The 57,671-nt window shown below is 74.6% G+C and carries 41 protein-coding genes and 2 pseudogenes (1 of these 43 cut by a window edge); 13 read left to right on the top strand and 30 right to left on the bottom strand.

Annotated features, from left to right (window positions below):
* The 10 genes from ACIBH3_RS21720 to ACIBH3_RS21675 all read right to left on the bottom strand — a co-directional run.
* Positions 1-816, bottom strand: the 5' portion of a protein-coding gene (locus tag ACIBH3_RS21720; RefSeq protein ID WP_396313669.1) for a PaaX family transcriptional regulator C-terminal domain-containing protein. 24 nt of this gene lie to the left of the window's left edge; the window shows 816 of its 840 coding nt (coding positions 1-816); the start codon lies at positions 814-816; its stop codon lies off the left edge, out of view.
* A gap of 140 nt (positions 817-956) precedes the next feature.
* The gene (locus tag ACIBH3_RS21715) at positions 957-1,715 is read right to left on the bottom strand and encodes an Asp/Glu racemase (RefSeq protein WP_396313705.1); all 759 of its coding nucleotides are present in this window, start codon (positions 1,713-1,715) and stop codon (positions 957-959) included.
* A gap of 152 nt (positions 1,716-1,867) precedes the next feature.
* Entirely contained in the window at positions 1,868-2,827 is a 960-nt protein-coding gene (locus ACIBH3_RS21710) for a fumarylacetoacetate hydrolase family protein (protein WP_396313668.1), read from the bottom strand.
* 84 nt (positions 2,828-2,911) lie between these two features.
* Positions 2,912-4,033, bottom strand: a complete 1,122-nt coding sequence (locus tag ACIBH3_RS21705; RefSeq protein ID WP_396313667.1) for a cupin domain-containing protein — start codon at positions 4,031-4,033, stop codon at positions 2,912-2,914.
* Positions 4,030-5,070, bottom strand: a complete 1,041-nt coding sequence (locus tag ACIBH3_RS21700) for a carbon-nitrogen hydrolase family protein (RefSeq protein WP_396313666.1) — start codon at positions 5,068-5,070, stop codon at positions 4,030-4,032. The genes ACIBH3_RS21705 and ACIBH3_RS21700 overlap by 4 nt, the downstream gene beginning before the upstream one ends.
* Positions 5,071-5,106: 36 nt before the next feature.
* On the bottom strand, positions 5,107-7,524 hold the full coding sequence (locus ACIBH3_RS21695; RefSeq protein WP_396313665.1) for an FAD-dependent monooxygenase: 2,418 nt from the start codon (positions 7,522-7,524) through the stop codon (positions 5,107-5,109).
* A 97-nt stretch (positions 7,525-7,621) separates the two neighbouring features.
* The gene (locus ACIBH3_RS21690) at positions 7,622-8,113 is read right to left on the bottom strand and encodes an acyl-CoA thioesterase (protein WP_396313664.1); all 492 of its coding nucleotides are present in this window, start codon (positions 8,111-8,113) and stop codon (positions 7,622-7,624) included.
* A 72-nt stretch (positions 8,114-8,185) separates the two neighbouring features.
* Entirely contained in the window at positions 8,186-9,826 is a 1,641-nt protein-coding gene (locus ACIBH3_RS21685) for an AMP-binding protein (RefSeq protein ID WP_396313663.1), read from the bottom strand.
* Positions 9,827-10,449: 623 nt separating this feature from the next.
* Positions 10,450-12,528, bottom strand: coding sequence for a SpoIIE family protein phosphatase (locus tag ACIBH3_RS21680; protein ID WP_396313662.1), 2,079 nt, complete (start codon positions 12,526-12,528; stop codon positions 10,450-10,452).
* A gap of 153 nt (positions 12,529-12,681) precedes the next feature.
* A complete protein-coding gene (locus ACIBH3_RS21675) occupies positions 12,682-13,113 on the bottom strand; it encodes a hypothetical protein (protein ID WP_396313661.1) in 432 nt (143 codons plus the stop codon).
* Positions 13,114-13,315: 202 nt separating this feature from the next.
* On the opposite strand from ACIBH3_RS21675, the gene ACIBH3_RS21670 reads away from it, so the two are divergent.
* The 4 genes and pseudogenes from ACIBH3_RS21670 (at position 13,316) to ACIBH3_RS21655 (ending at position 17,687) form a co-directional block, all read left to right on the top strand.
* Positions 13,316-14,497, top strand: coding sequence for a Ku protein (locus ACIBH3_RS21670; protein WP_396313660.1), 1,182 nt, complete (start codon positions 13,316-13,318; stop codon positions 14,495-14,497).
* 84 nt (positions 14,498-14,581) lie between these two features.
* Positions 14,582-15,460 (top strand): annotated as a pseudogene (gene ligD, locus ACIBH3_RS21665) (non-homologous end-joining DNA ligase); the annotation flags it as partial.
* A 174-nt stretch (positions 15,461-15,634) separates the two neighbouring features.
* Positions 15,635-16,486, top strand: a complete 852-nt coding sequence (locus ACIBH3_RS21660) for a DNA ligase (protein WP_396313704.1) — start codon at positions 15,635-15,637, stop codon at positions 16,484-16,486.
* 319 nt (positions 16,487-16,805) lie between these two features.
* The gene (locus ACIBH3_RS21655; protein ID WP_396313659.1) at positions 16,806-17,687 is read left to right on the top strand and encodes a phenylalanine 4-monooxygenase; all 882 of its coding nucleotides are present in this window, start codon (positions 16,806-16,808) and stop codon (positions 17,685-17,687) included.
* A gap of 425 nt (positions 17,688-18,112) precedes the next feature.
* On the opposite strand, the gene ACIBH3_RS21650 is transcribed toward ACIBH3_RS21655, so the two are convergent.
* The 12 genes and pseudogenes from ACIBH3_RS21650 to ACIBH3_RS21595 all read right to left on the bottom strand — a co-directional run bounded on the left by ACIBH3_RS21650 (position 18,113) and on the right by ACIBH3_RS21595 (position 36,281).
* Positions 18,113-21,043: a condensation domain-containing protein gene (locus ACIBH3_RS21650; protein WP_396313658.1), complete on the bottom strand. Its 2,931-nt coding sequence runs from the start codon at positions 21,041-21,043 to the stop codon at positions 18,113-18,115.
* On the bottom strand, positions 21,040-22,902 hold the full coding sequence (locus tag ACIBH3_RS21645; RefSeq protein WP_396313657.1) for a non-ribosomal peptide synthetase: 1,863 nt from the start codon (positions 22,900-22,902) through the stop codon (positions 21,040-21,042). Before ACIBH3_RS21645 ends, ACIBH3_RS21650 begins: the two co-directional genes overlap by 4 nt.
* Before the next feature lie 58 nt (positions 22,903-22,960).
* Complete coding sequence (locus ACIBH3_RS21640) at positions 22,961-24,805, bottom strand: amino acid adenylation domain-containing protein (protein ID WP_396313656.1); 1,845 nt, start codon at positions 24,803-24,805, stop codon at positions 22,961-22,963.
* A 43-nt stretch (positions 24,806-24,848) separates the two neighbouring features.
* Positions 24,849-26,021: an acyl-CoA dehydrogenase family protein gene (locus ACIBH3_RS21635; RefSeq protein ID WP_396313655.1), complete on the bottom strand. Its 1,173-nt coding sequence runs from the start codon at positions 26,019-26,021 to the stop codon at positions 24,849-24,851.
* Entirely contained in the window at positions 26,018-29,161 is a 3,144-nt protein-coding gene (locus ACIBH3_RS21630; RefSeq protein ID WP_396313654.1) for an amino acid adenylation domain-containing protein, read from the bottom strand. Before ACIBH3_RS21630 ends, ACIBH3_RS21635 begins: the two co-directional genes overlap by 4 nt.
* Positions 29,162-29,303: 142 nt before the next feature.
* Complete coding sequence (locus tag ACIBH3_RS21625) at positions 29,304-30,686, bottom strand: condensation domain-containing protein (protein ID WP_396313653.1); 1,383 nt, start codon at positions 30,684-30,686, stop codon at positions 29,304-29,306.
* A 72-nt stretch (positions 30,687-30,758) separates the two neighbouring features.
* Positions 30,759-32,204: an MFS transporter gene (locus tag ACIBH3_RS21620; RefSeq protein WP_396313652.1), complete on the bottom strand. Its 1,446-nt coding sequence runs from the start codon at positions 32,202-32,204 to the stop codon at positions 30,759-30,761.
* Positions 32,205-32,604: 400 nt separating this feature from the next.
* Positions 32,605-32,945 (bottom strand): annotated as a pseudogene (locus tag ACIBH3_RS21615) (PhzF family phenazine biosynthesis protein).
* Positions 32,946-33,185: 240 nt separating this feature from the next.
* A complete protein-coding gene (locus ACIBH3_RS21610) occupies positions 33,186-33,926 on the bottom strand; it encodes a transcriptional regulator (RefSeq protein ID WP_396313651.1) in 741 nt (246 codons plus the stop codon).
* A 161-nt stretch (positions 33,927-34,087) separates the two neighbouring features.
* A complete protein-coding gene (locus ACIBH3_RS21605; protein ID WP_396313650.1) occupies positions 34,088-34,543 on the bottom strand; it encodes a DUF6114 domain-containing protein in 456 nt (151 codons plus the stop codon).
* Between the two features lie 89 nt (positions 34,544-34,632).
* A complete protein-coding gene (locus ACIBH3_RS21600) occupies positions 34,633-35,319 on the bottom strand; it encodes a DUF6230 family protein (protein ID WP_396313649.1) in 687 nt (228 codons plus the stop codon).
* Positions 35,320-35,522: 203 nt separating this feature from the next.
* Positions 35,523-36,281: a TetR/AcrR family transcriptional regulator gene (locus ACIBH3_RS21595; protein WP_396313648.1), complete on the bottom strand. Its 759-nt coding sequence runs from the start codon at positions 36,279-36,281 to the stop codon at positions 35,523-35,525.
* 589 nt (positions 36,282-36,870) lie between these two features.
* Here ACIBH3_RS21595 and ACIBH3_RS21590 point away from each other — a divergent pair.
* Complete coding sequence (locus tag ACIBH3_RS21590; RefSeq protein WP_396313647.1) at positions 36,871-37,551, top strand: Tat pathway signal sequence domain protein; 681 nt, start codon at positions 36,871-36,873, stop codon at positions 37,549-37,551.
* Between the two features lie 109 nt (positions 37,552-37,660).
* On the opposite strand, the gene ACIBH3_RS21585 is transcribed toward ACIBH3_RS21590, so the two are convergent.
* Both ACIBH3_RS21585 and ACIBH3_RS21580 read right to left on the bottom strand, forming a co-directional pair.
* The gene (locus ACIBH3_RS21585; RefSeq protein WP_396313646.1) at positions 37,661-38,581 is read right to left on the bottom strand and encodes a diacylglycerol kinase; all 921 of its coding nucleotides are present in this window, start codon (positions 38,579-38,581) and stop codon (positions 37,661-37,663) included.
* The gene (locus tag ACIBH3_RS21580; protein WP_396313645.1) at positions 38,578-40,218 is read right to left on the bottom strand and encodes an FAD-binding oxidoreductase; all 1,641 of its coding nucleotides are present in this window, start codon (positions 40,216-40,218) and stop codon (positions 38,578-38,580) included. The genes ACIBH3_RS21585 and ACIBH3_RS21580 overlap by 4 nt, the downstream gene beginning before the upstream one ends.
* Before the next feature lie 20 nt (positions 40,219-40,238).
* Here ACIBH3_RS21580 and ACIBH3_RS21575 point away from each other — a divergent pair, with 20 nt between their 5' ends.
* From ACIBH3_RS21575 to ACIBH3_RS21565, 3 genes are all read left to right on the top strand, one after another.
* Positions 40,239-40,817, top strand: coding sequence for a TetR/AcrR family transcriptional regulator (locus ACIBH3_RS21575; RefSeq protein WP_396313644.1), 579 nt, complete (start codon positions 40,239-40,241; stop codon positions 40,815-40,817).
* The gene (locus ACIBH3_RS21570; protein WP_396313643.1) at positions 40,814-42,361 is read left to right on the top strand and encodes a glycerol-3-phosphate dehydrogenase/oxidase; all 1,548 of its coding nucleotides are present in this window, start codon (positions 40,814-40,816) and stop codon (positions 42,359-42,361) included. Before ACIBH3_RS21575 ends, ACIBH3_RS21570 begins: the two co-directional genes overlap by 4 nt.
* 187 nt (positions 42,362-42,548) lie before the next feature.
* Positions 42,549-44,348, top strand: coding sequence for a serine/threonine-protein kinase (locus tag ACIBH3_RS21565; protein ID WP_396313642.1), 1,800 nt, complete (start codon positions 42,549-42,551; stop codon positions 44,346-44,348).
* Positions 44,349-44,410: 62 nt separating this feature from the next.
* On the opposite strand, the gene ACIBH3_RS21560 is transcribed toward ACIBH3_RS21565, so the two are convergent.
* On the bottom strand, positions 44,411-45,115 hold the full coding sequence (locus ACIBH3_RS21560) for a hypothetical protein (protein ID WP_396313641.1): 705 nt from the start codon (positions 45,113-45,115) through the stop codon (positions 44,411-44,413).
* Positions 45,116-45,613: 498 nt separating this feature from the next.
* Between ACIBH3_RS21560 and ACIBH3_RS21555 the strand changes: the two genes are divergently transcribed.
* On the top strand, positions 45,614-48,436 hold the full coding sequence (locus tag ACIBH3_RS21555) for a penicillin acylase family protein (RefSeq protein ID WP_396313640.1): 2,823 nt from the start codon (positions 45,614-45,616) through the stop codon (positions 48,434-48,436).
* A gap of 202 nt (positions 48,437-48,638) precedes the next feature.
* Positions 48,639-50,585, top strand: a complete 1,947-nt coding sequence (locus tag ACIBH3_RS21550) for a glycoside hydrolase family 5 protein (RefSeq protein ID WP_396313639.1) — start codon at positions 48,639-48,641, stop codon at positions 50,583-50,585.
* 73 nt (positions 50,586-50,658) lie between these two features.
* Here ACIBH3_RS21550 and ACIBH3_RS21545 read toward each other — a convergent pair whose 3' ends face one another.
* The 3 genes from ACIBH3_RS21545 to ACIBH3_RS21535 form a co-directional block, all read right to left on the bottom strand.
* On the bottom strand, positions 50,659-50,883 hold the full coding sequence (locus ACIBH3_RS21545; RefSeq protein ID WP_396313638.1) for a hypothetical protein: 225 nt from the start codon (positions 50,881-50,883) through the stop codon (positions 50,659-50,661).
* Positions 50,870-51,118 carry a DUF6400 family protein gene (locus tag ACIBH3_RS21540; RefSeq protein WP_396313637.1) on the bottom strand — a complete coding sequence of 83 codons (249 nt, stop codon included), beginning with the start codon at positions 51,116-51,118 and terminating at the stop codon, positions 50,870-50,872. Before ACIBH3_RS21540 ends, ACIBH3_RS21545 begins: the two co-directional genes overlap by 14 nt.
* Before the next feature lie 230 nt (positions 51,119-51,348).
* Positions 51,349-51,504, bottom strand: a complete 156-nt coding sequence (locus ACIBH3_RS21535; RefSeq protein ID WP_396313710.1) for a hypothetical protein — start codon at positions 51,502-51,504, stop codon at positions 51,349-51,351.
* Positions 51,505-51,584: 80 nt separating this feature from the next.
* Here ACIBH3_RS21535 and ACIBH3_RS21530 point away from each other — a divergent pair, with 80 nt between their 5' ends.
* Complete coding sequence (locus ACIBH3_RS21530; protein ID WP_396313636.1) at positions 51,585-51,758, top strand: CsbD family protein; 174 nt, start codon at positions 51,585-51,587, stop codon at positions 51,756-51,758.
* A 230-nt stretch (positions 51,759-51,988) separates the two neighbouring features.
* Here ACIBH3_RS21530 and ACIBH3_RS21525 read toward each other — a convergent pair whose 3' ends face one another.
* Positions 51,989-53,647: a phospholipase gene (locus ACIBH3_RS21525; RefSeq protein WP_396313635.1), complete on the bottom strand. Its 1,659-nt coding sequence runs from the start codon at positions 53,645-53,647 to the stop codon at positions 51,989-51,991.
* Between the two features lie 213 nt (positions 53,648-53,860).
* Between ACIBH3_RS21525 and ACIBH3_RS21520 the strand changes: the two genes are divergently transcribed.
* Both ACIBH3_RS21520 and ACIBH3_RS21515 read left to right on the top strand, forming a co-directional pair.
* Complete coding sequence (locus ACIBH3_RS21520) at positions 53,861-54,589, top strand: tyrosine-protein phosphatase (protein WP_396313634.1); 729 nt, start codon at positions 53,861-53,863, stop codon at positions 54,587-54,589.
* Between the two features lie 358 nt (positions 54,590-54,947).
* On the top strand, positions 54,948-56,531 hold the full coding sequence (locus tag ACIBH3_RS21515) for an MFS transporter (RefSeq protein WP_396313633.1): 1,584 nt from the start codon (positions 54,948-54,950) through the stop codon (positions 56,529-56,531).
* Positions 56,532-56,625: 94 nt separating this feature from the next.
* Here ACIBH3_RS21515 and ACIBH3_RS21510 read toward each other — a convergent pair whose 3' ends face one another.
* Positions 56,626-57,372 carry a ricin-type beta-trefoil lectin domain protein gene (locus ACIBH3_RS21510; protein ID WP_396313632.1) on the bottom strand — a complete coding sequence of 249 codons (747 nt, stop codon included), beginning with the start codon at positions 57,370-57,372 and terminating at the stop codon, positions 56,626-56,628.
* Positions 57,373-57,671 lie beyond the last annotated feature (299 nt).

The raw sequence follows: 57,671 nt of genomic DNA, 5'->3' as shown, positions 1-57,671 counted from the left end.
CAGGCCGGTCACCTCGACCACGTGCCGCAGGCTGGGCTCCGCCAGCAGGTCGTGGAGCTCGACGAAGACCCGCCGGGCCTCGACCGCGTTCCAGTCGGCGGGCAGCAGCTCCACCGGCAGGCCGGGGTCCAGGTAGGGCAGCCGGCGCCAGTCGTTGAGCATCGGCACGTAGTCGCGGAACGCCTCGACCTCGTCCGGGCGCGGGTAATGGCGCAGCTCCTCGGCGACCGGCTGGTAGGTGTCGGTGAAGGCCGCGTACTGGGCTTCGATCGTGGGAAAGTCCCACCAGGTGCTGACGGCCTCCCTCAGCTCCGCGAAGCCGGCGTAGTCGGAGGTGAAGAGATGGACGTACTCGCTCAGGCCGAGCCGTTCCAGCATCCGGCGGGCGTCCGGCAGCAGGCGGGCGGGGGCGAGCCAGACGCCCGGGGAGGCGTTGCCGAAGCCGAGCCAGGTCAGCCGGGAGCGCAGCTGGTGGCGGTGGGCGCGTTCGGACTCGGGGACGGAGAAGATGGCCATGACCCAGCCGTCGGCCAGCGCCGCGGGCTCCAGGCTGCCGAAGATCCGGCGGTCGCCCTCGTCGAAGACCGGCGCCATGGCGGGGCTGAGCCGGTACCCGGTGCCGGCCCGGCGCTCCTGGACGAGGGTGCCGCCCTTCTTCAGGCGGGAGATCGCGGAGCGTACCGCGGGCCCGTCGACGTCGAGTTCCGCCATCAGGGCGATCAGGTCGGCGATGGAGATCCAGCCGCCCAGCCGCCGCACGAACTCCCCGTAGATCGTGCTGATCAGGGAACTGGGCCGGGTCGCGGTCTCCGACATGCTCGCCTTCCTCCGTGAGTTTGCAGGTGATCATACCCAGCCGGGTTTCGGCGTCCGGAGTGTGCGCGGGCGGGGTCGGGAGCGGGGACACGGGCGTCGCGGCCGGTCAGGCAGGCAGGCAGGCAGGCAGGCAGGCAGGGTCAGGTGCGGGCGGGTCGGGCAGGGGCGGGGTGGGTGTCCGTGCGCAGCGGGGCGTCGGCGTACCTGCCGGAGAGCAGGTGCCCGGCGCCGGGGGCGACGGCGGGCAGGTCCAGGGCGCGCAGCATCTGGTGCACGGTACAGACGGCGGCGGAGACCACGGGCTTGCCGAGCCGTTGTTCGGCCTCCTCGATGGCCGCCAGGGAGGGCATCTGCACGCAGGCCGAGAGCACGACGGCGTCGGCGTCCGCGTGGTCGAGGCGCTCGGCGATGGCCGGCAGCCGCCCGGGGTCGTGGGCCGCGACGTCGAGGTTGCCGGGGATCTCCAGTGCCTCGTAGTCCAGGACCTCGATGCCCTCGTGGGCGAGGTAGTCGGCCACGGTGCGGGTCAGCGGGCGCAGGTACGGGGCGATCAGTGCGACCTTCCTGGCGCCGATCGTGTGCAGGCCGTTGACCAGGGCGCCGGCGCTGGTGACGACGGGGGCGGGGGCGCCGTTCTCGGCGGTGCGGGTGTGCAGGCGCTGCTGGGAGAGCCGGTGATAGCCGGCTCCCATGCTCATGATGGCCACCAGGCAGGCGTAGCCGAGGACGTCCACGTGCGCGTCGGAGAGCTCGACGGCGCAGCGGTCGGAGTCGGCGTCCATCGCCTTGAGCTGCTCGGGGGTGACGTGGGTCATCCGCATCCGGCTGGAGTGGAAGGTGAACCGCTCCGGCGCGACGCCCTCGCGGGCGCGCAGGATGGCGGGCACCTCGCTCTCCATGGTGACGTTCGAACTGGGGACGATCTGGCCGATCCGGTAGGTGCGCGGGGACACGGCGGGGGCTCCTCGGGTCGCGGGACGGCGGGGGCACGGGGGCAGGTGTGGGTACCGGGGTGCGGGACGGCGGCGGGGGGGTGGATCGCCCGGCGGATTCAGCGGGCGTCGACGACCGGGTTGGCGAGGGTGCCGATGCCCTCGATGGTCGCCTCGACCAGGTCGCCCGGCCGGAGGAACTGCGGGGGTACGAAGCCTGCGCCGACACCGGAGGGCGATCCGGTGGCGATCACGTCGCCCGGCTCCAGGGTGACCCCGGAGCTGATGTCGGCGATCAGCCGCGGGATCCGGAACAGCATGTGACGGGTGCTGGAGTCCTGCTTGGTCACGCCGTTGACCTGGAGCGAGAGCTTGAGGTCCAGCGGGTCGGCCAGCTCGTCGGCGGTGACCACGGCGGGCCCGAAGGGGGCGTAGGAGTCCTGGCCCTTGGAGAAGAACCACTGGCCGGAGCGGCGCTGGTCGCGGGCGCTGATGTCGTTGATGATGCTGTAGCCGAAGATGTGGTCCCAGGCGTCCTCCTCCCGCACCCGGAAGGCCGTCCGGCCGATGACGACGGCCAGTTCGCACTCCCAGTCGAGCTGGGAGGTGAGGTCGCCGTTGTGCAGGATGGGCTGTCCGGGGCCGGTCACGGCGGTGGCGGGCTTGGAGAACAGCACCGGGCGGTCCGGCAGTTCGCGGGCGGTGTCCAGGGTCCGGTGGGACTCGGCGACGTGCTCGACGTAGTTCAGGCCCACCCCGATGATCTTGCCGGGGCGCAACGGGGCGTGCAGGGTGACGTCGTGGAAGGCGTGCACGGCGCCGGCCGGCCAGGTCTGCGGCTCGCCCTCCAGGAGCAGTGCCCGGGCGGCGTCCAGGGCCGGCTGCCCGGCCCGGACGAAGCCGAGCAGATCGCCCGGCAGCTCGGCGCCGGCGGCGGCGGCGACGGCGGCGAGGTCGACGACCCGGTCGCCGAGCTCGACGCCCAGCCGGGGCGCGGGGCCGGTGCCGCCCGGGGCGTGGGGTGAGCTCGGCGGCGCCTGGTGCGCCGGGGACTTCGGGCTGTAGGTGACCAGTCGCATCGGTGGGCTCCTTGCGTTGGCGGTAGGGCGGCGGGACGGTACGGCGGGCGGACGGCGGGACGGTACGGCGGCGGCGCGAGGCGGTCAGGCGCCGTCCGGGCGGACCGGCTGTCGGCCGCCGTTGTCGGTGTAGGCCTCCTCGCGCAGGAAGCCGAGGGAGCGCATCACGGGGAAGTCGTTGAAGGAGAAGAGGCAGGCGTCCTCGGAGGTGTCCAGGTTCGCGTGCTCGTGCCAGGCCCAGGACGGGACGCAGAAGATGTCGCCCTGCTGCCACTCGAAGCGCTGCCCGGCGATCACCGACACCCCGTGCCCCTTGGCCGCCGTGTAGACCACCGAGCCGGTGTGGCGGTGGGCCAGGGTGGCCTGGCCGGGGCGCAGCAGCTGGATGTGGGCGCCCATGGTCGGCATCACCGATCCGCCGGTGAGCGGGTTGGCGTACTCCATGATCACGCCGTCGTAGGGGGAGCCGTCCTCGGCCTTGGCCAGGTCGAGCAGGGCCTGGTAGGTGGGCTCCCACGGGTAGCCGAAGACGGGTGAGTACGGGCGGGTCCACTTCTCCATGCCGTACGGCAGCAGATTGGTGCCGTAGCTGAGGACGGAGGAGTTGATGACCTTTCCGGGCGTCTGGTAGAGGTCGGGGTGGACCTCGTAGAAGCCGGCGTCCAGGGCGTTGACCAGCGGGATGTCCAGGCCGTCCTGCCAGATGACGGGCGCCTGGTCGGACTCGTTGCCGTGCTCGTGCCAGGTGCCGTTCGGGGTGATGGCGAAGTCCCGCGGCTCGACCTTGAGCTTCTGGCCGTCCACGATGGTCCAGGCGCCGCTGCCCTCGTGGACGAAGCGCAGGGCGGCGGCCTGGTGGCGGTGGGCGGTCATGGACTCGCCGGGCCCCATGATCTGCAGGCCGGTGTAGAGCAGGCCGACCGCCGCGCTGAGCTCCCGGCGGCCGGGGTTGACCAGCATGACCACGCGCCGCCCGGCGTCGTCGGCCTGCACCAGCGGCAGCGCCTTGTGGACCAGCGGGCGCAGCGCCTCGTAGCGCCACAGCACCGGGACGGACCTGGGCTGCGGGTACCAGGGCTCGATCTCGTTGGCGACCGTCCACAGCGCGCCCGCGTCCAGTTCGGCGAGTTCGCCGTAGTAGGCGCGCAGTTCGGGGGTGTCGGACACCCGGGCCCGGCCGAGTGCGGTGTCGTCGAAGGTGGTCACGCTTCCTCCTCAGTGCGGGTGGGACGGATCGGCTGGTCCGGGCGGCCGGGGGTGCGGGGCGGGGTGCCGGGACGGTCGCTGCTGAGGGCCAGCGGGGTGCGCGGGCGGTCGTCGACGTGCAGTCGGAAGACGTCGAAGCGGTTGTAGTGGCCGACGATGTCGTGCATCTGCTTGGGCTGGATGCACCTGGCCAGGTCGATCTCCGCGTAGACGATGCCCTCGTCGTCGATCAGGGGATCGGTGACGGGCCGGCCGTCGGGTCCGAAGATCCCCGACAGGGCGCTGCGCGGGCGGGCGAGCATCTTGCGGACGTCCTGGTCCGCGCCGGCGATCTCGTCCACGATCTCCGCGGAGATGGTCGAGCAGGCCACGACGGAGAAGACCTTGCCCTCGAAGCAGTGCGCGGCGGTGCGCAGCGCGATGGCCTCCGCCATGTCGTAGTCCTCGGGTGCCACCGGCAGCGCGATGTAGGCGGCCGCGTGGACGAGTTCGCCCTGGGCGAGCAGGGTGAAGCGAGCCAGGGTATTGGTGTTCTCACCGCAGGCCAGCACGCCGAGCGGGCCGATCCCGGTCCGGTGGACCTTCAGCGAGCTGCCGTCACCGCCGGTCCAGGTGAGCTTCTCGGCCCAGGTCGGCACCAGCTTGCGGTGCACCCCGAGGAGCTCGCCGTCGGAGCCGATGGTCAGCAGGGTGTTGTAGAGGACGCCGAGGCTGTGCGGTGAGCGTTCGTTGACGCCGATCACCAGGACGACGCCGTGCCGGCGGGCGGCGGCCCGCAGGGTGTCGACGTGCGGCCCGGGTACGTCGACGGAGGAGCGCTGGAGCCGCTCGAACCAGGGCGAGCCCTGGACGGGGTTCATCGTCCAGTTCCAGTACGGGTAGCCGGGGACGAACACCTCGGGGAAGACGATCAGCGAGGCACCGTGCCCGGCTGCCTCCTGGATCAGCGCCACGGCCTTGTCGACGGTGGCCGCCGGATCGAGGTAGACCGGCGCGGCCTGGACGGCGGCCGCCGTGAAGCGGGGCAGATCCTCCATCAGATCCTCCGAACTGCGGGTGGGGTGGGGTGCGGCTCAGTGGGCCGCGGTCGGTGCCGTCGCCGCGGGCGGCCGCGCCGGCGGCGGGGGCTGCCAGCGCCGGTGGACGGGAGCGGCCGGCTCGCGCAGCAGGTGCAGCCGGGGCGGGACGCGGTCGGCGCGCGGACCGGCCGGCTTGCGGCTGCCCGGCTGCCACGGCAGGGGCCAGCGCGCGCCCGGCCCGGTGTAGCCCTGCTCGGCGGCCGCGTGCAAGGTCCAGAGCGGGTCGTAGAGGTGCGCCCGGCCGACGGCGACCAGGTCGGCGCGCCCGGCGAGCACGATCGAGTTGGCGTCGTCGTAGCTGGAGATCGCACCGACGGCGATGGTCGGGATGCCGGTGCCGTTGCGGATCAGGTCGGCGAACGGCGTCTGGTAGCTGCGCCCGTAGCGCGGCCGCTGGTGCGCGACCACCTCGCCGGTGGACACGTCGATGACGTCCGCCCCGGCGGCCGCGAGCGCCCGGCAGATCTCGACGGCCTGTGCCTCGGTGGTACCGCCCTCGGCCCAGTCGGTGGCCGAGATCCGCACGGCCAGCGGCTTGCCGGCCGGCCACACGGCACGCACGGCGGCCAGCACCTCCAGCGGCAGGCGCAGCCGGCGTCGGAGAGTGCCGCCGTACGCGTCGGTGCGCCGGTTGGTGAGCGGGGAGAGGAAGCCGGAGAGCAGGTGCCCGTGGCCGAACTGGAGCTCCAGGACGTCGAATCCGGCCCGGTCGGCCCGGGCCGCGGCCCGCGCGAAGTCCCGGGTGACGGCTGCCAGGTCGGTGGGGGTGGCCTCGCGGGGGGCGGGGCTGTCGGCGTCCCAGGGCAGCGCCGAGGCGGCCAGGGTCGCCCAGCCGTCCGCGCCGAGCGGGCGTCCGACCCCGTCCGGGCCGGGCAGCGCGGTGGAGGCGCGGCGGCCGGCGTGGGTGAGCTGGATTCCCAGCGGTGTGTCGCAGAGCTCCCTGATGGCGGAGACGATCCGCCGCCAGGCGCTCTCCTGCTCGTCGGTGTACAGGCCGGCGCAGCCGCGGGTGGCCCGCCCGTCCGCGCTGACGGCGGTCATCCCGGCGAACACCAGGCCCGCCCCGCCCAGGCACTGGGCGGCGAGCTGGGTCTGCTGGAGGGTGCCGGGCAGGCCGTCGGTGGCCGAGTACGTCGCCAGCGGCGGGACGACCACCCGGTTGCGCAGGTCGAGCCCGGCCAGGCGCAGCGGCCGGAACATCGGGGGTACGGCGGCCTCGCGGGTCTGCGCGGCGCCGCCGAGGCCGGCGTCGAAGGAGGCGTCGAAGGAGGCGTCGACGGCGCGGACGAACTCCGGGTCCCGGGCGCGCAGGTTGCCGTAGGTGACGCGGCGGCTGCGGGTCAGCAGGTTGAAGGCGAACTGGTCCGGCGCCTGGCCGGTGTACCGGCCGACGTTCTCGAACCACTCCAGGCTGGCCTGCGCGGCCCGCTGGGTGGACTCGACCACCGGCCGACGCTCCGCCTCGTACGCGGCCAACGCCCCATCCACCGTGGGGTGTTCGTGCAGACTCGCGGCGAGAGCCAGGGCGTCCTCCATGGCGAGCTTGGTGCCGGAGCCGATCGAGAAGTGCGCGGTGTGCGCGGCGTCGCCCAGCAGCACCACGTTCTCGTGCCGCCAGCAGCCGTTGCGCACCGTGGTGAAGCGGATCCACCTGGACGCGTTGGGGATCAGCCGGTGGCCGTCCAGGTGCCCGGCGAGCAGTTCCTCGCACCGGCGCACACTCTCGTGGTCGCTCTCCCCCCGCGTGAACTCCCGTGCGGCGAGGGCCTCGAAGCCGGCCCGGCGCCAGGCGTTCTCCTCGATCTCCACGATGAAGGTGCTGCGCCGGCCGTCGAAGGGGTAGGCGTGCACCTGGAGAACGCCGAAGTCCCGGTTCTCCACGATGAAGGTGAAGGCCTCGAAGACGCGGTCGGTGGCCAGCCACATGTAGCGGCAGCCGCGCTCGTCCAGGTCGGGGCAGAAGCTGCGGGCGTAGGTCTGCCGGGTGGCGGAGCGGACGCCGTCCGCGGCGACGACCAGGTCGTAGCCGGCGGACAGGTCCTCCACCGGGGGCGCCGGCGTCCGGTAGCGCACGTCCACGCCGAGTGCGGCGCAGCGCCGCTGGAGGATCTCCCGGAGCCGGTTGCGGTCCAGCGCGGCGAAGCCGTGCCCACCGGAGGTCCGGACCTGGCCGGCGTAGCGGACGTCGATGTCGCTCCAGCGGGCGAAGCGCGCCGACATCGCGGCGAACACCTCGGGGTCGGCCTGGGCGATGCCCTCCAGGGTCTCGTCGGAGAACACCACCCCGAAGCCGGACGCGTCGTCCTGGGCGTCGCGCTCCCAGAGGGTGATGTCCCAGGCGGGCGAGAGCCGCTTGGCCAGGGCCGCGAAGTACAGGCCGCCGGGGCCACCTCCGATGACCGCTACGCGCATGAAGGTCCTCCTGAGGTTCCGTGCCGTCACGGTATTGCGCTTAGTCTGCGGTCGTCAAGCAACCGCGATACACCACGCCCGGCGTGGCGCGACGGGCTCAGCCGTAGTACTCCGGCGCCTGCGGGCCCGCCTCGCAGAGCACCTGACGCACCTGCGGAGGCCAGGGCGAGACACCCCGGGCCGTGGCCGCCGAGTGGACCACCGACATCCGGCCCGTCGCCGCCGGGCCGCCCGGCCCTCGCACCTCGAAGGCGTAGTGCAGGGAGGAGGTGCCCACCCTGTCGACCCGCAGCTCGACGTGCACCGCGTCGCCGAACCAGAGCCGCTCCAGGTAGTCGGCCTCGAAGTGGACCCGGGGGATGCTGCCGAACAGGCCGTCGAGGCCGAGTCTGCGCAGCAGTACCGCCTCCGCCGCCTCGGCCCAGCGCAGGACGGAGGAGAAGTGGTAGTGGCCGGCCGCGTCGGTGTCCGACCACTCGACCCGCCGCTCGACCACCACGCTGGGCAGGGCGGGCGGCACGGCCACGGCGGCGGTCGGGGCGGCGACCGGGGCGGCCCGGTCGGCGGCGGGAATCGCGGGGTTGCTCATCGGGGCACCTCTCAGGGACGGGGGCTCGGTGGTGAGGGCTCGGTGGTGAGGGCTCGGCGGCTCCGGGCCGGCTCAGCGGCCGGTCGCCGCGGGGCCGGCGTGCCGGGCCCGGCGGCGGAGCTCGGCCCGCTGGAGCTTGCCGCTGGCGTTGCGGGGCAGCTCCGGGACGAACTCGACGGCGCGGGGGTACTTGTAGGGCGCGATGGCCTGCTTGACGAAGTCCTGCAGGGCCCGGGCGGTCGCCGCGTCGCCGGTGGCCGTCTCGCGCAGCACCACATAGGCCTTGACGATCGTCCCGCGGCTGTCGTCGGGCGCCCCCACCACCGCGCAGTCCAGCACGTCGGGGTGGGTGATCAGCACCTGCTCCACCTCGGGACCGGCGATGTTGTAACCCGAGGAGACGATCATGTCGTCACTGCGGGCCTGGTACCAGAAGTAGCCGTCCCCGTCGCGGATGTAGGTGTCACCCGTGAGGTTCCACCCCGCGCGGACGTAGCTGAGCTGGCGCTCGTCGTCCAGGTAGCGGCAGCCGGTCGGGCCCTTGACGGCCAGCAGACCGGGCTGCCCGTCGGGCACCGGCTCCCCGCGCTCGTCCAGCACGACGGCCCGGTAGCCGGGGACGGGCCGCCCGGTGGCGCCGGGGCGGATGTCGTGGTCGGCGGCGGAGATGAAGACGTGCAGCAGTTCGGTCGCACCGAGGCCGTCGATCAGGCGCAGCCCGGTCGCGGCGTGGAAGTCCTGCCAGACGGCGACCGGCAGCGCCTCCCCCGCCGACACACAGCGCCGCACGCCCGCCAGTCGGTCGGCGAGCCCGGCCGCCAGGATCGTCCGGTAGGCCGTGGGCGCGGTGAACAGCACGCTCACGCCGTACTCGGCGACGGCGTCGGCGAGTTGCTCGGGCGTCGCCCGCTCCAGCAGCAGGGTGGCGGCGCCGGCGCGCAGCGGGAAGACCACCAGACCGCCCAGGCCGAAGGTGAACCCCAGCGGGGGCGTGCCCGTGAACAGGTCGTCCGGCTCGGGCCTGACGATGTGCCGCGAGAAGGTGTCGGCGTTGGCCAGGACGTCGCGGTGGAAGTGCAGGGTCGCCTTCGGGCGGCCGGTCGTCCCGGAGGTGAACGCGATCAGCGCGACGTCATCGGCGGCGGTGTCGACGGCGGTGAACACCCCGTCCTTGGCCGCGCAGCGTGCCGACAGGTCGTCGGGGCCGGTGCCACCGAAGGGGACGATCACCGCCCCGGGCGTCTCGGCGGCCACCAACTCGTCCAGGAAGCGGTGGTCGCACAGGGCGAGGACGGGCGCGCTGATCCCGTGCAGCGCCGACAGCTCGCCCGCCCGCAGCAGTGGCATGGTCGTCACCACCACGCCGCCGGCCTTCAGTACGCCGAGCCAACAGGCCACCATCCAGGCGTTGTTGGGGCCGCGCAGCAGGACGCGGTTGCCGGGCACCAGCGCCAGGTCCTCGGTCAGCACCTGAGCGATCCGGTTCGCCCAGCGCTGGAGTTCGCCGTAGGTCCACCGCCCGGTGGGGGTGAGCAGGCAGCTGCGGTCGGGGCCGTACTGCTCGACGGTGTCGTCCAGCAGTGCCTTCGCGCAGTTCAGCCGGTCCGGGTAGGCCAGCTCCGGGAGCTCGAAGAGCAGCTCCGGCCACTGTCCGACCGGGGGCAGCCGGTCACGACAGAACGTGTCCACATGGGCAGAGGGGGAGAGCTGCATCGGCGGCACCTCGTTCGGTTCTGCGGGGAGTGAAGCCAGTATGGCGCTCCTCTGACGGCAGTCAATGGTTCGGGATACTTCGGAGCGGTGATTCCGCTCCGTGCCACCGGCGGGTGCTTGATCCACCGAACCTCCCCCGGCGCCGCCCGCGTTGGCGCACCGCGCGCCCGCACTCCCGGCATGGCGACCACCCTCCTGGACACACGGGCGTGCGGCCGGACCGCCGTACGCCCGAGCCGCGCGCACCCGCCACCATCATGACCAGCCGTGCCGGGCGGCGCCGCGCGGCGGACGCCGGATGGCTGACCGCGCCGCCGGCGGCGGGCGCACCCGGGGTGGGCGGCGGGCGGCTCGGCGGCGGCCTAACTCGCCACCCCGCGCCATGCTCCCAGCGCCGTCGCCCGCCTCCTACAGTGATCCCACCAGCGCGGGTCCCCCTCGCCTGCGGTGGTCACCGGATGAGGCCGGTCGACCCAACGTCGACCGGCCTCTCCTGCTCCCGGGGCGGTGCTCGGAGCGCGGCCCGCGCCGCCATGCCTCGGCCCCGCCCGGGCTCGGCCGAGCGGGACGGCGGTGACTCAGAGGACTGCTACTCAGAAGGCGGAGGCTCAGAAGGCGGCGGCTCAGAAGGCGGCGGCTCCGATGGCCTGCTCGGTCCAGATGGTCTTGCCGGCCCGGGTGAAGCGGCTGCCCCAGCGGTCGGTGAGCTGCGCCACCAGGAACAGCCCGCGGCCACCCTCGTCCGTGTCGCGGGCGCGGCGCAGCCGGGGCTGGGTGCTGCTGGGATCGGACACCTCGCAGACCAGCACCCGGTCACGGATCAGCCGCAGACCCACCGGTCCGCCCGCGTAACGGATGGCGTTGGTGACCAGTTCGCTGATGACGAGTTCGGCCACGAAGCTGAGGTCGTCCAGCTGCCACTCGGTCAGCTGGCCGAGTACCAGCTCCCGGGCGTGGCCCACGAGCGCCAGGTCCGCGTCCAGCTCCCACTCGGCGACATGGCCGGGCCGCAGCTCGTGGGTGCGGGCGAGCAGCAGCGCCACGTCGTCGGTGGGCGCGGTCGGCAGCAGCCGGTCGACGATGTCCCGGCTGATCGCGTCCAGCGGAAGGTCGGGGCGGCTGCTGTCGCGCAGCGAGGTGCGCAGCCTCGCCATGCCCTCGTCGATGTCGCCGTCGCGGCTGCCGACCAGGCCGTCGGTGAACAGCGCCAGGACCGTGCCGGGCGGGACGTCGAACTCCGCCACCTCGAACGGCATACCGCCGACGCCCAGCGGAGGCCCCGGCACCAGATGGAGGAAGGCGGGCGGCCCCTCGGGCGGCACCACCGCGGGCGGCGGGTGGCCGGCGCTGGCCACGGCGCAGCGCCTGCTGACCGGGTCGTAGACGGCGTACAGGCAGGTTGCGCCGAGCACCGCCAGCTCGGAGCGGGAGATCTGGGTGTCCTGCTCGGTGGAGAAGCCGAGGACGAGGTCGTCCAGGTGCGTCAGCAGCTCGTCGGGTTCGAGGTCGAGGTCGGCCAGTGTCTGGACGGCGGTGCGCAGCCGTGCCATGGCCGCGGTGGCGTCCAGGCCGTGGCCGACCACGTCCCCGACGACGAACGCCACCCGCAGGGACGGGAGCGGGATGACGTCGAACCAGTCGCCGCCGACGCCCACACCGCCGCCGGCGGGCTGGTACATGCCCGCGGTCTCGGCCGCCGCCAGGTGGGAGACGGAGTGCGGGAGCAGGCTGCGTTGCAGGGCGATCGCGGAGCGGTGCTCCTTGGTGTAGCGGCGGGCGTTGTCCACGCTCAGCGCGGCGCGGGAGGCGACCTCCTCCAGCAGAGCGGCGTCCTCGCCGTCGAAGGAGTCGGGCAGTCGGCTGCGCCAGACGGTGACGCAGCCCAGCACCAGGCCCCGGGCGCACAGCGGGACCGCCACGCCGGAGTGCACGCCCTCGGGGATGAAGGCCCGCAGGCGCTCGGAGTCGAGATCCAGGGTGGTCTCCAGCAGGCGGATGTCGGGGACGACCACGGGCCGGCCCGTCATCAGCGGGCGTATCACCGCGTTGTCCGGCACGGGGGGCAGCGCCTCGCCCACCGGGATGAGCTTCTCGGCGGAGACGTCGGAGCCCTGGGCGAGGGCGACCCGGCGCAGGCGCACGTCGGCGCCCGGGACGGGCCGGGGCGGCTCGTCGCCCACCAGTACGGCCTCGGCGAGGTCCACGGTCGCCAGGTCGGCGAAGTCGGGGACGAGCAGGTCGACCAGCGTCTCGGTGGTCTCGGCGATGTCCAGGGACGCGCCGATGTTGGCCGCGGCGGCGTGCGAGAGTTCGAGCCGGCGGCCCTCGCCGTCCCCGGCGGCGGGCGCCTCGGCGGCCCGGCCGGCGGCGGTGACGAGGGCGAGCCAGTGCCGGCGGCCGTCGGGCTCGGCCTGGGCGCTCGCCGTCAGCGGCACGATGGTGCAGGCGAGGTCGACCGTCCGGCCGGAGCTGTCGCGCACGGTGGTGCGGGCCGGCCCCTGGGTGCGGGCCGGGCCGCCGGCGCGGTCGGCCAGCAGCGCGGAGAGCGGTTCGCACGGGGTGCCCGGCGCGCAGTCCAGCAGTTCGGTGGCGGCCGGCGTACACAGGACGACCACGCCGCGGTGGTCCAGCACGACCGCTGCGGAGTCACCGTCGGGTATGGCCTGCTGCCCCTCGGAACCGCCATCGTCGGATTCGCGCATGTCGCCTCGTTCGTCACTGCGCCGTCGCGTTTCATTGTGGCCCCGTGCCGGAACCAGTGCGAGTGCTGTCCCGGCGGTGGCGCCCGGCGCGGTCCGGTCCGGTCCCGGCCCGGCGCGAGGTCCTGCGGCCGGTGGCCCTCCGGAGTGGCCGGTCTACCGGGCGGCGGCCCTCGGTGCGCGGTCCTGGAGGTCGACGACGGACTTGTCGGCGAGCCGCACCGTGTACCGGACGTACCGGGTGTCGCCCGGACGCCAGCGCTGGGTGACGTCCACCCGGTCGGCGGCGCAGGCGGTGGACCAGGAGGCGGGCGCGGTCCGGGCGCGGAAGACCGGATCCGCCCGGTTGTCGCCCTCCCACCGGTCGAGCCGGTCGTTGAGCTCGGGGGTGAGGTAGAGGGCGCGGACCTCGGAGGGCGTCCGGCCCGTGGGGCCCTGCTCCAGCACCGCGTCGCGGTAGGCCCCGAGGAACTCCTCCACCAGCGCGGCACCGCAGTCCCCGGCGGGCCCGGGGGCCGGCGGCGGGGCGGCACCCAGCGCAGGGAAGGCCAGCAGGGTCAGTACGGCGGCGGTGATCGCCTTCTTCACGGGCGCTCCTCGGGTCGACTGCGGCGAGGTACTGATCAACGGCCGGGAGCCGCGAAGGTTGCGCTCCGTAGCGGTCCACCCGGGATTGCGGCGCCGGTCGTGTGCGGCAGGTGTGCGGCGTGCACCAAATCGACAAATGCGGCGAAACTGGACAGACGAGGCACGAGTGCGGTGCACATGTGCGGAGCTGAGGAGGACGGCGATGGCCCGACCCATCTGGAGCGGGGTGCTGAGCTTCGGGCTGGTCACCGTGCCGGTGAGCCTGTACTCGGCCACCGAGAGCCACACCGTCGGCTTCCGGCAGATCCAGCGCGGGACGGCCGACCGGGTGCGCAACAAGCGGGTGAACGAACGCACCGGCGAGGAGGTCCCCTACTCGGAGATCGTCAAGGGCTTCGAGGTCGCCGAGGGCGAGTACGTCGTCATCGAGCCGGAGGAGCTGGACCGGATCTCACCCGGCCGGTCCAAGATGATCGAGATCAACGGTTTCGTCGACCTGGCCGAGGTCGACCCGATCTTCTTCGACACCACGTACTACCTGGGCCCCAAGGGCAAGGAGTACACGAAGGTGTACAACCTGCTGATGGCGGCCCTGGAGCGGTCCAACAAGGCGGGGCTGGCGATGTTCGCCATGCGGGGTCGCGAGTACCTGACCGCGATCCGCGCCGAGGGCGGGCTGCTGGTGGCCCACACCATGCACTTCGCCGACGAGGTCCGGGACCCCCGCCACGAGATCGACAACCTGCCCGAGGCCGGCGCCGAGCCCGCCGACCGGGAGCTCAAGGCCGCCGAGCAACTGATCGACATGCTCGCCGTCGACTGGCACCCCGAGGACTACCGGGACGACTTCGAGGAGAAGGTGCACCAGCTGATCGCGGCGAAGCAGGCGGGCGAGGAGGTCGCGGTCGCCGCAGAGCCGAGCCGCCCGAGCAATGTGGTCGACCTGATGGACGTGCTGACCCGCAGCCTGGAGAGCGCCCGCTCCGGCTCGGCCGGCGGCGGGCCGGCCGAGCCGGACCAGGAAGGCCGGGAGGGCCAGGAGGGCCAGGAGGGCCGGGAGACGCGGGAGGAACAGCCGGGGCGGGCGAGGAGTTCCGCCCGGTCGGCGCAGCGTCGGCCCAAGGCCACCGGGGAGAAGAAGAGCACCTCCGCCGCCGCCCGCGAACGCGCCGGCGCGACGGGCGCGGGCACCGGCGCGGGCACCAAGAAACGCACCACCGCCGGCGGTACGGGGGCCAAGGAGGACCTGTCCGCGCTGACCAAGGGCGAGCTGTACAAGCGCGCCACCGAACTCGACATCCCGCACCGCTCCACCATGACCCGCGACGAGCTCCAGCAGGCCCTGGAACGCAAGGGCCGCCGCCACCTGCGCGCCGCCTCCTGACCGGGTGCCCCGAGTGGGCACTCCGAGCGACCGGCCCGCCAGGAGCGGTCGGCCCGGCGCGGCCGAGGAAGCAGGGAGGAACCCATGCCGGTGACGGTGGTCGAGGGGCGCCGCCTGTCGCTGAGCCACCTCGACAAGCTCTACTTCCCCGAGAGCGGCACGCTCAAGGGCGAGGTGATCCAGTACTACGCCCAGCTCCAGCCGGTCCTGCTGCCGCACCTGCGCGACCGGCCGCTGTCCTTCCTGCGCTGCCCCGACGGGGTGGACGGCCAACGGTTCTTCGCCAAGAGCCCGCCCGCCGGCACCCCCGACTGGGTCCGCACCGCCGCCGTCCCCAGCCACAGCGGCGACCTGCGGCAGGTCCTGGTCGACGACGGCCCCACCCTGATCTGGGCGGCCAACCTGGGCTGCATCGAGTTCCACGTCCCGCAGTGGCACAGCGCCGAACCGGCCGTCGCGGACCGGCTCGTACTGGACCTCGACCCCGGCGAGGGCTCCGACATCCTCACCTGCCGCACGGTGGCCCGCCTGCTGCGCGACTCGCTCGCCGAGGACGGGCTGCGCTGCTGGGTGAAGACCTCCGGCTCCAAGGGCCTGCACCTGCTCGTCCCGCTGCGCCCGGCGCCGAGCGAGGCGGTCTCGGCCTACGCCAAGGCCCTCGCCGCCCGGCTCGAACGGGCTCACCCGGACCTGGTCGTCCACACCATGGGCAAGGCCCGCCGGGCCGGGCGGGTGCTCGTCGACTGGTCGCAGAACAACGCCAAGAAGACCACCGCCGCGCCCTACACCGTCCGGGCCCGCCCACGACCCACCGTCTCCACGCCGGTCGGCTGGGACGAGCTGGACGCCGCCGGCTCCCCCGAGGACCTGGCCTTCACCATCGCGGACATGCCCGACCGCATCGCCCGGTACGGCGACCTGCTGGCGCCGCTGCTCAGCCAGGACCAGGCCCACCCGCTGCCGGAGGCCACCCCCGGAGCGGAGGATCCGCCGGCCCGGGACGTCCCCCGCGCGAAGCCGTCCCGCGCGGAGCCTGCGGCACATGCCGAGCCTTCCCGCGCCGAGCCCGCGACTACCGGGCCCCGGGGCGCCGAGCCGCTCGACGAGGCGCTGGTGCTAGAACCGCCGGTGGAGGTGATGCGGCCGACGGCGGTGCGGTCCGTCCCCGAGGAGGACGCGCTGGGCGGCCAGGGCGTCGTCTACGAACTCAAGCTGGACGGGTTCCGCTGCCTGGCCTTCGCACGCGGTGAGCGCGGCGCGTACCTGCAGTCGCGGTCCGGCCGCGATCTCGCCCGCGAGTTCCCCGCCATCGCGGCCGCCGTGGACCGGCTGCCCGCCGGTCTCGTCCTGGACGCCGAGCTGGTCGCCTGGCGGGACGGCCGGTTCGCGTTCGAGGAGCTGCTGCACACCCGTCAGGCCCGCGCGAGCGAGCGCACCGCGCTCGGCCTGATCGCCTTCGACGTCCTCGCCGTGCCCGGCCAGGACGTCCGTGCGCTGCCGCTGACCGACCGGCGGCGGCTGCTCGCCACCGCGCTCGCCGACACCGCCCCGCCGATCCAGACGGTGATGGCGACCACCAGCCGCGCCGAGGCGCTGAGCTGGCTCGAACACCTGGCTCCGACCGGCGTCGAAGGCCTGGTCTGCAAGGCCGCCGCCTCGCCGTACCGCGCACGCGGCGCCGGCCGGCTCTGGCTGAAGTTCCGGCCGGCCGACACCGTCGACGCGACCGTCACCGCCGTCACCGGCAGCCCGTCCCGACCGCGCAACGCCCTGGTCCGGCTGGACGACGGCCTCACCCTGCTGACCTCACCCCGGCTGAACCCCGTCGAGTCCCGCGCTCTCGCCGAGGCCGTCGAGGGCCGACTGGGCGAACCCGTCCGGAACGCCGAACACGGCACCCTGCTGCCGCTGCCGAACCCGCTGCGGGTGGAGGTCCGGCTGACCGGCGGACGTACCGGCGCCAGATTCGTCCGGGTGCGCGGTGACTGAGCGCCCCCTGGGCTCACGACCGCACCGCCTCGGCCACCGCGGCGGCCTGGGCGAGCGGAACGGCGAGAACCTGCCGCCCCGCCAGCCGGGCTTCCCGCCGCGCATCGTGGCCCACCGCTGCGCGGCTGGGCGACGCCGCCGGGGCGGGGCGGCCGCCGGGCCCGCGCCGCCCCGGGGCGCCGAGGCGGGCGGGGAGGCCGGCGGGGACTTCCCGCTGGTACGACGCAGACCTTGGGCAAGCCTCATCGTTCCAGCCCAGCCGAGGTGCCGTGGAGTCGTTGATGGTGATTCACGGTCCCACCGGGGAACGGTAGAAGCCATGAGCGATGCATCGGAGCTGGTCCCGGTCACGCCAGACGGCAGGCTCGCTCCTGTCGCTCTGCACCCCGGTCTGCGTGACCCCCGCTATCTGGCGCGGCGAGGCGCGCTCGTCGCGTTGGCGCGCAGCCACTGGGTCGGCGACCCTTCGCCGACGGTCGCGTACCGCACTGCGGAGCACGCGACGTGGCGCACGGTCCACGCGGCGCTGGAGCCCGCCTTGCGGGCCCACGCGTGCCGGGCGGTGCTGGCCGCCCGCGAGGACGCGTGCATCCCCGCGGACCGCATCCCGCAGCACGGCGAGGTCGGGGCGCACCTGCGGGCCCGGACCGGATTCGACTTCACCCCGGCCGGTGGCTTCGTGCCGAACCGGCGGTTCCTCGGGGCGCTGCGGCACGGCTACTTCCACGCGGTGCAGTTCGTCCGGCACCCCGCGGCTCCGCTGTACACGCCCGAACCCGACGTGATCCACGACGTGTTCGGCCATGGCGTCCACCTGGCCTCGACCCGGTTCGCCGAGCTGTACCGCCTGGTCGGCCGGGCAGCCGCACAAGTGCGGACCGAGGAAGCCCTCAGCCTGCTCAGCCGGGTGTACTGGTACACCCTCGAATGCGGCGTGGTCACCGAGGCCGGGGCGGTCAAGGCGTACGGCGCGGCGCTGCTCTCCTCGCCCGGCGAGCTGCGCCGGTTGCCCCGGTGCGAGATCCGCGACTGGGACCTGCGCGCGATGGCAGGCACCGCGTACCGGGTCGAGGGGTACCAGCCCGTCCTGTTCGCCGCACGCTCGATGGATCACCTCACCGATGCCCTCGCCGCGTTCTGCGAGGACTTCGACGACGACACCGGGGCCCTACTGAGGACCGCTAGGAGTGTCCGCCGGTAGGGGGCTTCCACCGGGCGCAGCGCGCCCGACTCCGCCTTCCGCTGGCGGGCTCCGGAGCTGGCCGACCAGTTGCTCAGCACTGCCTGCGTGTGACCGAGGGGACCGGAAGCCGCACGAGGGCGTTGGACCCGGTCATCGGGGGGGTGTGTGCCGACACCCCGGCTTGGCAGCGACCCATGACCGGGCTCCACGGCGTCTTCTCGTGACGCCTGCTGATCACGGCCGCCGGAACCGACCGGGGCCTCGAACCGCACGTCCCATGCACCCATGCCGATGATCGGGCGTGGCAGAACCCTCCCCGCCAGCACGCAGAACGGGCACCCGCCTGGGTCGAGCGAGCCCTCCACAAGGCACATCGCCCCAGGCCAGGAGCCCCCTACACACTTCTGCCTCCAAGTAACCGCACCCCAGATGAAACCGCCGGGCTAACGCACCATCGCCGCCAGGACGCTGCGCCAGTCCTCGCCCGGCTCCTCACGGAGCAGGTCGGCCAGGGCCTCGGCGCGGTAACGCCAGGGCCGGAGCAGCTCGGGCTCGGCGTCGGCGCGCACGTCCACCGTGCTCTCCGAGCCCAGCAGCCAGGCCAGTTCGGTGGCCAGTTCCAGCCAGGAGACATGGCCGGTCACGGCGTTGACGACGCGTCCGGCCGCCCGGCCGCCACCGTTGCCGTCGGCGCACGCGGTCACGGCGCGGGCCAGCGCGGCGGAGTGCACCCAGGCGACGCCGTACCAGCCGTGGCCGTCCTCCGGTGGGTCCGGCAGGAGCAACGGCCGGCCGGCCTGCGCGGCCTGGTACAGCGCGCCGGTGGAGCCCCAGCGGAGCTGGTCGCGCAGGCGCCGGTGCGGGCCCCAGACGATCGGGGAGCGGACCGCCACGCCCGCGCCCCGGCCGCCGGACCCGGCGGCGTCCAGCAGGATGCGTTCGCAGTCGAGCTTGCCCTGCCCGTACGCGGTGAGCGGCTGCCGCGCGGCGGCGCCCTCCGGGACCTCCTGCTCGGCCGGCCGGCCGTACGCGTCGATGCTGCTGACGAAGACGAAGCCGCCGCGCCGCCAGCCGTCGACCAGGGCCCGCATGGCGGCGACGTCGGTGTCGGGTGAGGTGAAGGTGCACGCGGCGTGGATGACGGCGTCCACCCCTTCGACCGCCCGGTGCAGGCTGTCGAGGTCCCCGAGGTCGCCCTCCGCGACCTCGACGCCGTCCTGCGCGACCAGGTGCGCGGACTCGGGGCGGGCCAGGGCCCGTACCGGGCGGCCCTGCGCGATGAGTTCCTGGAGCACGGCGGCGCCGACTCCGCCGGTGCCGCCGGTGAGCAGCACGGTGCCCTCGCGGGCGGCGCGGGCCGGGCGGCCGGGGCGGCGCGCGGCGGCGGCCCGCTGCTCGCTCTCCCGGGCGTCGAGCAGGGCCGCGACCGCGCGGGGGGTGCGCTGTTCCAGGACGTCGAGGCCGGTCAGCGGGAGGCCGGTGCGTGAGCGCAGGCGTTCGGCGAGCTGGACGGCGATCATGGAGTGGCCGCCGAGCACGAAGAAGTCGTCCTCGGCCGCGGGGCGGGTGGCGAGCAGTTCGCCGAAGGCCGTCCGTACCGTCTCCACGCGCGCGTCGTCCGCGCCCCGGGCCGCCGGGGCGGGCCGCGGGCGGGCACCGGGCAGCCGGGCTTCGTCGAGGGCGCCGTCGGCGGTGCGCGGCATCGCGTCGAGCAGGGTGACCGCCGCCGGCAGGTGCGCGGCGGGCAGCCGTGAGCGCAGCCCGTTGCGCAGTTCGGTACCGCTCGGGGCGGCCGGGCCGCGGACCACCGCGTACGCCAACGGCGCGAGGCCGGCGCGGTGGACGAGGGCGGCATCCGCGATCCGGGCGTCCGCGAGCAGCGCGGCCAGCGCCGGGTGGCTCCCCGGAGCCGGCCCGGCGGACGTCGGCGCCGAGCGCTGTGCCGAGAGCGGCGGGGCGGGCAGCTCGGCGCCGGGCAGCTCGGCCAGCCGCCGGCTCCCGTCCACGGCGACGGCCGCCAGCAGTTCGGCGAAGGCCGCGAGCAGCGACTCGGCCGTCCCCCGGTCGACGGTGTCGGTGTCGTGCTGGACCAGACAGTGCGGCCGGGGGGTGTCCTCGACGAAGAGGCCGAGGTCGAACTTGGCCAGCCCGAGGTCGATCTCCACCGGCTCCGCCACCAGGCCGGGCAGCGCCAGCGCGCCCGGCTGCCGGATCACGTCGCAGGTCACCGCGAGCAGCGGGCTGCCGTCCTCGCCCCGCGCGTCGGCGCCCAGGCGCTGGACGACCAGGTCGAACGGAACCTCGTGGTGCTGCTGCGCGTCGAGCAGAGCGCCACGCACCCGCTCCAGCAGGTCGGTGAAGACCGGGTCCCCGGCCAGGTCGGCGCGGACCGGAAGGGTGTTGACGCACAGGCCGATCAGCCGGCGAAGGCCGGGCCGGGAGCGGTGCCCGCTGGCGCAGCCGAGGGTGAGGTCGTGTTCGCCGGTGGCCCGGGCGAGGGTGGCGAAGGCCGCGGCGAGGACGACGGTGTACAGGGTGGCGCCGTGGTCGCGGCCGAGCCGGCGCAGCCCGTCCAGGGTCTCGGCGGACAGCGGCGCCCTGTGCAGGGCCGCCCGGCGGCTGCGGGCTCCGGCGGGTGCGGGGCGCAGGACCGGCGCGGGGCGGGCGCCGGCCAGGGCGGCGGCCAGGGTGTCGGCACCGGCGGCGAGTTCGGCTTCGCGGCCACGCTCCCAGCGGGCGAAGTCGCTGTACTGGAGCTCCGGTTCGGGCAGTTCGGCCGGCCGGCCGGTGAGCGCGGCCGGGTAGAGGGCGGCGAGCTCCTCGGTGATCAGGGGCAGCGAGCCGCCGTCGACGGCGATGTGGTGCAGGGTGAGCAGGACGGTGTGGTCGTCCGGGGCGTGGCGCAGGGCCAGCGCGCGCAGGACCGGCCCGCAGGCGAGGTCGAAGGGGCGGGCGGCCTCGGCACGCAGCAGGGCGGCGGCCTCCTCGGGGCGGGCCGCCAGCACGGGGACGGGCACCGGGGCGGGCGCGGTTGCCTGCTGGTAGGGCTGGTCGTCCCGGCTGCCGTAGCGGGTACGCAGGATGGCGTGACGGTCCGTCAGCGCGGTGAGGGCGGCGGCGAGGGCCTCGGTGTCGAGCGGGCCGCGCAACCGGGTGGCCACCGGCACGTTGTACAGGGCTCCGCCCTGACCGAGGTGGTCCATCAGCCACATCCGCTGCTGGGCGTGCGAGAGCGGCGCGGGGCCGCTCCGGGTGCTGCGGGGCACGGCCGCGGGGCGGGCGGCGCCGGGGCGCTGCCGGGCGAGCCTGAGCAGGGCGGCCTGGTCGGGGCCGCTCGTGGGCTCGGGACTGCTCGTCGGATCGGTGCTGCTCATCGGGTCTCCTCCAGCGGGGCGTGCCCGCCGCCGTGCGCGGCGAGCAGCGAGTTCTCGATCAGCGCCGCGTGCGCGGCGACGGTCGGCTGCTCGAAGAACTGGGCGAGGGAGAGCTCGACGCCGAGGTCCTCGCGGAGGTCGTCGACGACCCACATGGCCATCAGCGAGTGGCCGCCCTCGGCGAGGAAGTCGGCGTCGGCGCGCTCGACGGGCCGCTCCAGTGCCCTGGACCAGGCTTCGGCGACGACCTGCTGAAGGGGGGTCAGGGCGGTGGGCGCGGGTGCCGGGGTGCCGTCGGGGCCTGCCGGGGCGTGCTCGGCGAGGGCGCGGCGGTCGACCTTGCCGCCGCCGGTGAGCGGCAGTGCCGCCAGGACCGTCCAGGCGGTGGGCACCAGGTGGGCGGGGAGCAGGCCGGCGAGGTGGGCGCGCAGGCCGTCGCCGGTGGGGTGGTGGCCTGCGGCGGGGACGACGAACGCGGTGAGCGCGGCGTCGGGCTCGCCGGCCCGGCGGACCACCACGGCGGCGTCCGCGACCTCGCGGTGGCGGCGCAGGGCGTGCTCGATCTCGCCGGGTTCGATCCGGAAGCCTCGCACCTTGACCTGGTCGTCCGCCCGGCCGTGGAAGTCGAGGGTGCCGTCGGGGCGGGCGGAGGCGAGGTCGCCGCTGCGGTACATCCGGCCGGCGCCGGGTATGTCGCGGAAGCGGTCGGCCGTCAGTTCGGGCTGTCCGAGGTAGCCGAGGGCCAGCCGGGCGCCGCCGATCCACAGTTCGCCCCTGACGCCGGCGGGCACCGGCGCGAGCTGCTGGTCGAGGATGCGTACGCTCGCGCCGCCGAAGGGCCGGCCGATCGGCAGCGGCCCCACGCACTCCGCCTCGCGGACGGGGTGCAGGGTGGTGAACGTGGTGGCCTCGGTGGGTCCGTAGGCGTTGCGCAGGTCGAGCCAGGGGAAGGCCCGCAGGACCGTCCCGGCGTGCTGCGGGGAGACCGTCTCGCCGCCGACGACCAGGGTGCGCAGCACCCCGAAGATCCGCGACTGGCGCGCGGCCAGGTGGTGGAAGAGCGCGGTGGTGAGGAAGGCGGTGGTGACGCCGAACCGCTCGATGTCGCGGGCGAGTTCCTCGGCGGTGGGGCGGTCTGCGGGCGAGACCATGACGGCCGCGCCGGCGGCCAGCGGGGCCCAGATCTCGAAGGTGGAGGCGTCGAAGGTGGCCGGGGAGTGCAGCAGGACGCGGTCGCCGGGGGCGAGCGGCACCGCGCCGGGTGCGGTCACCAGATCGGTGATCGCGCTGTGCGGGATCCGCACGCCCTTGGGGCGGCCGGTGGAGCCGGAGGTGTACATCACCAGGGCCAGGGCGTCCGGGGCTTCGAGGGCGGGGTGCGGCGCGCCGGCGGCCTCGGCGGCCTCGGCCGGCCCGGCCTCGTCCAGCACGACTGCGCGCTCCGCGGGGATGCCGGCCTCGGCGAGCAGCGCCTTGTCGCCGAGGGTCAGCAGGGCGCCGGCGTCGTCGAGCATCGCGGCGGTGCGCGGGCGCGGGTAGGCGGCGTCGAGCGGCACGGCGTGGGCACCGGCCCACCAGAGGGCGAGCTGGGCGACGACCTGCCGGGCGGAGCGGGCGGTGAGCAGCCCGACGGCGCTGCCGGGGCCGATGCCGCGGGCGGCCAGGGTGGCCGCGAGGCCGGCCGCGGCGGCGGCCAGCTCGCGGTAGGTCAGTGCGGTGGTGCCGTCGGAGACGGCGAGGGCCCGTGGTCGCTGCTCGGCGTGCCGGGCGATCAGGGCGGGCACCGGGAGCGGAGGCAGGACGGCGGCGGACGGGGCGGCGGCGGCGGACCGGGCCGGGCCGGGGACTCGGGAGGTCATGGGAGGTTCCCTTCCGGGTGCCCCGGCTCGCGCCGGGGCACCCTGGTAGGCGTGGCGGTCAGGAGGAGGTGGCGGCGCTCGGGCGCCGGGCCTCGACCAGCTCCGCGAGGCGGCGCAGGTCGGGCTGGCGCAGCAGCTGCGGGCCGCGCAGCCTCACCCCGCACTCCTGCTCCAGCGCCGCGAGCAGCCTGGCCGCCGCGAGCGAGTTGCCGCCGGCGTCCGTGAAGTTGTCCAGCGGGCCGAGGTCGCTCTGCCCGAGCACCTCGCGGCAGAGCCGCAGCACCAGCTGCTCGGTGGGCGAGCCGCCCTGGTCGGCGGCCGCGGCCTGCTCGGCGCGCTCCTGCTCGGCGGCCAGTAGCGCGGCACGGTCGACCTTGCCGTTCGCATCCAGCGGGAAGGTGTCGACCAGCCGGACGACCGCCGGTACGGCCTGCTCCGGCAGCCAGGCGCGGACGGGGGCGATCAGCTCTGCCCCGTCCGCCGGCGCGCCCTCGGGGGTGGGCTGGACGAAGGCGATCAGCTGGACGGTGCCGGCCGGGCTGCGCCTGGCCGCGACCACCGCCCGGCGCACCCGGGCGTCACGCTCGAAGGCGGCCTCGACCTCGGCGGGCTCGATCCGTACGCCGCTGACCTTCACCTGGTCGTCGAGACGGCCCTGGAACTCCAGGACGCCGTCGGCGCGCATCAGGACGCGGTCGCCGGTGCGGTAGAGCCTGCCGACGCCCTCGGGGCCGTGCGCGACCGGGGCGAAGCGGCGGGCGGTGAGCTCCTCGTCCAGGTAGCCGAGCGCCAGGCAGCGTCCGCCGATACGCAGTTCGCCCGCCTGCCCGCGCGGCACCGGGCGGCCCTCCTGATCGGTGACCAGGACGACGGCGCCGGGCACCGGCAGGCCGATCGGCGGGGCTCCGGCGCCGTCGGGGGCGGCGCCGGACGCCATGGTGTGCACGGTCGTCACCACGGTGGCCTCGGCCGGTCCGTAGGCGTTGTGGACGTGCGCGGTGACGTCGGGCCCGGGGTGGCGGCGCAGCCGGTCCCCGCCGATCATCAGGTGGCGAAGTGCCAGGTCCGCGGGCCAGGGCCGGTCGAGGACGGGCTCGGCCAGCGGCGTGGGCAACATGCTGACGGTGATGCCGGCGTCGCGCCACCAGTCGGTGAGCGCGCCGGTGTCCCAGCGCACGGCGTCCGGGGCGACGCTGAGCGCGGCGCCGGAGGTGAGGGTGGCCCACAGCTCCAGCAGGTGGGGGTCGAAGGCGACGCCGATCAGCAGGCTGTGGCGGTCGCCGGAGGCGAGGCCGGTCAGTTCGCGGTACCAGTGCACCAGCGCTCCGAGCGAGGCCTCGCCGACGGCCACCGCCTTCGGGATGCCGGTGGAGCCGGAGGTGAGCACCGCGTAGTAGCTGCCGGCGGGCGCGCCGACGGCGCCCGCCGGGGCGGGGGCGAAGGCCGCGACCACGGTGGCGGCGGCGTTGGCGCCCTCGGCGGGGACGGTCAGCGGCAGTTGCTCGGCGGCGCGGTGGGCGGGCGGCAGCAGCGCCGGGTCGCCGATCAGGCAGCCGAGGTCGAGGTTCTCGGCGACCGCCTGGAGCCGGCGTTCGCCGGGGCGCGGGCCGAGCGGGAGGTGGACGGCGCCCAGGCGCGCCACCGCGATGGTGACGGCGACCAGGGCGGCGGAGTGGTCCAGGCAGACGCCGACCAGCGTGCCGGGGTGGACCCGCCCGCGCAGGGTGTCGGCCACGCTGTCGGCCAGCCGGTCGAGTTCGGCGTAGCTCCAGCTGCGGGTGCCGTCGATCAGGGCGGGCGCGTCCGGGGTGCGGCGCACCAGGTCGAGGTAGCTCTCCAGTACGGCGGCGTCCTGGTGCGGGCGGCCGTACTCGATGCTGGGGGCGGGGCGGGCGGTGGTCATCCGGGGCTCTCCGAGGGTCGGTGCTGGTGTGGTGCGGGGGTGGTCAGCCAAGGCCCATGGCCCTGGCGATGATCACCTTCTGGACCTCGGAGGTCCCCTCGATGATCGTCATCATTCGGACGTGGCGGTACAGGAACTCCAGCGGATGCCCGCGCACCCAGCCGGTCGCGCCGTGCACCTGAAGGGCGCGGTCCACCACCCGTACGGCGGTCTCGGAGGAGGTCAGCTTGGCGAGCGCGGCGTTCTCCGGCGCCTCGGTGCCCTCGTCCACCAGCCGGGCGCAGGCCAGGGTGAGCAGCTTGGCGGTCTCGACCTCGGCCCGGCTGCTGACCAGGTGCTCCTGGACGTGCTGGTAGCTGCCGATCCGCTCGCCGAACGCCTGCCGCTCCCGGGCGTACTCCACGCCCAGGCGCAGCGCGTACTCGGCGACGCCGTTGCACATCGCGGCGACCAGCAGGCGCCCGCGCGAGAGGCTGTCCATGGCCATCGCCATGGCGGCGCCGACGCCGTCCTCGCCGCCGATCACGGCGTCCGTCGGAAGGCGGACCTGCTCCAGCAGCAGCTCGAACATCGGCTCACCGGACATGCCCTCGTAGCGCTGCCCGATCCGCAGGCCCGGGTGGTCCATCGGGATGGCGAAGGCGGTGGCCCCGGCGGTCGGGCCCTCGCCGAGGTCCGTGGCGGTGACCACCAGCGCGACGTCGGCCCGGTCGGCGTTGGAGACGAAGGTCTTGCGGCCGTTGATCACCCATCCCTCGCCCTCGCGCACGGCGGTGGTGGTGAGCCGGAAGGCGTCCGAGCCGGCGTGCGGCTCGGTCAGCGCCAGGCAGCGCGCGGCCTCGCCGCGCACCAGCGGCACCAGGTACCGCTGGATCTGCTCGGGCGTGCCGTGCCGCAGCAGCGGGCTGGGCCCGTCGGAGCCGGCCAGCGCGTACGGGGCGAGGGCGCAGCCGCTGCGGCCGGCCGCGTGGTGCAGCAGGACGACGGCGGTGAAGGGCATCCCGGAGCCGCCGAGCTCCTCCGGGTAGTCGCCGGCGTAGAAGCCGAGCGCGGCGGAGCGCTTGCGGACGTAGGCGCGCAGGTCGGCGGGCGGCTGGTCGCCGCTCTCGGGGAGTTCGGCGGCCAGCGGCACGAGTTCGCGGCGCACGAAGCTCTCGAAGGCGTCGACGAGTTCGCGGTGACCGTCCTCCAGGACGGCGGAGGGGGCGGAGCTCACTTGGCGCCTCCGGTGAGGGCGCGGGCCTGGTCGGCCAGCACGGGGTTCTGGAACAGGGTGCGCAGCGGCGGGCGGGCGCCCAGGCGCGGCTCCAGCCAGGCGGCGAGCTGGGCGGCGAGCAGCGAGTGCCCGCCGACCTCGAAGAAGTGCGAGTCGGCGGCGAACCGGTCGTGGCCGAGGACCTCGCGCCAGGCCTCGGCGACCAGGGCCTGCGCGGGGTCGGTGAAGGCCCCGGCCTGCGGCCCCGTCTGCTCGCTGCCGGGGGCCGGCAGTTCGGCGGCGGCGCGGGCGAGCGCGGTGCGGTCGGGCTTGCCACCCGGCAGTGTCGGCAGGTGCTCCAGCGCGACCCAGCTGCCGGGGACGAGCCCGCCGGGCAGCCGCAGCGTCAGGGCGGCGTGCAGGGCGGCCTGGTCGGGCTGCTCGGTGCCCTCCAGGAAGCCGACCAGGCGGGGGCCGCCGTCCGCGGCGCGGTCCAGGACGACGGCGCAGGAGCGGCCGCCGAGTTCGGCGGAGGCCGCCGCCTCGATCTCCTCCAGCTCGATCCGGTAGCCGCGCAGCTTGACCTGGTTGTCCTGGCGGCCCAGGAACCAGAGCCGGCCCGACAGGTCGCGGTAACCGCGGTCGCCGGTGCGGTACACCCGCTCGCCGCCGAGCGCGGGCACCGTCACGAAGCGCGCCGCGGTGGCCTCCTCCAGGGCGAGGTAGCCGTCGGCCAGCACCTCGCCGCCGACGGCGAGTTCGCCGACCGCGCCGGGCGGCAGCGGCTGGAGGCCGCCGTCCAGGACGTGCACCCGCACCCCCGGCAGCTCGACACCGAGCGGGATCTCGGCGGCGTCGGCGAGGTCGGCGGCGGTGATCTCGTGCACGGTGGAGGTGACGGTGGCCTCGGTGACGCCGTAGGCGTTGAGCACCGTGGCGCCGGTGTCCTCCAGCAGTCCGCGCAGGGCCTCGGCGGGCAGCCGCTCGCCGCCGAGCACGATCAGCCGCGGCGACCAGCGTCCGTCGCGCAGGGCCTCCCGAAGCTCCTCGCGGACGGCCAGGAAGTAGCTGGTGGGCAGGTTGGCGACGCTCACACCGCGGGCGGCGAGGACGGCGACCAGCTCCGGCCCGGTGGGCACCTCACGCTGCGGCAGCACCAGGGCGGCGCCGGCGGCCAGCGAGGGCAGCACCTCCTCCAGCGCCACGTCGAAGGACGGCCGGGCGAACAGCAGCGCCCGGTCGTCCGGGCCGAGCCCGTACCGCCCGACGATCGCGCCGACGTAGCGGGCCAGGGCGGCGCGCCCGACCAGGACGGGCTTGGGCACGCCGGTGGAACCGGAGGTGTGGATGACGTACGCGGCGCCCTCCAGCACGGCCGCGGGCTCGGCCTTGGGGAAGGCGGGGCCGTCCAGCAGCGCGGGGGTGATGCCCTCGGCGGGCAGCGCGAGCGCGCTCTGCCGGGTGGCGAGGACGAGGGCGGGGCTCAGCCGCTCCACCAGCAGGCCGAGCCGGGCGGCCGGATCCTCGCTGGACAGCGGTGCGTACACGGCGCCCAGGCGCAGGCAGGCGAGCAGCGCGACCACGCTGTCCACACCGCGCGGCAGGACGGCGGCAACCGGCTGGCCGGGCGTCACCCCTGCGGCGCTCAGGCGCTCGACGAGGGCCGCGACCCTGCGGTCGAGGTCGCCGAAGGTGAGCCGCTCGGTGCCGGCGACGACGGCGAGCCGGGCCGGGTCCTGGGCGGCGGCGGGGTCGAGCACCGCGAGGTCGGCGGGCGCGGGCGCGGTCTGCCCGACTTCGGCGGTGGGGGCGGCGACGGGCACGGCGGGAGCCGCCAGGGCGGCGAGCGGGGTCTGCGGCCGGTCGAGGTAGGCGCGCAGCAGGTCCAGCATGCGCCCGGCGAGCAGGCCCGCGACCTCCTCCCCGAACAGGTCCAGGTCGTAGTCCCAGACCAGGGTCATGCCGGCCGCGCCCTGCTTGGCGCCGACCACCCGGCGGTCGTCGGGCAGCAGCACCAGGTCCAGGTCGAAGCGGGTGGTGCCGGTGTTGAAGCCTTCGTACAGCGAGACCTCCAGGCCCGGCGCCTCGATCTCCGGCAGCGCCGCGTCGTGGGCGCTGAACATCACGCTGAACAGCGGGTTGTCGGCGCCGCTGGTGTGCAGCCCGAGGGCGCGGGTGAGCGCCTGGACCGGGACGTCCTGGTGGGGCAGGGCGCGCAGCAGGACGTCGGTGGCCTCGTCCACGGCGTCGGTACCGGGCGCGGACGGGTCCAGGCGCAGTCGCAGCGGCACGGTGTTGACGAACATCCCGACGGTGCCCTCGAAGCCGACCGGGCGGTTGCCGACGGCCGTGCCGACCACCAGCTCCCGGTGGCCGCTGTGGCGGCGCAGCAGCTCGGCGAAGAGCGTCAGCAGCGTACTGAACGGGGTGTGGCCGTCGGTGCGGCTGCGCTCGCGCAGCCGCTCGGCGAGGTCGGCGCCGATCGACTGGCGCAACTGCCCGCCACGGTGGCGGCGTACGGCGCCGGGGCGGGCCAGCCCCGGCAGGGCGAGGTCGAGCGGGGCGTCGGCCAGCTCCCGCTGCCAGTGGGCGAGGCTGCGCTCGCGGGCCTCGGCCCGGGACGCCTCGGTTTCGGCCCGGACGTGCTCCTGGTAGGAGCGGGTCGGCGTCAACTCGGCCTGCTCGCCCAGCACCTCGGCGCGGTAGACGGTGAACAGGTCGCGCAGCAGGATGGCGAAGGAGTGGCCGTCGTGGATCAGGTGGTGCTCGACGTGCACCAGCCGGTGGTGCTCGTCGCCGAGCGTGACCAGGTGCCAGCGCAGCAGCGGCGCCTGCGCGGTGTCCAGCGGCTCCTCGGCCTCGGCGGCCAGCAGCCGCTTGAACGCCTCCTCCGGGTCGGCCTCGCCGGACAGGTCCGAGGTACGCAGCCTGGGCTCGGCCAGCTCGTTCACCCGCTGGCCGGGCAGGCCCTCCGGGCGGGCGACCAACTCCAGCCGAAGGCCCGGGTGGTGGCCGATCACGGCGGCCAGCCCGGCGCGCAGCGCGTCGGTGTCCAGCGGGCCCCACAGGTCGAGTGCGGCGGTGAAGTTGTAGGCGCGGCTTCCGGGCAGCATCTGCTCGTGCAGCCAGACGATCTCCTGCGAGGAGGAGAGTGCAAACATCTGAACGGTTCCCTTGCTGGTGGCGGGTGCGTGTTCAAGGCGTGCGGCATGGCGGGCCGGGTGGGCCCGAACTGCCGCGCCGGTACGGCGGTTGGTGGGTCGGTGGAGGGTCGGTGGCGGTGCGGGGTGGTCGGTCGGGGGCTCAGGCGGAGGACGAGCCGGCCGTGGTGGCGCCGGTGGCCTGGGTGGCGCCGGTGGCGCCGGTCGCTCCGTTGGCTCCGCCGAGGTGACGGCGCATGGTGCCCAGCAGCGCGTCGAAGGCGTCCACGGCGGCGGCCTCCGGGCAGCGTCCGCGGTCCCACGCCAGCCGGACCAACAGGTCCTCGCCGTGCGAGGCGGAGACGGCGAACGGGGCGGCCAGCGGGCGGCCGGCCAGGTGGGTCTCCCGGCCGGGCGTGCCGCCGAGCACCAGCGGTGGGCGGCGGTGCAGGTCCTCGAAGGTGAGCAGGCCGTCCAGGGCCCCCGTCCAGCTCGCGCCGGCCGAGCGGGCGGCGTGCACCACCTCGTCGAACGGCGTGTCGGCGTGGTCCAGGTCGTCCCACCAGGCGGCACTGAGGTCGTCCAGGTCGCTGCACCCGGTGGTGGCCGGGTGGACGAGGGTGTTGAGGAAGCAGCCGAGGGCCGGGGGCGCGCCCGCCGGCCGGCCGCCCCAGGGGTAGCCGAGCGCGAGCGGGCGGCCGGGGCCCAACAGCTCCTGTGCGGCGGCCGAGACGGCGTCCAGCAGCGCGGGGAAGACCGCGCCGCGGGCAGCGGCGGAGGCGGCGGGCAGGCGGTGGCTCAGCATCCCGGTTACGGCGGGTGCGGCGGCCGTGGCGGCGGCCGTGGGCGCGGATGCGGCCGTCGCCGGACCGGCGTCCGCGCCGGCGAGCCGGCCGAGGCGGCCCGCCCAGTGGGCGTGCGCGCCGGCGGTGGAGGCGGCGGTCTCGGCCGCCAACTGACGCTCCACCGCCTCCCGGTACGCCGCCACACCGCCCTCGTCCGTCTCCCGGCCCGCGCCGGCGTCCTCCTCGTACGCCTCGCTCAGTCCGGCGGTGACGATCCCGAGCGACTGTTCGTCGCAGGCGGCATGGTCCAGCGCCACCGCCAGCAGCTCCTCCCGCGCGTCGGGTCCGGCGGCCAGCAGCAGCCGCAGCGGCGGGCCGGCCGGCGCCCAGGCCAGCAGTTCGCGGCGCAGGGCGTCCTCGGCGCTCTCGCCGGGCGCCACGGGGATCTCCGTGACCTCGGCCGAGGGCGTACCCAGCCGCAGGACGGGCGCGCCGCGCAGCGAGGCGACGGTGCCGCGCAGGGCCGGGTGACGGCGCGCCAGGTCCGTGGCGGCGCGACGCAGGCGGGGCACGTCCACCGTGCCACGGGGGAAGGCGAAGAACAGCGGCACCACGTCCGGGCGGCCCTGCGGGTCCAGCCGACGCACCAGCAGGAAGCGGCGCTGGGCGCCGGTCAGCGGGAGCAGCTGCGCCGACCCGCCGGCGGTCTCGACGACGGAGCGGTACCTGGCGAGGTAGGCGGCGGTGATGCTGGGGTGCACGGGTGGTCTCCGCTTCGGTTCTGGTCGGGTGGTGGCACCCGGCCGGGCTGGCGTCCGGGGTGTGGTCCGGGGTCAGCGGGCGGGTCTCGGAGCCGCCGCCTCGGGCATCCCGGCATCGGACATCTCGACCTCGGGCATCCCGGAGCCGGAGGTCTCGGAGCCGGGTGCCTCCGAGTCGGCTGGGGTCGTGATCGTGGTGCCGGTTCCGCTTCCGGTCCCGTGCGAGGCCCGCACCTTCGGGTCGGCCGGGCCGTCGACGGGAGCGTCCGGGCCGGCGGCCGGCAGGTCGCGCAGGCCGCGCAGCGGGGAGAGCAGCAGCGGAAGCGGCACGGCGAGGAAGCCCGCCGCGCAGACCCACAGCGCGGCCCGGGGCCCGGCGGCGGTCGCGATGGCGCCGCCGGCCAGTGCGCCCAGCGGCAGCGTGCCCCAGACCAGGAAGCGCATGGTGGCGTTCATCCGGCCCAACAGCTCGGGCGGGCAGATCACCTGACGGAAGCTCACCTGCGCCACGTTGTACACCACCCCGCCGAACAGCACCACGCCCGAGGCGATGCCGAACAGCAGCACACCCGCCCCGCCGGAGGAGAGCGGCCAGAGCACGGCGAACGGCGAGGTGGCCGCCGCCGAGAGCCAGATCAGCCGCGCCTGGCCCACCCGCCGGGCGAGCGGCCCGGCACACAGCGCACCGGCCAGACCGCCGACCGCCGAGACGGACAGCAGCAGCCCGATGGCCGCGGGCGACAGATCCAGCACCCTGACCCAGAAGACCGTCTGAACGGCCATCAGCACCGCGGCGAAGAGGTTCGACACGGCGGTGGCGGCGGCGATCATCCGCAGCAGCGGGTGACGCAGCACGAAGGAGAGCCCCTCCCCGATGTCCGCCCGCAGCGAGCGGCCGGGCACCGGCTCGGGGTGCGGCTCCCGGGTACGGATGCCGAGCAGCAGCAGGGCGGAGGTCAGGTAGCCGATCGCGTCGGCGACGATCGCGAGCGGCGCGCCGAGCAGCTGGACCAGCCCGCCGCCGAGCCCCGGCCCGGCCACCTGGGCGGACGACCGCACCGTCTCCAGCGCGCCGTTGCCCGCGACGAGTTGCTCACGCGGCAGCAGCTGCGGCAGGAAGGACTGGTGCGCGACGTCGAAGAAGACCGTCGCCACCCCGGTGACCAGCGCCACCAGGTAGAGCTGGAGCATCGTCAGAACGCCCAGCGCGGCCGCCGGCGGTATCGAGCCAACCGCCAGGAAGCGCACCACGTCGGCGCGGATCAGCACCGGCAGGCGCCGCATCCGGTCCACCCAGGCCCCGGCGGGCAGGCCCACCAGCAGGAACGCGGCGGTCTCGGCCGCGGTGAGCAGACCGACCTGGAACGGCGTGGCCTCCAGCTCCAGCACGGCGACCAGGGGCAGCGCGACAAGGGTCACCTGGCTGCCGACCTGGCTCGACGCCGCCCCGGAGAGCAGGAACCGGAAGTCACGGTGGCGTAAGAGCGTCGACTCCGCCGCAGGCTGAATAGCGTTCATCTGTACGACTGTCGGTGAAGACTTCGATTCCGGGCAACCGGTTCGAACATTTCCGGACTTCTCGGAATCCGACACCGGCGGCCGCCGCCGGCCGCGCTCCCAGCCGGACCCCGACGGCCCCGACCACCGGGATTGCCGATCCGGGCAGCCCCGGGGAGACGGAGCCGCACGCCCACGAAACGGTCCGCTATTCGGACGCCACCCATCCAGCCATCGGACGGACGCCTTCAATATGGCCGAATCGTGTGGGATTGATGTTGATCCTTCATCTTCCTCTCATGCCCTGACCGGATGGCTCACCCGTCGAGCGGCTCCGGGGACCGGTGCACCGCCGGCGACCGACCGCTGGCGGCACGCCCCGGCTCGTACAGCACCTGACCTGGGTCGGGCGCCCGAGGGGTCAGGGCTCGGCGTGCAGGGCGCCGGCCAGAACCGTGACGGCGCTCCCGGTGAGGCGCACCCGGTCACCGCGCACGGCGGTGCGGACCAGGCCGGCGCGGGCGGACGCCTGGAGGCCGGTGAGCTCCGCGCGGCCGAGTCGCGCCGACCAGCGGATGGCCCAGTCGGCCTCGGCCGGGGCGGGCAGCGGGAGAGCGAACGCGGTCTCCGGGTGGTTCATCTCGGCCGCCACCCGCCGCATCCAGTCGTCCTCCGGCCAATCCCCGGCGGGCAGCAGACACACACCCGCCGGGTGCCGGTGAACGGACGGTCGGCGAAGGCGTCGACGACGTGAATTCGCATGTCAGGACGGTAGCAACGCCGATCGACACCCCGCCGAGGCCAATCCGGTACGAGTGGACCGACTTGACCCGGGCCCGTGCCTCGCGATGCCTCACCGCCCCGCCCGGCTGCTCGGCCGGGGCCACGTCGACCCCTCGTTCCGCGCCCTGCTCCAGACCTCACCCGCCCCCGGCGGCACTGATCAAGAGCGCCGGAGGCCCCCGGAATCGACTCCCGGGGAGAGACCCTGAATCGACTCACTCACGTTAGCGGCGGCTGTCGCGGACTGGCCGCCGTCGCCGGACCCGTGTTCACCATCGTGTGCCTCGGCGGCTCCGGGTGCGCCTGGTCCGAGGCGGCGAGGGTGTCCCAGAACAGCCGCTCGTAGGCCTGGAGCATCCCGCCGTACTCGCGGGCGGCGGCGAGGGCGGGCCCGTCGAGGCCGTCCTCGCCGAGGGCCTCCGCGGCCTGCTGTGCCAGTTCGGTGGCGGGCTGGGCGAAGAAGTCGAAGAAGGCGCAGGCCTCGTCGGAGAATCCGTGGTGACGGCGGAGCGCGTCGGCGACGGTGGCGCAGTAGCCGCCCCAGTCGGTGAAGTTGGCGAGCAGCGCGGCCACGACAGCGTCGGGCCGGCCGTTGAGCGCGAGCCAGGCCAGGTAGGCGGGGTAGGCCTGGCAGCCGGGCAGCGGCGGGCGGGCGGCGGCCTGCTCCCGGTTCGGCCCGCAGGCGGCGGCGAACGCCGGCAGGGTGCGCAGCGCGGCGCTCTCACCCTCGGCCACGGTGGTGTACCAGGTACCCAGCGGCCGGTCGGCGCACCGGGTGGCGAGCAGCAGCAGGCTGCGGCGGTCGGAGCCGATGATCCGCTGCTGCTGCGCGGCCAGTTCGGCGAGCACCGCGAGCGGGGCGCGGCCCGCGGCGATCTCCCCGACCAGCGCCGGCGGCTCGCCGCCCGCCGACAACTCGACCTGAAGCTCCCGAAGTTGTCCACCGACTCGCTGGTTCACCCTGCTCGCGCCTCCGCCTCGGACCGGCCCCGGTGCCATTCCTACCCCCTCGCGCGGCCTTCGGAGGTGGCGACACGGGCACCCGGCGGGGCCGTTCGGGTGGCTGCTCCCGGTCGTGTCCTTGCAGTGGCGCAGCAGCCGTGCAGCGGAGTCGGGGCAGGTCAGGCCCGCACCGCCGAGCTCTCGCGGGTGCGGGCCGGCCGGCGGCGTAGCAGGCGGCGGCGCGGCGGCTGGTCGGGCAGCCAGCCGAAGGTCAGGCAGCCGCCGGCCAGGCCGAGCAGCATGCCGAGCAGGAAGCCGCCCAGATTGGAGGTCAGCCAGCTGCCCAGCGCGAGCAGCACGGACAGCAGCGAGTAGAACAGCCGCTGGGTGGGGTTGAGCAGGATCAGCGCCCCGCAGATCACCATCAGGCCGGGGACGAGGTAGCCCGCCAGCCCCTGCATCCCGATGTGCAGGACGACCGGCAGCGGCGCCCGGAGCGTGAACAGGATCTCCGCGCCGCCGAGCAGCACCAGCGTGCCGCCCCAGAACGGGCGGCGGCCACGCCAGCCGCGCCAGGCTCCGCGCCCGGTCCGGCGCCTGCCGCCGGCGGGAGGCGCGGCGGGTACCTCGGCCACCGCGCCACCGTCGGAGCGCGGCCCGGGGCCCGACCCCTGGCCCGGCGCCGCGGCCTGGGCTGCGCCTTCGGGCGCCGGCAGGGCCACGGTCAGCAGCCTTCGCCGCTGAAGCTCAGGTGCAGGTTGGGCAGCTTGAACACGCCGGCGGTGGTGGCGTAGTTGTGCTGGCGCAGGTTGCGGATGGTGACGGTGTCGGCCTGCTGCCCGAACACTCCGGGCGGGCCGGTGACCCCGCCCTTGGTGTAGGTGCTGGCGTCGCCGCCGATCTCGATGTTGGTGAAGGCCGCGTCGCCGCTGAGGAGGTCCGAGTCGGTGGTCAGGTCGGCGGCCGTGGCGGGGGTGCCCGCGTCGCCCGCCGTGATCTTCAGGTTGATTCCACCGAGGTCGACGCTCTGACAGAGCCTGGTCAGGGTGGCCGACTTGATCGCCGAGACGGCGACCAGCACCTGTCCCCCGGTGTCCCCGGAGTTCGGGCTGTTCTCGATCATGTGGTCAAGGGCGCCGAACTGCTCGAAGCCCTTGCCGTCCAGGTTGTCCGCGGTGACGCTGAACGGCATGCCGGAGATGGCGAACTGCGCGGCCAGTACGCCCTGCGCGGTGAGCGTCATCAGTACGGCCCCGGCCGCGAGCGCGGGTACGGCCAGCAGGGCGGCGCGGCGCAGCCGCACCCGTCCCCGTCCGGCCCCGGCTGCGGGTGCCGGTGCGGACGCGTCGGTGGCGGGCGGCTGCTCCGCGTCGGTGGCACCTTCGGGGGTGGCGTCTTCGGACGTGGCCATGTGTGCTCCCTGGGGGTGGGGGTGTGCAGGCACTGGCACGTTGTCCTGGCGCGGACAGCGCTACGGCGTGGAAGTTCGAGCTGCGCCGGGGCCGGAACGGGCTCCGTGCGCTCCCTCCGGCGCTCCTGCGGGACTCCTGCGGGGCGCCCGCGGCAGCGGGACGGCCCGGAGCGTCCCGGAGCGCCACGGTGGGTATCTGGAAGCTACTGCGCGGTAGTCGGCGGGTCAATACGGGTGCACGAAGGATCAGTTGAGGTCATGACAGGCTGGGCGGCGAGGCGCGCAGCGGCCTCGGCCGGGCCGAGGAACGGCGCCAGGCAGAACAGACTCAGCGCCGGTAGCAGCGCGGGCAGTTCGGCCGTCCGGCCGGCGTCGACACAGCGGTACACCGTCGCGTAGACGCCGCCGACCACGGCGTCCACCAGCGTCCCGGCCGGCACTCCGCCCGCCGGTTCGGGGCATTCGGCGAAGAACACCCGGAAGCGGGCGAGGAGTTGTTCGCGGACCTGGCGCCCGGCCGGTCCGACCGCATCCAGTTCGACCACCGCCATGGTGGCGAAGGCCGGCACTCCGGCCAGCAGGTTGAGCATCGCCCGCAGGGCCTCGCGGATTCCGGTGCACCAGTCGGGTGCCATCGCGAAGGCGGCCGCCATCCGGCGGACCACCACCGTGGTGCCGTGCCGGTGCGCGGCCAGGAAGGCGTCCTCCTTGCCGCTGAAGAGCTCGTAGAAGACCGGCCTGGTCACCCCGGCCGCGCGGCAGATGTCGCTGACTGTGGCGTGGGCGTAGCCGCGCTCGGCGACGCAGTGCACCAGCCCGTCCAGCAGCCGTTCGCGCTGGGTGGCGGCGATCACGTCGGGGGGCAGCCGGGACGGTCCCGGCTTGATCGAACGCGCCGGGTCGCGGCCGGTACGGGCGCCGGGCAGCAGCACCTCGACGCTCTGGGCGGTATCCGAGTTCATTGCCAACTTCCTTGTCAGCTATTGACATTGACCTGTCGGACGGTTTACAACACTCGCAGGTTTCCAACCTGCCGACGGCCCCGGGCCGCAGTGCCTCCAGGCCGTCCGAAACCCCCTTCGCGTTCCGCTCCAGCAGTATGGCGAACGCGTGCCGGGCGGCGGCAGCCGTCTCGCGCACTCCTGTTCACCGCTCGCCGATCGGGCCCGTGGCGCCGGGCCCCCGCGGCACCGCCCGAAGGGGCTTCACCCGGCGGCCCGCCGCCGTGTCCGGTCGGCCGGCTTCGCCCCGGTCGCTCACCGGACGCACGGGCACCACCGGCGGGCACCACCGGCCATCACCCGCACCACCCGGCACGGCTGCGCACCTCGCGTCGTCCCGTCACCACGCACGCACCCCTGCAACGCATTCCTGCGGCGCACCTTCGTGTCCACCCCTCGCACCGTCCCCGCGGCACGCCATCGGCCGTGCCACCACGGACCCACCCCGGACCCACCGCACCCGTAGCCGGCCCACCAGCCCACCGCTCCAAAGCCCCAACGCCGGTCGACGGGCTCCCCCACCCGCTGCACCCAGGAGAGGCACACCCTCATGCGCATCCGCCACACCCTCGGTGGCATCGCCACCGCAGTCATCGCCCTCGCCGCCCTCGCCGCCGCACCCGCGCAGGCGCTCGGCCCGACGTCCTCCGCCGTACTGACCCAGGGCGCCGTCGGCGGCCCCGACGTCGCGGTCGGCGACGTCCTGACGGCCGATCTGGCCACGGGCACCTTCGCCACCTTCTACTCCAGCGCGAGCGGAACGAGCGGCGTCAAGTGCGCCGCCTCCGCCTTCAGCGCGACCGTCACGGCGAACCCGGCGGCCCCGGGTGCGGCGACCGAGCAGCTGGACACGCAGACCTTCGGCTCCTGCACCAGCAACGTGCTCGGCGTGATGGGCGTGCAGAGCATCACCGTCAACAACCTGCCCTACACCAACTCGGTCGGGGACGGCGCCGGCAACCCCGTCACCCTCAGCCCGTCCGGCGCGGGCGCGCTGCAGACCACCGTCGTGCTGCGCACGATCCTGGGCACCGTCACCTGCGTCTACCGGGCGGCCGGCAGCATCGCCGGCACCACCTCGAACACCGCTCAGACCATCGGGTTCACCAGCCAGGTGTTCCCCAAGTTCTCGGGCCCGAGCACCTGCTTCCCCGCCGGGTACTTCACGGCTCTCTACGGCCCGGTGCTGGACAGCAGCGTCCCGGGCAGTCCGCACGTGTTCGTCAACTGACCTGGGGTATAGGGCCATTGACCCCACCCCCTCGCCGCCGCTGCCGCCGTCGCCACCGGTACGGCAGCGGCGACGGCGGGCGTCACGGGGCCCGGCAGCCGGCGTCCGCTCAGCCGGGGACGATCATCCGCAGCGCCTGCGGCACCACCGACACGTCCACCGGCAGGGCCGCGACGTACTCACCGTCGGCGTAGGCGGTGATGCCCGGCGACTCGATCCGCAGGGTCGCGGTGCGGAAGGTCTCGACCTGCTGGCGCTCGACGTGGCTGCCCTTGAAGACCGTCGGGAAGAACCGGGCCACCTTCAGCCTGGGCATGGCGTGCACGACCGTCAGGTCGAGCAGCCCGTCCGTCTGGTCGGCGTTCGGGCAGATGATCATCCCGCCGCCGTAGCTGCTGGTGTTGCCCGCCGCCGCCAGCGTGAGCTCACGCTCGATGACGGTGCCGTCGTCGAGCACCAGGCGGAACGGCAGCGGCCGCAGGTTGGCGAACTCGGCCAGGATGGCGAGGTTGTAGCGCATCCGCCCGCGCGGCCAGGTCAGCCGGTTGGCGCGGTCGCTCACCAGCGAGTCGAAGCCGGTGGCCAGGACCGACCCGAAGTACCGGGTGGTCCCGTCCGCGGCGTCGATCCGGCCGACGTCGACGGTGACCGTCCGGCCGGCCGCGATCACGTCCGCGGCCGCCTCCGGGGCGCCCAGCGGCAGCCCGTACGCCCGGGCGTGGTCGTTGCCGGTGCCGGCCGGCACGATGCCCAGCGGCGTCCCGGTGCCGGTGAGCGCCTGGAGCGCGAGGCTGATCATGCCGTCGCCGCCGACGACGGCCACCGCGTCCACCCCGCGCCCGACGGCCTCGCGGGCCAGCCGGACGGCGTCCTGCGGGTCGGCGCCCACCGCCTCCCGGACGTCCATGCCGCGTTCCCGCAGCCGCGCGGCGGCCCGCGGCGCGGCCTTCTCGGCGCGGCCGCCGCCGGCGGCGGGGTTGGCCAGGAGCAGGACGCTGCGTACCGGCGGCCGGGCCGCGCCCCCGGTCACGGGATCAGCTTGCCGGGGTTGAGGATGCCCGCCGGGTCGAGGGCGTCCTTGACCGCACGCAGGATCTTCACGCCGACCTCGCCGATCTCCTGCTCCATCCACGGGCGGTGGTCGACGCCGACGGCGTGGTGGTGGGTGATGGTGCCGCCGGCGGCGAGGATCGCGTCCCCGGCGGCCTGCTTGGCGGCGCCCCACTGCGCCAGCGGCTCGCCGCTCTGCGCGGCGACGACCGTGAAGTAGAGCGAGGCTCCGGTCGGGTAGACGTGCGAGATGTGGCACATCACCAATGAGGCGCTGCCCGCCTTGGTGAGCGCGCTCTGGAGCGCCTCGGTGACGGCGGACTTCAGCCGGTCCAGGTTCGCCCAGTCGGTGGCCGTCTCCAGGGTCTCGCAGAGCGCGCCGGCGTCGAGCAGCGAGTCGCGCAGGTACGGCGCGTTGAACCGGCCGTGCTCCCAGGCCCGCGCGGGCTCCTCGCCGAGCGAGCTGCCACCGGCGGCCAGCAGCACCTCGCGGGTGCGGGCGTGGCGGCTGTCCACCTGCTCCCGGGTGCCCTCGAAGACGGTGACGGCGAGGCAGCCGGCGGCGACCTGGCTGCCGCCGATCTTGTCCGTCATCGCCAGGTTGACGGCGGTCTCGGCCTCGTCGGAGAGGCGGATCACCGTGGGGCCCGCGCCCTGCTGGGCGACGGCCCGCAGCGCGGCCGCGCCGGTGGCGAAGTCGGGGAAGCTCCAGGCCTCGTGGACCCGGGCGGCCGCCACCGGGTGGATCCGCAGCCGCACCGCGGTGATCACGCCGAAGACGCCCTCCGAGCCGAGGAACAGCTCGCGCAGGTCGGGCCCGGCCGCCGAGGCGGGGGCGCGGCCGAGGTCGAGCACGCCGGCCGGGGTGACGACGCGCAGACCGCGCACCATGTCGTCGAAGCGGCCGTACCCGGCGGAGTCCTGGCCCGAGGAGCGGGTGGCCGCGAAGCCGCCGACGGTCGCGTAGCGGAAGCTCTGCGGGTAGTGACCGAGCTCCCAGCCGCGCGCGGCGAGCAGCTCCTCGGCCTGCGGTCCGGTCAGGCCCGCGCCGAGCACGGCCTCACCGGAGACCTCGTCCAGCGCGAGCAGGCCGTCCAGGCGGCACAGGTCGAGCGAGAGGACGGCGCGCAGGGCGCCGCGCTCCGGGTCGACGCCGCCGACCACGCTGGTGCCGCCGCCGAACGGGACGACCGCGATCCGGCGCTGCGAGCAGAGCGCGAGCAGCGCCGCGATCTCGTCCTCGTCGCCGGGGAGCACCACGGCGTCCGGCGCGTCCTGCGGCTCGCGGCTGCGCCGGCGCAGCAGGTCGGGGGTGGACTTGCCGCCGGCCCGGGGCAGGCGGTCCGCGTCGGCGGTGCTCAGGTGCCCGGTGCCGACGACGGCGGCGAGCGCCGCCAGGTCCTCCTCGGTCAGCGCCGAGGCGCGCAGCACGACCTCGGCGGCGGACGGCGCCGAGCTCTCCCGTGCCGTGACGCCCAGGGCGGCGCCCAGCAGCTCCCGGATGTCCTGCGAGAGCGGCTTGGCGAGGGCCGGGTCACCCCACGCGTCCCACTTCATCGGGGGGAGCGGCAGCGCCGGAGCCGTGTCGTCCGGTCCCGCTTGCGTTTCGAATGCCATGCGTTACAGTGTTACACATCATGTCAAGTAGTAACGATGAGTCGCGCAGCACCGACGATGCGATCCTCGATGCCGCCGCCGAGCTGATCACCCAGCTCGGCGTCCGCCGTACCCAGCTGGCCGAGATCGCCCGCCGGGCCGGTGTCAGCCGGCCCACGGTCTACCGCCGCTGGCCCGACGTCAGAGCCGTCATCGGCGCGCTGCTGACCAGGGAGATCCTGCGCACGCAGGGCGAGGTGCCGGAGCCGGCGCCGGAGCGCGAGGCCGTGGTGGCCTGGGTGGTCGAGGTCGCGGTACGGCTGCGCGACCACCCGGTGCTCGCCGCGCTGCTGCGCTCGGAGTCCGACACCCTCTTCGAGTACGTCGTCGAGCGGCTCGGCACCAGCCAGCGCGGCCTGCTCGACGCGCTCGGCACCGCGATCGCCCGCGGCCAGCAGCACGGCTCGGTGCGCGCCGGGGAGCCCGCCGAGCTCGCCGCGATGGTGCTGCTCATCACCCAGTCGACCGTCCAGTCGTACCGCATGGTCGCGCAACTGCTGCCCGAGCAGGCGTGGCGGCGCGAACTGGCCAGAGCCCTGAACGGATACCTCGCGCCGTGACCGCCCACACCGGTACGACCATCCTCAACGCGCGCCGCCGCGCCGACGAGCTCGACGCCCTCGCCGACGGCGGCGCCATCGACGTACTGGTGATCGGCGGCGGGGTGACGGGCGCCGGCACCGCGCTGGACGCCGCCTCGCGCGGCCTGCGCACCGTCCTGGTGGAGTCCCGCGACCTCGCGTTCGGCACCAGCCGCTGGAGCTCCAAGCTGGTCCACGGCGGGCTGCGCTACCTCGCCTCCGGCCGGATCGGGGTGGCCAGGGAGAGCGCCGTCGAGCGGGGCATCCTGATGACCCGTACGGCGCCGCACCTGGTCAGGGCGCTGCCGCAGCTCGTCCCGCTGCTGCCCTCGCTGCGCCGGAGCCAGGCTGCCCTGGTGCACGCCGGGTTCCTGGCCGGCGACCTGCTCCGGGTCAGCGCCGGCACGCCGGCCGTGGTGCTGCCGCGGGTACGCCGGATCGGCGCGGCCCGCACGGCCGAGCTGGTGCCCGGCATCCGCACCGACGGGCTGGGCGGCGCGCTGGTCGCCCACGACGGCCAGCTGATCGACGACGCCCGGCTGGTGGTGGCGATCGCCAGGACGGCCGCCCAGCACGGCGCGAGCGTCCTGACCCGGGTCCGGGCGGAGCAGGTCACCGGCGGCGGCGCCGTGCTGACCGACACGCTCACCGGCCGGTCGCTGACGGTGTCCGCGCGGGCCGTGATCAACGCCACCGGGGTGTGGGCGGACCAGGTCGACCCCTCGATCCGGCTGCGGCCCAGCCGCGGCACCCATCTGGTCTTCGACGCGGGCGCGCTCGGCCACCCGGCGGCCGCGCTGACCGTGCCCGTCCCCGGCTCGACCAGCAGGTTCGTCTTCGCGCTGCCCCAGCAGCTCGGCCGGGTCGTGGTCGGCCTCACCGACGAGGAGGCGCCGGGCCCGGTCGAGGACGAACCCACGCCCACCGACGGCGAGATCACCTTCCTGCTGGAGACGATCAACACCGCACTGCGCCGGTCGCTGACCCGGGCGGACGTCCGCGGCGCCTTCGCCGGGCTGCGACCGCTGCTGGACACCGGCGGCGGCAGCACCTCCGACCTCTCCCGCAGGCACGCCGTACTGGAGTCCCCGAACGGGGTGATCACCGTGGTCGGCGGCAAGCTCACCACCTACCGGCGGATGGCCCAGGACACCGTCGACCTGACGCTCCGGGTGCGGGGCCTGGGCGAACGGCCCTGCCGCACCCACCGGATCCCGCTGGTCGGCGCGCCCCGGCACCCCGACAGCCGCCCGGCACCGGCCGGCGCCCCCGCCTCGCTGACGGCGCGCCACGGCGGCGCCGCCCGGGCCGTCCTGGACGCGGCGAGCGCCACCGGACCGCTGAAGCCCCTCGCCGAGGGCATCGACGTCACCCGCGCCGAGGCCGAGTACGCGCTGACACACGAGGGCGCCCTCGACACGGCCGACGTACTGGAGCGCCGTACCCGGATCGGGCTGGTGCCCGCCGACGCCGAGCGCGCCCGGCCCGCCGTGGCGGAGATCCTGGCCGGCCCGGGCCGCTGACGGCCGCCCCTGGGCCCCACGACCGCCTGCGGCGGGCCCGGCCGCCCTTCGCAAGCTCCGGGTACGACCGGTCCACCTCCCGGGCCGGACCGGCCGTCAGGTGCTTCGTGTCCGCGCCACCCCGCTCCGGGGCCTCCTCCGCTCCCGGCGGCGGGGAACGTCGGTGCGCTCTCCTACCATGACGGTCATGAACACTGAGGGGCCGGACGCACGGCTGATCGACGGCCGCTTCGAGCTGCTGCAACGCCTCGGCGGCGGCGGCATGGGGCTGGTCTGGCGGGCCCGCGACAACGCCCTGCACCGCGAGGTGGCGCTCAAGGAGGTCCGCCCGCCGGACCCCGCGATGGCCGCCGCCGACCCGGCCGCGGCCCGGGACCTGCGCGAGCGCGTGCTGCGCGAGGCCCGCTCGCTCGCCCGCCTCCAGCACCCGAACGTCGCGGTCATCCACCACATCGTCGACACCGCCGAGCACCCGCACCCCTGGATCGTGATGGAGCTGGTGACCGGCGGCAGCCTCGCCGACCGACTCGCCCGGGAGCCGCTCACCGTGCCGGAGGCCGCCCGGATCGGGCGCGGCGTGCTCTCCGCCCTGCGCGCCGCGCACGCCGCCGGCATCCAGCACCGGGACGTCAAGCCCGGCAACGTCCTGCTGCGGCCGGACGGCACCCCGGTGCTGACCGACTTCGGCATCGCCGCCATGGCCGGGGCGACCGCGCTCACCGCGACCGGTTCGCTGATCGGCTCGCCGGAGTACATCGCGCCCGAGCGCATCCGCGGCGAGGAGGGCAACCCCTCCTCCGACCTGTGGTCGCTCGGGATGATGCTGTACGTCGCCGTCGAAGGCCACCACCCGCTGCGCCGGGCCACCACCCTCGCCACCCTCGCCGCCGTGCTCGACGAGCCGCTGCCGCCGCCCACCCGGGCCGGGCAGCTCGGCCCGCTGCTGTCCGCCCTGCTCGCCAGGGACCCGGCGGCGCGGCCCACCGCGGAGCAGCTCGACCCGTGGCTCGCCGCGGCCGAGCACGGGGGCGCCGGCGCGCCCACCGCCGCACCTGCGGTCTGGGCCCCGACCTTCCTGGACACCCCACGGCCCGCCCCCACCCCGGCCCCCGGGCCGGCCGGTACCGGGCCGCTGCCCTTCGCCCACCCCGGCGGCACCGGGCCACTGCCCTACCCGTACGCCGGTGGCACCGGACCACTGCCCTACCCCCACGCCGGTGGCACCGGGCCGACCGACCTCTGGCCGCCGCAGGGGTACCAGCAGCCCCGGCCGGTGGCCCCCTCCGGGCGGCGCCGCGCCACGGTGGCGACGCTCTCGGTCGCCGCGGTCGCGCTGACCGCCGTCCTCGGCTGGAGCCTCTGGCCGGCCGGCGACAGCCATGGCGCCCCCCAGGCCGGCGGCACGCCCGGCGCCTCCTCCCCAGGTAGCGCGCAGCCGGCCGGCACACCCGCCGCCACCAGCCCCGGTGCGGCGGCCACCGGCGTCGCGGCGACCTCGCCCGCGCCCGCCACCGCGAAGTCCAGCCCCGCGGCGGGCGCACCGGTGAAGGATCTCGAAACCCCGGCCGGGCTGCGCGCCACGGTCGACGCGCTCCGCCCGCTGATCGCCGACTCCAAGATCATCAGGCTGGTGGTCTACCCCGAGTACGCCATCGCGGACGCACCCACCGCCTCCGACCCGACGGTCTACGACCGGATCACCTATCGCGACGGGAAGACCAGTCGCACGCCGGGCGGCACGATCACCTCCAACGACAAGACGTCGAGCCTGCAGGTCTTCGACTGGGAGATCGTCCCGGGGCTGCTCCAGAAGGCCCAGGAGACCCTGAACGTCGCCAACCCGACCAGCCGCTACCTGATCATCGGCCCGGACATGTTCGACGCGACGCCCAGCATCAGCGTCTACCTGTCCAGCGAGTACGGCAGCGGCTACCTGGAGTCCGACACCAAGGGCAAGGTGACCCGCAGCTTCCCCCGCGGCAGTTGAGCTTGATCTTTAAGGCTGCCACTCGGCCCCGCCGCGTCTAGGCGTGTCCGTTTTGTGCCGTTTCACTCCGACCGGGTGGCGGGGTGCGGGGGTGGATGTGCGTCCCCTGGGGCGGCCTGGGCCGGGCTGGGAGGCTTTTGGCGCGCGGGCTGGAGTGCCCACGGCCCATCGGATGCGGGGTAGCCGCGCCGGACCCGGGCGGGGGTGAGCTGGTCCGGCGTCAGTGGCTTCTCCCAAGGGCGCCGCAGGTCCTCGGCCAGGGGCCGGGCGAGTCGGAGTTGCGCGTAGGCGGCGAGGATCAGCCAAACCCACCGGTCGGCCTGTCCGGGGGTGCGCAGGCGGGGGCGGGTCAGGCCGAGCGTCTGCTTGAAGAAGCGGAAGGTGTGCTCGATATCGAATCTTCGAAGGAAGATCCGCCAGAGGCGGTCGACGTCGTGCGCGGCGGCGTCGGGGTCGCTGTGCCACAGCCACAGCGGCTTGGGGTCGCGGTTGCCGGGCAGGTACTCGACCGTGAGGTGGACCAGTGTTCCCTCGACGATGGGGAGTTCGCCCTGGTGGTTGGCCCAGGAGCCGCGTCGTTCCAGCTTCGGGTGCAGGCGTCCCCAGCAGCGGGCGGTGACCTGGCCGAAGCGGTCGTGGGTGGGTGGCCGACTCCTGGGCCGGCGCCGAGTGGGTGGCGGCCTGGGCCAGGCGGAACTCCCACGGCGAAACCGGGACAACCCGGCCAGGGCCTCGACGCGCGCGGCGCCGTCTTGCAGACTGTCCATCACGGCCTTTGGGTTGATCGACTGTCGACTTCAGCGAGAAGACACGATCGCCCAAGGGCCGCCCAGCTGTCAGGCAAATGACGAACCCCACCAAGACATGATCTTGATGGGGTTTAGAGCCAAATTGAGACCACGCGAGGGAAGGAGGCGACGGCCGGGAACCCGCCCGTCGGCGCGGTGCCGTACACCTGCACGCGCCTCGATCAGACCGTCCGGGCGGTGCTCGATCACGGCTTCCCGGCCGTCCTCGCGAGCGGGCCGCAGCCGGTGGAGATGGCCGTCACCGGTGAGACCGACGCCGACCTCCAGCAGCAGGCGGCGCCAACTCGCCCGGTTCCCGGTCGGGTTGCGGATCGCACCCGCGCGACGACGGGCGAGCGGCCTCGACGGGAGGCCCCGCCACGCCCCGGGGGTGAAGAGTCCCTGCCAAACCACTAGGCAACCGGCCAGTAACCGCAATACCGTCAACTCCCCGTAGTCATCACGGAGGAGCTTGGTATGCAACGCGGCATCCACGCGCTCAGACTCCCCACGACCGCCCTCGCGGCCGCCCTCCTCGCCACCGCCGCCCTGGCCACCGGCCCGGCCGCCGCCGGCGCCACCGGGCCGGCCGCCGAAGCCGGGGCCGCCACCGTCCGGGCCGCCACCGACTACTGCGGCGGGCGGTGCCTGGACATCCTGCCACCCGGCGAGAACGGCAACGCCACCCTCGCCGACATCCTCGTCCACAAGGTCTTCGGCACCCGCCCCGCCCACACCGACGACCAGCTCGCCCCCTACGCCGCGCTGGCCGGCAGTTACCCCGGGCTGACCGATGACAAGCTGCGCAGCTTCTTCAACGACGCCTCCTTCGGCGTCTCCGCCGACCAGGTGGCCAGCACCACCCGGCCGCGCACCGACGTGACGATCGTCCGCGACAAGCCCACCGGCGTCCCGCACATCACCGGCACCACCCGCTACGGGACGGAGTACGGCGCCGGGTACGCCGCCGCCCAGGACCGCCTCTGGCTGATGGACCTCTTCCGGCACGTCGGGCGCGGCCAGCTCTCCGGCTTCGCCGGCGGCGCCGCGGCCAACCGCCAGCTGGAGCAGAGCTTCTGGCAGGCCGCGCCGTACACCGAGGCCGAGCTCCAGCGCCAGATCGACTCCATCGCCGGTCAGGGCGAGCGCGCCCGGCAGGCACTGACGGACGCCCAGGCCTACCTGGACGGGATCAACCAGTACGTCAAGGAGTCCTACGACGGCCGGTACTTCCCCGGCGAGTACGACCTGACCGGCCACATCGACCCGATCACCAACGCCGGCGGCATCGACGCGTTCAAGCTGACCGACCTGGTGGCGCTCGCCTCCGTGGTCGGCGCACTGTTCGGCGCCGGCGGCGGGGGCGAGCTCGCCTCGGCGCAGGTCAGGTCGACCGCCGAGGCGAAGTACGGCAAGGAGGCCGGCGACGCCGTCTGGAAGTCGCTGCGCGAGGCGGACGACCCGGAGGCCGTGCAGACCCTGCACGACGGGCAGAGCTTCCCCTACGCGCAGCCGCCCGACGACCCGCAGGGCCTCGCGCTGCCCGACCCCGGCTCGGTGGTGCCCGAGCGGCTGATCTACGACGCCACCGGCTCCGCGGACCAGCCCACCACCGCGGCGCCCGGTGTCCTGCCCGGCAACCTGCTCAGCGCCAGGCACGGCATGTCCAACGCCCTCGTGGTCTCCGGGCGTTACACCGACGACGGACACCCGGCGGCGGTCTTCGGCCCGCAGGCCGGGTACTTCGCGCCCCAGCTGCTGATGCTGGAGGAGCTCCAGGGCCCGGGGATCAGCGCCCGCGGCGCCGCCTTCGCCGGCCTCAGCTTCTACGTCCAGCTCGGCCGGGGCCAGGACTACGCCTGGAGCGCCACCTCCGCCGGGCAGGACATCACCGACAGCTACGCCGTGCCGCTCTGCACCACCGACGGATCGCCCGTCACCCTGGCCTCCAACTCCTACCTCTGGCACGGCAGTTGCATCCCGCTGGAGCGGCTGGAGCGAAAGAACGCCTGGAGCCCGACCGCCGCCGACTCCACCCCCGCCGGCTCCTACACCCTGGTGATGTACCGCTCCGACTACGGTGTGGTCACCGCCAGGGGGACGGTCGCCGGCAAGCCGGTCGCGTTCACCGCACTGCGCTCCACCTACCGCCACGAGGCCGACTCCATCATCGGCTTCCAGATGCTCAACGACCCGGGCGCGGTGCACGACCCGGCGGGCTTCCAGCAGGCGGCGCAGAACATCAACTACGCCTTCAACTGGTTCTACGCCGACTCCCGGGACACCGCGTACTACAACTCGGGCAGCAACCCCGTGCGCACACCCGGCGTCGACCCGGGGCTGCCGATGAGGGCCGAACCCGCCTACGAGTGGCGGGACTTCGACCCGGCCGGCAACACCGCCCGCTACACCCCGCCCGCCGAGCACCCGCAGTCGGTCAACCAGGACTACTACATCTCCTGGAACAACAAGCAGGCCGACGACTTCGCCACGGCCGGCTTCGGCAACGGCTCGGTGCACCGGGGCAACCTGCTCGACGACCGCGTCAAGGCCCTCGTGCGGAGCGGCACCAAGGTGACCCGCAGCTCCCTCACCAAGGCGATGGAGAGCGCGGCGCTGGCGGACCTGCGAGCCGAGGACGTCCTGCCGGACCTGCTGCGGGTGATCCGCAGCGCCCCGGTGGGCGATCCGGCGCTGGCCGCGGCCGTGCAGAAGCTGGAGACCTGGCGGGCGGGCGGCTCGCTGCGCCGGGAGACCACCCCGGGCAGCCACGCCTACGCCGACGCCGAGGCGATCCGCACCATGGACGCCTGGTGGCCGCTGCTGGCCGAGGCGGTCTTCCGGCCCGGCCTGGGCGACCAGCTGTTCGGCGCACTGACCGGCGCACTGCAGATCAACGAGTCCCCGTCCGGCGGCCAGAGCGGCCCGACCAGCGGCGGGGTGAGTGCCAACGAGGCGATCCCGCACAAGGGTTCGGCGTTCCAGTTCGGTTGGTGGAGCTTCCTGGACAAGGACCTGCGGGCGGTCGCCGGCCAGCCGGTGGCCGGCCCGCTGGCCCGGACGTACTGCGGCGGCGGCGACCAGGGCGCCTGCCGCACGGTGCTGCTGGACAGCCTGCGCAAGGCACTCGCCCAGACGCCCGCCCAGGTCTACCCGGGCGACGGGGACTGCGCGGCCGGCGACCAGTGGTGCGCGGACACCATCATCCAGCGCCCGCTCGGCGGGGTGACGGACGCCAAGACCACCTGGCAGAACCGGCCGACCTACCAGCAGGTCGTCCAGTTCCAGAACCACCGCTGACCGTCCGCCCGGCCCGCCCGGCCCCCCCCGCCCCCCCCGCCCCCCACCCCCCCCGCCCCCCCCCCCCCCCCCCCCCCCCCCCCCCCCCCCCCCCCCCCCCCCCCCCCACCCGGGGGGGGGGGGGCGCACGACCGCCCGAGCCCCGCCCTCGCACGCCCCACGCCCCCACGCCCCCACGCCCCCGAACGGGAGACACACTTCGATGTACCGCTCACTGCTGCGCCCGGCCGTCGCCCTGGCCGTCCTGATCACCTGCACCGCGATCGGGCAGCCACCGGCCGCGAGCCTCGCCGGCGCCGACGCCGCCACGACGTCGGCGGCGACCTCGGCGCCGACGGCGACCCCGATGTCGGGCGCGGCCCTGGCCGAGTCGTGGACCGGCCCGCTCTCCACCCGTGGCCGGTACATCGTCGACGCCACCGGCGCCCGCTTCAAGCTGAGGTCCGCCAACTGGGGCGGTGCCCAGGGCAGCTGGACCGGCTCCGGGAGCCCCGACGACCCCGCCCAGCAGCACAGCGGCGAGGACTCCCACGGCATCCCGCTGGGCCTGGACCGCGTCGCCCTTCCCACCCTGCTGGCCGGCTTCCACCAGCTGGGCATCAACAGCGTGCGGCTGCCCTTCTCCAACCAGATGATCCACACCGGCACCCCCGTCCCGGACGCCGCCGTCGCCGCCAACCCGCAGCTACGCGGGCGCACCCCCCTCCAGGTGTACGACGCGGTGGTCTCGGCGCTGACCGCCGACGGCTTCGCGGTCGTCCTCAACAACCACACCAACACCAGCCGTTGGTGCTGCGCCCTGGACGGCAACGAACGCTGGAACACCTCCCAGTCCACCGCCCAGTGGGAGGACGACTGGGTCTTCATGGCCGCGCGCTACCGAGACGACCACCGCGTGGTCGGCGCCGACCTCTACAACGAGGTCCGGCGCAACATCCTCGACGACCCGAACTGGGGCCTGGGCGACGGCCACGACTGGTTCGCCGCCTCCCAGGAGGCCGCCGACCGCATCCTCGCCGCCGCCAACCCCGACCTGCTCATCATGATCGAGGGCATCAACTGGACGGGCATCCCCGCGGACGGCCTGCCGCACGGCCGCCCGGTCCTCGAACCGGCCCGCACGCTCTCCCACACCCTGCTGCGCCCGGACAAGCTGGTGTACTCCGCGCACTTCTACGGCTACACCGGCCCCCGCCACACCGGCGCGTACGGCACCGGCGAGACCCACGACCCGCGCTACCAGGACCTCACCAGGGAGCAGCTGTTCGCGGCGCTGGACCAGGAGGCGTTCTTCGTAACCACCGACGGCCGCCACCACACCGCGCCGCTGTGGGTCAGCGAGTTCGGCATCGGCCCCGACGAGCGGGACCCCCGGGCGATCGCCTGGTTCGGCAACCTCACCGATTACCTGGTCGCCAACGACACCGACTTCGCGTACTGGCCGCTGCTCGGTTGGAGCGGCAACGGCCAGGGCGACACCTGGGCCCTGCTGCGCTGGGACGCCGCCGGGCGGCGCACCGGCCTGCTGGACGGCGACGACTGGCGGGCCCCGGCCTGGCAGCGCCTGGTCACCGCGCCCGGCCGGACCGGCCCGGTCCCCGCGCCGGCCCACTGGAACATGCTCGACACCGACCACGGCGACGCCGTCCGCTCGCTGCGCACCCTGGCCCAGGGCGACTGGGACATCGGCGCGCACAAGGCCACCTGCCCGGACGGCCAGCGGCTGATCGGCGTCAGCCGCAGCGCCGGGCACGGCCTGTGCACCGACACCGGCACGGGCGAGCTGCGCCGGGGCGACGGCGCCGCCACCGTGGTGCGCGACGAACGGTACGTGCTCAGCGGCGACTGGGCCGTCGGCTACAGCAAGCTGGAATGCCCGCAGGGCCAGTACCTGATCGGCTTCAGCCTGCGCGGCCCGGCCCCGTCCGCCGCCCTGTGCGCGCCCGCCCGCGCCACGCTGGGCAGCGCGGGGCGCACGCTCTGGTTCGACCGCGGTGACAACCGCCCCGCACTCTCCCCCGGCGGCGAGTTCGCCTACGGCGACTACAAGGGCCAGTGCGCGGGCGACGAGTACGCGGCCGGCCTCGCGTGGACGGGACGGATCGGCTCCCCCCGGACACCGGACGCCCTGCTCTGCCGGCGGCTCTGAGCGCTGGGCATTCCTCGGCCGGTCCACGGCGGGTCCGCGAGGCGGCGGCGGGGCGGAGTTGCGGCGGCGGTCGCTACCGGCGCGACCCGGCGCCGAAACCGGTCTCGTGGTCCCAGAGATGGGTGCAGCCCGGGCACTGGAGGTGGAGCAGGCTGCCGGTGTTGGAGATCAGGTAGCGCCAGTGCTCGCCGCAGGTGCGGCGGTCCTGGCACGGCGAGCAGTCCCGGGCGTCGTTGCAGCTCGGGCACGCCACCCAGGCACGACGGCCGATGTCCGCCTGCGGGTCAATGGGCAGCACGGCCGGGCCCCTCCCCGGGCAGGACACCCGCCGCCACCAGCTCGTCGTAGGTCCGCTGCTGCTCGGCGTCCAGGCCCGAGTAGAGCAGCGCGTACGCCTCGTCCTCGCCCCGGATGACCTCGACCGGGTCCCAGTGCGGTCCGAGCGCGGCCATCACCTCGGCCCGGCGGCGGGCCTCCTCGACGGTCAGATCGATGTCGAAGGGTATGAGATCGGTCGAGCGGTCCTGGTCCATGGCGCGGCTCCGGTCCGGGGTGCTGAGCGGGGGGGCGATCAGCCGTGTCTACCAGAGACCGTCCCGCCCGGAGAAGGGGCCGCCAGATGGTGATACCCGCCCGAGGGCCCGCCCGCGCGACCCTGCTTCCACCCAAATGCGACAGTCGCCAGGGCAGTTCTCCGTATACAGGTGTATGTCCCCTTTGCTGGACGGTGATGCATTTCACGTTTGCTGGACGATGATGCAATTCACGGCGAATGCGGGCGGTCGGCCGCGCTCCGCAGCGCGGCCGCCAGGCGGTCCCGGGCCGCCGTCTGCGCCGCGATCCGCTCGTCGATGACCGCCAGCCTGTCCTCGGCGATGCGCAGCGCCCGCTCGGAGGCCCGGTGGTGGCCGGCGTGCATGAACCTCCCGGGCCGGGGCAGGCGCGCCCCATGCCCGGGCGGCAAAGAGCCGGAGGATCGGGCAGCCGAGGAGGCACTACATGAGTGGCGACGACAAGGTCAGGAACATGGCCGAGAAGGCCAAGGGCCAGGCGAAGGAGGCCGCCGGCAAGGCGGTCGGCAACGAACGCCTCACCGCCGAGGGCCGGGCCGACAAGGTCAAGAGCGACGTCAGGCAGGCCGAGGAGAAGATCAAGGACGCCTTCAAGGACTGACGGGCGTCGCATCGGCGACCGGCATCGCAGGGGCTCACAGCCCGAGCCGATTCGCACCGGCAGGCGTTCGCCTGCCGGTGCGGCACGGTTTGCCACGCGGCGGGATGACGCGCCACGGCATGGCATCACGTGGCACGGCGTGGCATGACGCGGCGTCATGAAGCTTCATGACGCCGCGTCGGCCGGGCGATCGCGCCGCTGGACGGAGCAGGCTCACCGCCATCCGGCCGTCAGGCCTGGCAGATCCCCCGGCTGTAGTCGACGGTCGCGGTGGCCTGCGAGTACTGCCACTCGGGGGCGAGCAGGTCACGGTCGAGTCCGGCCGCGGCGGTCTTGTCCTCGACGATGTAGCCGAAGTCCTGCAGCCAGGCCGGGTACAGGTTCTTGGAGCCGATGTAGAACGCCGAGCCGTCCACCGACACCAGCTTGTGGTGCAGCGCGTACGGGTGCCCGTCCGCCCAGGTGCTGCCGGGGGCCGCCCGGAAGGAGGCGAGCTGGAGGCCGCCGCACATCGCCGCGCGGGCCTTGCCGGCGTCGCCGGTGAGCACCGTGAGGCGGGCCCGCAGGGTGTCGCTGACCTCGGCGAGCGACTTGATCTGGGAGTAGCCGCCGCTGCCGACCGTGCCCCGGTTCGCCGGGTCGCTGACCACGATCCGGACCTTCACGCCGGCGGCCAGCTTGGCCGCGAGGGTGTCGTAGAGGCGCACGTCGTAGCGCGGCAGCGGCGGGCAGGTGCCGTTCACGTCCTGCTGGGAGATCTCGATGTGGTCCGTGGCGCCCGCCACCAGGGCGCGCAGCGCGTTCTCCTCGGGGTTGACCGTCTCGTAGTCGCGGTTGGCGTTGGTGTTGTCACGCAGGTTCAGCGGGCCGCAGGTGGTGTCGGCCGACGGCGTCGGGGCCGGGCGGTACGGCGAGGTGGGGTCGCTGTTCCTGATGCCCACGCCCAGGCCGCCGACCGCGATGACCGGCACGCCGCCGGTCGCGGCGACCGGGCCCGGGTTGCGGTCGCGCTCCAGGGTGGGCAGGCACGGGGCGCCGTTGGAGGAGGCGAACCAGGCGGCGGAGAGGATGCCGGTGTTCTGGCAGGTCCAGCTCCACAGGGTGTCCAGGTAGCGCCCCGCCGTACCGGCCGCCGGGCCGGTCAGCGCCAGGTCGACGTCCGAGACCGGGTGGGCGGTGTCGAGGTAGTCGCCCTTCCAGTTGTTGATGCCGCCCGCGATCGCGCTCTGGCCGTCGACCACCAGCAGCTTCGAGTGGTTCCAGGAGAACGCCGTCTTGGAGGTGGTCATCGAGGCGACGTTGAGGGTCACGTTCGACGCGGCGGAGCCGAGCTTGGCGACCAGGTCGTCGCGGTAGGCGGTGGGCCGGACGTTGATGTTGTACAGCGGCGCGGCGCCGACCAGGATGCGGACCTGGAGCTTGTTCCCCGCCGCCACCGAGGCCTTGAGGCCCGCGACGATGGCGTCCTCGAACGCGCCCTCGGGGAACGGCGCGAGGGTCGATATGTCGACGGTGCGGGTCGCCCGGGAGATGTTCTCCGTCATCTTGGCGAGCAGCTTGCGGGTACCGACCCGGTCGGTGCAGCTCGCGTCGCCCCAGCAGCCGGGGGTCTGCAGCAGCCACCCGCCCGGGTCGGACACCGGAGCGTCCAGGCTGTTACCGGCCGTCCGCTCCCAGACCGTCCCCTCCAGCCCCGGGGAGACCTGACGCAGCGTCTGCTCGATGGCGTCGAGGTGCGGGGCCGCGGCGGGCTGGGCGCTCCCCGGCGCGGGCGCCGGCGCAGGCGTGGCGGCCAGCGCGGGTACGGCGGGCAGGGCGGTCAACGCGGCGGCGAGGACGAGGGCGGGGCGGGCGAGACGGCCGAGACCGCGGGGCGGGCGACGGAGCAAGGTCAGGTCCTTCAGGATTCATGGGGGATGCTTCACCCCGTTGACTACTCAGGTCTACTAGATAGTAACCTGATCTTCTGTCAGGACCGGGTCAGGACCGCACCCGAGGCCCGGCCGCGTGGGCCCGGACGCCCGAGAGCGGCGGCGGGACGCCGCCCGATCCGGGCCACCCCCGCCAACCCGGCCGGCCCCCGCACTCGTAGGGTGGCGCGGGTGACCAGACATCTCGCATTCGAGCACCTGCACAACTTCCGTGACCTGGGCGGCTACCGCACCGGCGACGGCCGCACGCTCCGCTGGGGCCGGCTGTTCCGCTCGGACTCGCTGGCCAAGCTCCAGGGCGCGGACCTGGAGCGCTTCCGAGCCCTCGGCATCCGGACGGTGATCGACCTCCGCTACCCGTGGGAGATAGCGGCGAAGGGCCGGGTCCCGCAGAGCGAGGGCCTGACCTACCTCAACCTCAGCGTCGAGCACCGCCCCTACGACCAGGCGGAGATCGACCCGGACCTCGACCCGTGGCGCTTCCTCGCCGACCGCTACGCCGAGGTCGCCCACGACGGCACCGCGGAGCTGCGCGAGGCACTGGAGGTGATCGCCTCCGACAGCGGCCCCCTGGTGTTCCACTGCGCGTCCGGCAAGGACCGCACCGGCCTGCTGGCCGCCCTGGTGCTGGCCCTGCTCGGCGTCGACGAACAGGACATCCTCGAAGACTTCGCCCTCACCGAACTCGCGACCGCCAGGCTGGTCGCCGACTGGCGCGCGGCCAACCCCACCCGCACCCTCATATGGCCCGGATACGGGCGGGCGCCGGCCGAGGTGATGCGGCTCTTCCTGGCCGACCTCGCCGCCGAGTACGGCTCGGCGCACGGCTACGCCGTCGAACGACTCGGCATCGGCGAGGACCTGACGGACGCGCTGCGCCGGCAGCTGCTCACGGCCTGAGCGCGGATCCGCCCGGCCGGCCCGCAGGTTCACCCGTTCGGTCAAGATCCGCGCCGCGCAGCAGGGCGCCTGTCCCGGGGACCGGATGCGTGGGCGGCGAGCGCCACGCTCGTACGCCGCGCCCGGCCCCCAGAGCTCCACGGACGTGCCACGGACGTGCCACAGACGCGCCCGGAATTCCCTCCCGACTCCCTCTCGACGCGCCGGACGCCCGGCTCCCGGCCGTCGCCCGACCCGGGCCTTCGAATGGCGGGATCCGGCGGCCCTTCCGATAGTGGAGCCATCCGCCCCGGTGCCGGTACGGCGGATCGCCCGGCGGTGCCCGATGGGCCACCGGCCAGAGCCTGGGAGCCCGGTCATGCCCGTGTTGACGAGTCCGCCGCGGCCGGACTACCCCGCGCGCCGCCGGACGGCGCTCGCCGGGATGTGCATCGCCGCCGGGACGGTCTGGCTGTCCTTCGCGGACTTCGGTGTGGCCGTCCCGACCATCTCCCGCGAGCTCTCGGTCTCGCTGCCGGGCCTGCAGTGGGCCAACAACGCGTTCAGCCTCTCCACCGGCGCCCTGGTGCTCGCCGCCGGTCGCCTCGGTGACGTCTACGGGCGCAAACGGATGCTCGAACTCGGCCTGGTGACGCTCGGTGCGCTGTCCCTGCTGGCCGCCTTCGTGCCCGGGGTCGCCGGACTGATCACCGGCCGCGCGCTGATGGGCGTCGGCGCGGCGATGATCCTGCCCGCCACCCTGGCCCTGATCCCGCCGATGTTCCCCCCGGAGGAGCAACCGGGCGCCTTCGGGGCCTGGATGGCGGTCGCGTGGGTCGGCCAGGCCGCCGGGCCGGCCGTCGGCGGCATCCTCACCAGCGCCCTCGGCTGGCGCTCCATCCTCTGGATCAATGCGCCGCTGACACTCGTCGGCCTCTACCTGGTCCACCGCTGCGCCGTGGAGTCCACCGACCCCAACGCGTCCCGGCACATCGACGTGCTCGGGGTGCTGACCAGCGCACTGGCCGCGTTCTGCCTGCTGTACGGCTGCACCGCGGGCCAGGAGGAGGGCTTCGACGACCCGGTGATCATCGGGCTGCTGATCGCCTCGGTGGTACTCGCCGGTCTCTTCGTCCTGCTGGAGTCCCGTCTTGCGGACCCGCTCGTGGACCTCCGGCTGTTCTCCTCCCGCCCGTTCTGCGGGGCGCTGGCGGCCAACTCCGTGATGAACTTCGTCTTCGCCGGCGTCAGCTTCCTGCTGACGCTGTACCTCCAGGAGGTCCGCGGGTACAGCGCGGTCACCGCGGGGCTGCTCCTGTTGCCCTCCACCGCGACCATCCTGCTGTTCAACCCGATCGGCGGACGGGTCTCCGCCCGGCACGGTCCGCGGCTGCCGGTCCTAGTCGGCGTGCTGCTGCTCGGCACCGGCACGCTGCTCACGGCCGTCGTCGGCCGGGACTACAACTACGCGGTGGTGGCCGTCGGCCTGCTGGTGCTGGGGTCCGGCCTGGGGCTGATGTCGATCCCGCTGTCCGACACCGCGGTGGCCGGGCCACCGGAGGAGCTCGCGGGCACCGCGTCCGGGATGTTCAAGGTGACGAGCATGCTGGGCGGCGCGTTCGGCGTGGCGGCGCTGGTCGCCGTCCAGCAGGCCGTCGAGACCAACCGCGCGATCGACCAGGCGACGGCGGCCGGGCTCACCCAGGACCAGGCCCAGGAGCTGGGCAACGCGGTGACCGACTCCGAACTCGCGGCGCAGATCCTGTCCTCGGTGGACCAGTCGACGCGGGACGCGCTCACCGCCGCGTACAACCAGGTCGCGGGCATCGGCACGGGCCGGGCGATCGCGCTGGCCGGCCTGCTGGCCGTGGTGGCGTCCGCCGCGCTGCCGCTGCTCTGGCGGCTGCCCCGGGCGCCCGCACACCCCGAGCCCGCCCCGGCAGAGGCGGCCGACAAGGCCTGACGCCGCCGCCCGGGAGCTCACCCGAGCTCCCGGATGCGCCCGAGCTCGTGGAGATGCGCCCGTGGTCGCCGGGCGTCGGCGTCGGCTGCGGCCGTCAGACCGGCAGGTTCCACTTCTGGTTGTCCGCGCCGTTGCAGTCCCAGATGCCGAGCTGGTTGCCGTTGGTGGTGACGAAGCCCAGATCGTCCAGGCAGCGTCCGGACTGCGGGTTCACCAGCGAACCGTCCGGCTGGGCCCGCCACTGCTGCGCGCCGGTCCCGTTGCAGTCGTACAGCTGGACGAGGGTGTGATTGGCCGTCCCGGCGCCCTTGACGTCCATGCACTTGCCCAGGGCGCGGACGGTGCCGTCGGCGGCGACCTTCCACTTCTGGGCGTTGGTGCCGTTGCAGTCCCAGATGTCGATCTTCGTGCCGTTGTTCGTGGCCGCACCCGACACGTCCACGCACTTGTTCGCATAGCCGGTGATCTGCCCCACCGGACCGGCCGGCTCCGGCGGAAGCACCCGCCCGAGCGTGATCCCCGGAAAGGACACCTCGTCACCGACACCGCACGAGGCGGACGTCGTGCCGTTGCCGAGCATCGAGAAGCCGTAGGTCGGACGGCTGAACTGGACCGTGTGGTCGAAGTTCCAGTAGCGACAGGTGGCGTAGACGTTCCAGGTCTGCAACGGGTCTATGCCCGAACAGGTGCCGATGGCCTGCCATCCGGCCGCATAGGCCCAGCAGCCCGAGGCCGTCGTGCCGGCGGGGCCGGACTCCTGCGCCTGGGCGACGCCCGGCGCGGTCAGCGCGGCGCCGGAGGCGAGAAGCGAGGTCATCAGCAGAGCTGCGGTACGACGCATCGGGGATCCTTCCGAAGGGGCGTGTCGCCGACGATCCACACCACCGGCAGGTGATGTGACACCTCATCAGTTGTGTAAAGCGGGTGAATCCTGTGGGGGACATGTGATGACTGTCAACGACGCCTGACGCCCATCGGCGATTACCCGCCACCCGCCACGCCCGGGAATTCCACCCAGTGCCCGATCTGTCGGGGGGGGGGGGGGGCGGCGGCCCGGCGCGCGCCCCGGCCCCCGCCCCCCGCCCCCCCCGCGCCCCCCCCCCCCACCCCCCCCCCCCCCCCCCCCCCCCCACCCCCCCC

The organism is Kitasatospora sp. NPDC050543 (assembly GCF_044457565.1).
Lineage (GTDB): Bacteria > Actinomycetota > Actinomycetes > Streptomycetales > Streptomycetaceae > Kitasatospora.
This window is presented reverse-complemented; position numbering and strand designations above follow the sequence as displayed.

Coding starts and splice junctions, on each gene's coding strand:
- ACIBH3_RS21715 (WP_396313705.1), bottom strand. CDS start 1,715: ATGGAGAGCGAGGTGCCCGCCATCCTGCGCGCCCGCGAGGGCGTCGCG.
- ACIBH3_RS21710 (WP_396313668.1), bottom strand. CDS start 2,827: ATGCGACTGGTCACCTACAGCCCGAAGTCCCCGGCGCACCAGGCGCCG.
- ACIBH3_RS21700 (WP_396313666.1), bottom strand. CDS start 5,070: ATGGAGGATCTGCCCCGCTTCACGGCGGCCGCCGTCCAGGCCGCGCCG.
- ACIBH3_RS21695 (WP_396313665.1), bottom strand. CDS start 7,524: ATGCGCGTAGCGGTCATCGGAGGTGGCCCCGGCGGCCTGTACTTCGCG.
- ACIBH3_RS21690 (WP_396313664.1), bottom strand. CDS start 8,113: ATGAGCAACCCCGCGATTCCCGCCGCCGACCGGGCCGCCCCGGTCGCC.
- ACIBH3_RS21685 (WP_396313663.1), bottom strand. CDS start 9,826: ATGCAGCTCTCCCCCTCTGCCCATGTGGACACGTTCTGTCGTGACCGG.
- ACIBH3_RS21680 (WP_396313662.1), bottom strand. CDS start 12,528: ATGCGCGAATCCGACGATGGCGGTTCCGAGGGGCAGCAGGCCATACCC.
- ACIBH3_RS21670 (WP_396313660.1), top strand. CDS start 13,316: ATGGCCCGACCCATCTGGAGCGGGGTGCTGAGCTTCGGGCTGGTCACC.
- ACIBH3_RS21660 (WP_396313704.1), top strand. CDS start 15,635: ATGCGGCCGACGGCGGTGCGGTCCGTCCCCGAGGAGGACGCGCTGGGC.
- ACIBH3_RS21655 (WP_396313659.1), top strand. CDS start 16,806: ATGAGCGATGCATCGGAGCTGGTCCCGGTCACGCCAGACGGCAGGCTC.
- ACIBH3_RS21650 (WP_396313658.1), bottom strand. CDS start 21,043: ATGAGCAGCACCGATCCGACGAGCAGTCCCGAGCCCACGAGCGGCCCC.
- ACIBH3_RS21645 (WP_396313657.1), bottom strand. CDS start 22,902: ATGACCTCCCGAGTCCCCGGCCCGGCCCGGTCCGCCGCCGCCGCCCCG.
- ACIBH3_RS21640 (WP_396313656.1), bottom strand. CDS start 24,805: ATGACCACCGCCCGCCCCGCCCCCAGCATCGAGTACGGCCGCCCGCAC.
- ACIBH3_RS21630 (WP_396313654.1), bottom strand. CDS start 29,161: ATGTTTGCACTCTCCTCCTCGCAGGAGATCGTCTGGCTGCACGAGCAG.
- ACIBH3_RS21620 (WP_396313652.1), bottom strand. CDS start 32,204: ATGAACGCTATTCAGCCTGCGGCGGAGTCGACGCTCTTACGCCACCGT.
- ACIBH3_RS21600 (WP_396313649.1), bottom strand. CDS start 35,319: ATGGCCACGTCCGAAGACGCCACCCCCGAAGGTGCCACCGACGCGGAG.
- ACIBH3_RS21595 (WP_396313648.1), bottom strand. CDS start 36,281: ATGAACTCGGATACCGCCCAGAGCGTCGAGGTGCTGCTGCCCGGCGCC.
- ACIBH3_RS21590 (WP_396313647.1), top strand. CDS start 36,871: ATGCGCATCCGCCACACCCTCGGTGGCATCGCCACCGCAGTCATCGCC.
- ACIBH3_RS21580 (WP_396313645.1), bottom strand. CDS start 40,218: ATGGCATTCGAAACGCAAGCGGGACCGGACGACACGGCTCCGGCGCTG.
- ACIBH3_RS21575 (WP_396313644.1), top strand. CDS start 40,239: ATGTCAAGTAGTAACGATGAGTCGCGCAGCACCGACGATGCGATCCTC.
- ACIBH3_RS21565 (WP_396313642.1), top strand. CDS start 42,549: ATGAACACTGAGGGGCCGGACGCACGGCTGATCGACGGCCGCTTCGAG.
- ACIBH3_RS21560 (WP_396313641.1), bottom strand. CDS start 45,115: ATGGACAGTCTGCAAGACGGCGCCGCGCGCGTCGAGGCCCTGGCCGGG.
- ACIBH3_RS21555 (WP_396313640.1), top strand. CDS start 45,614: ATGCAACGCGGCATCCACGCGCTCAGACTCCCCACGACCGCCCTCGCG.
- ACIBH3_RS21550 (WP_396313639.1), top strand. CDS start 48,639: ATGTACCGCTCACTGCTGCGCCCGGCCGTCGCCCTGGCCGTCCTGATC.
- ACIBH3_RS21540 (WP_396313637.1), bottom strand. CDS start 51,118: ATGGACCAGGACCGCTCGACCGATCTCATACCCTTCGACATCGATCTG.
- ACIBH3_RS21535 (WP_396313710.1), bottom strand. CDS start 51,504: ATGCACGCCGGCCACCACCGGGCCTCCGAGCGGGCGCTGCGCATCGCC.
- ACIBH3_RS21530 (WP_396313636.1), top strand. CDS start 51,585: ATGAGTGGCGACGACAAGGTCAGGAACATGGCCGAGAAGGCCAAGGGC.
- ACIBH3_RS21515 (WP_396313633.1), top strand. CDS start 54,948: ATGCCCGTGTTGACGAGTCCGCCGCGGCCGGACTACCCCGCGCGCCGC.
- ACIBH3_RS21510 (WP_396313632.1), bottom strand. CDS start 57,372: ATGCGTCGTACCGCAGCTCTGCTGATGACCTCGCTTCTCGCCTCCGGC.